The organism is Streptomyces sp. NPDC048192 (assembly GCF_043202415.1).
GTDB lineage: Bacteria > Actinomycetota > Actinomycetes > Streptomycetales > Streptomycetaceae > Streptomyces.
Genome location: NZ_JBIDAL010000024.1, coordinates 1 through 57238 on the forward strand (window position 1 = coordinate 1; position 57238 = coordinate 57238).

Sequence of the window (57238 nt, forward strand, 5' to 3'; positions counted from 1 at the left end):
GCAGCGGCATCGGATCGGAAGCGGTCACCAGCTCCCGCAGCGGATGACGGGCCAGCACGTCCGTCACCTCCGGCGCCAGCGCCGCCGCGAGCCGCCAGGCGGCCGGGCGTTCCTCGTCCCGCAGGGCGCCCACGACGTCCAGGACGACCTGCCGCTGCGCCTCCGGCACCCCGGCGGCCGCGCGCTCGTACAGCCGGGCGCCCTCCTCCAGGACCAGCTCGGTGTCGATGCCCGCCGGGATCTTGATGCCGGCGTGGTGCCGCCAGGTGGCGACCGGGTCGGACCAGGCCTCCACCGTGTAGGTCCAGCGGCCCGGTTCACCCACGGTGACGGTGGCGCCCCAGCGGTCGGTGCCCGGGGCCAGTTCGCGCATCGGCGTCCACGGCCCGGGCCGGCCGCCCGGGTCGCGCAGCACCACGTTCGCCGCGACGGCGTCGTGCCCCTCCCGGAAGACGGTGGCCGACACCTCGAACGACTCGCCGGTCACCGCCTTGGCGGGCCTGCGCCCGTGCTGGACCACGGGCCGTACGTCGAGGACGGGGATGCGGCCGAGAGTGGTGCCCCGGTGCCGGGGTACGGCGTCACCCCCACCCGGCGAGGCCTCGGCGGAGCCGGTGACACCGGAGGCGGCCTTTACGGACTTCTTGCCGAGAGTTTTCCCAGCCGTTTTCCCGACCGCCTTCTGAGCCGTCTTCGTGGCCGCCTTCTTGGCCGGCACTGCCTTCTTGGCCGTCTTCTTGGCCGGTTTCGCAGCCGTGTTCCCGGCCGTGTTCCCGGGCGTCTTCGAGGCCGTCCTGGTGGCCGCCTTCGTGACTGCCCTGGTGTCTGCCTTCCTGGCCGCCTTCCTGGCCGGGCCGCCGGCCGGTTCACCGGCCGGTTTCTTCGCCGCCGACGGGGCCGTCGGCTCTGCCGCTGCCGTGTCCTTGCTGCTTGTCGGGGGTGATGACGAGTCGTGCGTGGCGGGCATGACCGCTCCTGTCCGCGTCAACGAGGGTGTGGGCGGATGGATATGGGGAGGTGGGTCCTGCGAGGTGCTGTGGGACGGCTGTGGGGTGTGTACCGGAGGAGCCTTCCCACCCTGTTCGGGTGGGCAATCCGGATACTTTGTTAACTACTCACGCGTATGTCCACCCGCAAGACCGGTCCCTTTCACCGGGTGCCCGCCGACCGCCCCTTAACGCCCCGACACCCCCGCCGTGCGCGTCCCCACCGACCCCCGGGTAACAACTACCGTCGAAGATGACGACGAGACGTACAGCGCCGTGCGTCTCACTCCGCGACGCGTCCGAGGTGGAAGTGTGAAGGCGATCCGTCGGTTCACCGTCCGTCCCGTTCTCCCCGAACCTCTCCGGCCGCTGAGCGACCTGGCGCGCAATCTGCGCTGGTCCTGGCATGCGGAAACGCGCGACCTGTTCCAGTCCGTCGACCCCGAGGCCTGGGCCGCGGCCGGCGGCGACCCGGTGCGGACCCTGGGCCGGGTGCGCCCCGCCCGGCTGGCCGAGCTGGCCGGGGACCGGCGCTTCCTGCGCCGCCTCGGCGCGGTCGCCGACGACCTCGACGACTATCTGACCGGCGACCGCTGGTACCAGACCCAGGCGGCCGGCCTGCCCGCCGCCATCGCGTACTTCTCCCCGGAGTTCGGCATCACGGCCGCCCTGCCCCAGTACTCCGGCGGCCTCGGCATCCTCGCGGGCGACCACCTCAAGGCCGCCAGCGACCTCGGCGTACCCCTGATCGGCGTAGGCCTGCTCTACCGGCACGGATACTTCCGGCAGTCCCTGTCCCGCGACGGCTGGCAGCAGGAGCACTACCCGGTGCTCGACCCCAACGAGCTGCCCCTCACCCAGCTGAAGGAGCCCGACGGCGCCCTCGCACAGGTCTCGCTCGCGCTGCCCGGCGGCAAGGCGCTCCACGCCCGGATCTGGCTGGCCCAGGTGGGCCGGGTGCCGCTGCTGCTGCTCGACTCGGACGTGGAGGAGAACGACCTCGGCGAACGCGGCGTCACAGACCGGCTCTACGGCGGCGGCAGCGAGCACCGGCTGCTGCAGGAGATGCTGCTGGGGATAGGAGGGGTCCGGGCGGTACGGACGTACTGCCGGCTGACCGGGCACCCCGAGCCGGAGGTGTTCCACACCAACGAGGGGCACGCCGGATTCCTCGGCCTGGAGCGCATCGCCGAACTGTGCGCGCGGGGGCTGGACTTCGACTCGGCCCTGGAGGCGGTGCGCGGCGGCACCGTCTTCACCACCCACACCCCCGTCCCGGCCGGCATCGACCGCTTCGACCGGGAACTGGTCGCCCGGCACTTCGGCCCCGACGCCGAACTCCCCGGCATCGACGTGCAGCGGATCCTCACCCTCGGCATGGAGACGTACCCGGGCGGCGAACCCAACCTGTTCAACATGGCCGTCATGGGACTGCGGCTGGCCCAGCGCGCGAACGGGGTCTCCCTGCTGCACGGCCAGGTCAGCCGGGAGATGTTCGCGGGCCTGTGGCCGGGATTCGACCCCGAGGAGGTGCCGATCACCTCCGTGACCAACGGGGTGCACGCCCCGACCTGGGTGGCCCCCGAGGTGCTGCGGCTCGGCGCCCGCCAGGTCGGTTCCGAGCGGGCCGAGGACGCGCTGACCGTCGGCGGCACCGACCGCTGGGACTCGGTCGCGGACATCGACGACCAGGAGATCTGGGAACTGCGCCGCACCCTGCGCGAACAACTGGTGCAGGAGGTACGGGAACGGCTGCGGGCGTCCTGGCGGCAACGCGGCGCAGGAGACGCCGAACTGGGCTGGATCGACGGCGTGCTCGACCCGGACGTCCTGACGATCGGCTTCGCGCGCAGGGTGCCGTCGTACAAGCGCCTGACGTTGATGCTCCGCGACCGCGACCGCCTGATGGACCTGCTGCTGCACCCGGACCGCCCCATCCAGATCGTGGTCGCGGGCAAGGCGCACCCCGCGGACGACAGCGGCAAGCGCCTGGTCCAGGAGCTGGTCCGCTTCGCCGACGACCCCAGGGTCCGTCACCGCGTCGTCTTCCTCCCCGACTACGGCATGGCGATGGCGCAGAAGCTCTACCCCGGCTGCGACGTCTGGCTGAACAACCCCCTGCGCCCGCTGGAGGCCTGCGGCACGAGCGGCATGAAGGCGGCCCTGAACGGCTGCCTGAACCTGTCCGTCCTCGACGGCTGGTGGGACGAATGGTTCCAGCCGGACTTCGGCTGGGCCATCCCCACGGCGGACGGGGCGGGCACCGACCCCGACCGCCGCGACGACATCGAGGCGGCGGCCCTCTACGACCTGCTGGAGCAGCGGGTGACCCCGCGCTTCTACGAGCGGGGCCGCGGCGGCCTGCCCGACCGCTGGATCCAGATGGTCCGCCAGACCCTGGCTCTGCTGGGCCCGAAGGTGCTGGCCGGCCGCATGGTCCGCGAGTACGTCGACCGCCTCTACGTCCCCGCCGCCCAGGCCCACCGCGCCCTCACCCCCGACACCGCGAGCGACCTGGCCGCCTGGAAGGCACGGGTGCGTGCGGCCTGGTCCGCGGTGAGCGTCGACCACGTGGAGACGACGGCACCGACGGCCACGGCGGAACTGGGGTCCACGGTGGGCCTGCGGGTGCGGGTGGCGCTCGGCTCGTTGTCCCCCGACGACGTCGAGGTGCAGGCGGTGTCGGGCAGGGTGGACGCGGAGGACCGCATCACGGACGCGACGGTCGTCCCCCTGAAACCGACGGGCGCACCCGACCTGGAGGGCCGCCTGCTGTACGAGGGCCCCCTGTCCCTGGACCGCACCGGCCCCTACGGCTACACGGTCCGCATCCTCCCGGCACACCGCCTGCTGGCGTCGAGCGCCGAGCTGGGGCTGGTGGCGGTGCCGTCGCAGGAGGGGGTGGAGGGGGCGGGGGTGCTGCTGCGGTAGAGCGGGGGCCGGCGGGCCGGCGTTCGGGTGTGCGTCACGGGGCCTTCTTCAGCGCCTCGACGAAGAGGGCGTGAGGAGGACTGCTGATGCGCAGCGTGACCTATTCGATGAGCGTCTCGCTCGACGGCTACATCGTGGGGCCGGACGGCGACTTCGGCTGGACGGCCCCCGACGAGGAGGTCTTCCGCTTCGCCACCGACGAGGTGCGAGCGCTCGGCGTCCACCTCATGGGACGGCGGCTGTACGAGACGATGCTGTACTGGGAGACCGCCGGCCAGGATCCCTCGCTCGACTTCCCGACGCTCGACTTCGCCGCGATCTGGAAACGGCTCCCGAAAGTGGTGTTCTCCACCACGCTGCCGGAGGTCCAGGGCAACGCCCGCCTGGCCTCCGGCGGCCTCGCGGAGGAGATCGCGCGCTTGCGAGCCGAGCCGGGCGAGGGCCCCATCGCGATCGGCGGCGCGACGCTCGCCGCCGAGGCGGCCGCGCTGGACCTGATCGACGAGTACCGGGCCAGGGTCTACCCGGTGCTGGTCGGCGGCGGCATCCCGTTCTTCCCCCGGCGGCAGCGCCGGGTGGATCTCGAACTGGCCGAGACCCGCACCTTCGACTCGGGCGTCGTGTATGTCCGGTATCGGGTGGTGCGTTAGCCGGCTCCTCCGCCGAGCCTTGGGAGGCCCACGCTACGGCGTTTTCTTCAGGGCGTCGATGAAGAGGGCGAAGGATCCGGCTGGGACGGTGAGGGGGCCGACGGCTGGGTGCTTGGAGTCGCGAACGGATATGTGGGTTGGGGTGGGGGCGATTTCCACGCAGTTGTTGCCGTCGTCGGGGCCCGAGTAGGACGACTTCCGCCAGTCGCCGGGGATGTCCATGGGATGCCTCACAGCTCTTGCGCCAGCTTGTGGATGAAGTCGCGCGACCGGTCGGGGTCGAGCGATACGGCCTCCACCTTACGGAAACGCGTTCGAAAGGCGCTGAGCTGGGCTTCGGAGTCGATGAAGGCCGAGCCGTGGGGTACGTCGCGCACAACCGTGTCCAGCTTGGGAACAGAGCCGCCGACGTACGTCATGGAGCTGGCGGCCCTCGCGAAGCCGTCCAGGTCGAAGGGGATGACGCGTAGGGTGACGTCGTCCGCTGCGGAGCGTTCCAGCAGCTTGCTCAGCTGGGCCCGGGAGGTGGCACGGTCGCTGACTCTGATGCGTAGGGCGGCCTCATGGATGACCAGCTCGTACGGAACGGTGAGCTGCTGACGCCTCATGCGGTGCCGGACGCGCAACTCAAGCTCGTCACACGTCAGTTCGGGAACTCGGGCGGAGAAAACCGAGCGAGCGTAGTCCTCCGTCTGCAGCAGGCCCGGCACGTACAGGATGGCCACCTCACGGAGGAAAGTGGCGTGGTGTTCCAGTTCGGCCAGGTCCAGGAACGAGTTGGGCAGCGAACCCCGGAACTCCTCCCACCAGCCGTGCGTGCGGTCGGTGGCCATTGCCGCCAGGGCATCGACGAACTCGTCGTCGGTGCATGCGTAGTGAGAGGCGAGGCGGCGTAGCCGCTGCTCGCTCACGCCCGCGAGCGCCGACTCGATATGGGTGATCTGGGCTGGGGCGACGCCGAGCAATGCGGCCGCCTGGCGGGAGTTGAGGCCCGCCGCCTCGCGAAGCCTGCGCAGCTCAGTCGCCAGGCGCAGCTGGCGTGCCGTCGGCTCGCGCCTCTTCACCATCGACTGGCTCTCCTCACCGGACTGTTGGCGCAACTCGTTCGGGCTCAGATTACGCGACTGGCTTGCCGCGTCCCTAGATTTAGATCTACCGTCGGTGACGCAACGCACACGCAGCGGAAGCGCACCGCTCCCTCCTGCCATGACGGCTGCGGCAGGCCACCGTGCGGCGTATCCCCACTCACTCACCGGAGTTGATGACGCATGCCCATGCCCGAAATCGAGCCTGTCGAGTCCTGGGACTACACCCTCTGCATCCCCAACGACGTCAGAGCGGTGACGGTGTGCCGCCGCACGCTGCGGCTGATCCTGACGGTGCACGGTCTGATCGGCCTGGTGGACACCGCGGAGCTGCTGGCGGCGGAGCTGGTCTCCAACGCCGTACGGCACACCAAGGGGCCGGCCGCGCTCAGGGTCCGCCGAACGCCGGAGGGGACGGTGTGGATCGGGGCGTGGGACACCGACCCGGCGCCGCCGGATCCGCCGCGGCCGCTGGAGCAGGTGGCCGGGCTGGAGCTGGAGGACGGTCGGGGGCTGGGGCTGGTGAGGGCGTGCGCGCAGTACTGGGGGTGGCGGCCGGCGGCGCGGTTCGGGGACCGGGGCAAGTACGTGTGGTGTGAGCTGGGGGTGGCGTGATGGTCGGCTCGTCGCATGAGGCGCTGCACCGGATCTTCCAGAAGGATCCGGCGTTGCTGACGCGGGCGTTACAGCGGGTGCTGCACGTGCCCTTCCCCGAACCGCGGGAGATCGCGGCGCTGAACATCGATCTGACCGAGATCGAGCCGGTCGAGCGCCGGGTGGACACCCTGCTGCGGGCGGAGACGGACGAGGGCACGTATCTGCTGGTGGTGGAGTCGCAGGGCAAGGTGGACGAGCGCAAGCGGGGCAGTTGGCCGTACTACCTGTCCTACCTGTACGAGAAGTACCGGTGCGAGCCGGTGCTCATCGTGATCACCCAGAGCAGTGCCACGGAGCGCTGGGCGTCGCGTCCGATCCGGCTCGGTTTCCCGGGCTGGGAGTCGCTGACGGTACGGCCGCTGGTGCTGGGGCCGGACAACGTGCCGGTGATCGCCGATGAGCGGCAGGCGGAGAAGGACGTCCCCCTTGCGGTGCTGTCGGCCATGACGCACGGGCGTGGGCCACGGGCTGCGGCCATACTGGAATCCCTGGCCGCCGCCCTGCGGACCATCGATCCGGACAGTGCCGCAGTCTTCGTGCAGTTCGTCGACTCCTGCCTGGTTGATGCCCAGGCGAAGCAGATGTGGAGGGACCTGATGACGGCGATCCAGTACTTCTGGCGACACCCGCTGGCCGAACAGGTACGCGAGGAAGGGGTGGAGCAGGGTCGCGTTCAGGATCGGCAGGAGATGACCCTGCGCATCCTGGAATGGCGGGGCATCCCCGTGCCCGACTCCATCCGTGAACGAGTCATGCACTGCTCGGATCTGGACCAACTGGAGGTCTGGGCTCAGCGGGCGGTCCACGCCTCACAGGCGACGGAGCTGTTCGCCGAGGAGTGAGCAAGTGGCCGTTGGGCCGCTCGCTTCCCCGTCGGTGTCGTGTCCCCGGAGGTGCGTCAAGGGCGCTCCACGTCGCCTCCGGCGATGGCCCTCCGGGCCACCCTTGACCCACCTCGCTGCAGAACAGGGAGACGCGAGCGGCCCGCAAGAGCGGTGGTCTGCTGTCAGCGGAACGGAATGGTCAGCCAGGGGCTGTCGGGGTCGGACATCAGGATCTGGTGGGCGCTGACCATGTCCTCGTACCAGGGGCCGAACTCCTCCTCGTCGAAGTGGAGGGAGCGGCCGAGGATGTAGCCGGCGGAGAAGTCCCGCCATGACTTGTAGGACAGAGCGGCTGCGCGGCCGGCCTGGATGACGGCGGACTCGGCTTCCTTGAGCGTTCCGAACCGGGCTCCGAGCCCCCACCGGGCCATCTTCGAGGCGCGGCCGAGGTCCCAGGCGTCGACGGAGGAGACGTACCCGTTCTCGTCGAGCACGCCGTCCGCGCGCATGCGGGCCTCGTAGCGGGTGATGCGCCCGATGAGCCGGTGCACGCCCTCGATCCGGGCCTGGACCTCGGACTCCGGGCGGGGGTCCGTCTTCGTGACGCCCTCTTCGCTGACGACGACCGACCCTTCGGAGTTCGCGCGGATCACGTTGGCGGCGGCCTGCTTCCAGTAGCCCACGTCGACGTAACCGCCGAAGTCCCGGGCGATGGTCCGGCGCAGACGAAGGGCGAAGTCCCAGACGGAGCTGTGCTGCTCGCAGGCGAGCAGGTCACGGAGGTAGTACTGCCACTCCTCGCGGCTGGTGATGCCCCACCACTCGCGGAGCCGGTCGCGCTCGCCCGGGTATCCCGTGCCGTGCCAGGCCATGGCGTTCCAGAAGGAGCCGTTGTGGACGCACAGCAGGGCGCCGCAGGCGAGGCCGTGGGCGACGGGGCCCTGGAGGGGGCCGCCGAAGCGGAGCGTGCGCAGCTGCAGCGAATGCTTCCGAGGGGAGGCCTGTTGCCCGTACTGGGCCCAGGCCGACGAGTGTGGGGGCGCGGAGGGGAGGAAGGCCTCGCACGGGCTGCCCGGGTTGACGACGATCTGGGGTGGGTCGGTCGGCTGCCACACCTTGGGGAACCACTCGAGGTACTTCCAGTCGAAGACGCGGTGGGGCTCCGGGGCGGGGAGCATGCCCTCGGTGTACACGGCCCAGATCCGGCCGCCGGCGACACGGGGATCGTGCCCGAAGACGACGTGCGTGGCGCTGGGCGTGGCATCCGCCTTGTCCTTCTGTATCTCGAAGAACAGCCTGCACTGTGCGAGTTCCTGGAAGTACGCCGCCCAGTCCCCACGCCGCTTGGCCTCGAACAACGCCTGCTCGATCTGCGACGGGGGTGTCCAGACAGGGGGCGCCGCAGCCTCGAACCCAACGGGTGGCGGACCGAACGACATGAGACTCGCTGACCTCTCTCTTCTGTTCTTTGTGTTGCGCTGGACTTAGCTTTGGGAAACCGGTGCGTGTAACGCCACCCCGTATATGGCACTTGCGGTAGCCGTGGGCTTCACTGAGAGGGCGTTCGCCGACGGAGGGGCGCGGCGTCTTCAGAGCCCTGTTGCAGATCCACACGGTGGCGCGTCCGTGTTCGATTGCACAGTCCTCGAATGAGAACCTCGCCTTCGTTGTCAGTGAGGAGTGAGGTGGTCAGCAATGGCTTTTCGGACGGATTCTGGCGTTGACCGGTCGTCTGGGTCATCCATGCCGAGTAGAGGAAGATCGAAGACGAGCGTATTGATTCTCCGTGCAGACAATCTTTCGTTCCACCGATTGACGGCCTGGAAAGCTCGGGATATTCCATAATAGGCCGGGCTCTCATTGCGGAACTCTGAAATTACCTCAAGTGTGCCAGCCGGCGTCCGCTGCAAGGGAAGCGATGGTGGGACAACGATTAGCGGTGGTATGCCGTCGTTTCGAAGATTGTCCAGAATCTGCGCGACGTCGTGGCGTGGTGAACCACCGTACCGTTCAAGCGCGTAGATCGAAGACATGCAAATAGCGTCGGCTTGGATTGAGCGTGGGTAAGTGTGAACGTATTCAATCGCTTCACTGGGAGGAATAGTGGCACTCCAGGTCTCCAGTGAAGCTGCTCGTGTTGACGTGACGTAAAGGTGCATTCTCGTCGCTTACGGGATCGGCATATATGGGAGTATTCGGACTCGGCCTATTTGTGCTATCTCGTCGTTCGAGAGTGCCATGGGGGTGTCCACCTTCCCCCCTGCGTCGGCTAGATGCCTGATGTAGCTCTCCGGGTTGATCGCATCTTCCCGGATCACTCCGCGAGTGAGGGTGTAGGGACTCCCATCTCCGAACGTGTGAAATGCCTGACGGGCGTACGCGGCAGCCCCTTCAGGGGTGGCGGAGAAATATTTTACCTCTGCCCCGCCGAGGTTGCGATATCTACGGTTGGCGGGCCCGAGTATATCTTTCAGTTCGTTATCCATGACGGCACGATAAACATAAATTTCGCCAGGCTTCAGTTTTCTCTCGGCGGCTTCCTCTTCCTCGGGGCATATGTCTGGGGCCAGCCCTAGAGGATCCGTCCAGACGTGTGGATTGTGAACGTAGGTGGCGGGGTTGGGGGCGGGGGACAGCCCGAGGGGGTCGGCGGTGAGGTACCGGGCCGTCTCGGGATCGTAGTGGCGGAAGTAGTTGTAGTGGAGGCCTGTTTCGGGGTCGTAGTACTGGCCTGGAAAGCGTAGAGGGGTGTACGTGGTGCTGTTCGTCGACCATGCCGTTGTTCCCCACAGGGTGCTTCGGGTGCGCCAGGCTATGTCGCCCTGTTCGTCTATGAGTTCGTTCGGGGTGCCGACCAGGTCGGTGATGATGGCGAAGAAGCGGGAGTCGATCTCCTCTTGCGGCGCGTCGGCCGCAGTGATGCGTTCCGTCTGAGCCAGGGGGCGCAGGCCCTGGTGGTCCCAGGTGAGGGTGACTGGGTGGGGGAGGTCGGAAGAGGTTGTGGTCTGTTCGCAGAGGGTGGTGCCGTCCCAGGTGAAGTCCACCCGTTCCACGACCGTCTCGCCGTCGGCCGCCATGCGGAGTTTTGTGGTGCGGCGGCCCAGGGGGTCGTAGGTGTAGCGCCAGCGGGTGCCGTCCGGGGTCACGACCGAGGTGAGGCGGTCCTCGGCGTCCCATTCGTAGCGCCACGTGTCCGGCTTGCGGGAGAGGCGGATTTTCTGGCGGAGGGTGATGCGGCCGAGTGCGTCGTGTTCGTAGCGGACGTTGCCGGCTCGGGTGATCCGGGTGCCGACGTAAGACCGCGGACCCGTGGCCTCCGCGCCCGGGTGGTCCGTCGGCCAGGACGCCTGGGTCTGGTTGCCTGCCTCGTCGTAGGCGTAGCATTCCGTCCATCCTGCCGCGTGGACCGCCGTCACCCTGCCCGTGGCGTCCAGGTCGAAGCGGCGCTCGCCGTTCAAGTGGTCGGCGATGCCGATCACGTTGCCGTCGGCCCGGTAGGAGTACGACCGGTGCTGGATCAGACCGCCCTCCGCGCCGGTCACCGACTGGGTGGTCAGGCGGCCCAGCGTGTCGAAGGTGTGCCCGAGAGTGATCGTTTCACCGATGCGGCGTGACAGTTCGCGGCCCGCCTCGTCGTACGTGAAGTCGATCGGGCGGCCCGATGCCACCATGCCGGTACGGCGACCTGCCGCGTCGTACGACCAAGTGGAGACCGCGCCTGTCGGCGTCGTGCGGCCCGTGCGGCGGCCCAGGGTGTCGTATGTGTACGTCACCTTGCGACCGCCCACCGTCTCCGAAATGAGGCGGCCGTGGCGGTCGCGCAGCAGGGTCAGGGTTGTGCCATCCGGGCCTGTCGCCTGGGCCAGTTGGTCGGTGAAGTCGTAGGCGTACGTCGTCACCTGGCCTGCCGCGTCCTTGCGGAGTACCTGGCCCAGTTCGTTCCGTTCGAAGGACGTCACCTGGCCGAGGGCGTTGCGGCGGGAGATCAGGCGACCCGCGGCGTCGTACTCGTACCTCAGTGCGCGGTCGTCGAAGTCCGTCTCCGCCCCCAGGCGGCCTGCCGCGTCGTACGAGTACTCCCAGGTCAGGCCCTGCGGGTTGGTGACCTTCGTCAGGCGGAGTTCCGTGTCGTGGGCGAACTCGTAGCGGACGCCGTCCGGGTCCGTGCGGGCCGTCAATAGGTCGAAGTGGGTGTACTCGAAGCGGGTGACGCCGCCCAGAGCATCCGTGTGGCTGGTGCAGTTGCCCTCACCGTCGTACGTCCACGTCTCCGTCGTGCCGTCGGGGGCCGTGCGGCGGGTCAGGTGCCCTTCCAGCGACCATTCCAGGCGGGTTGTCGCGCCGGTGGGGTCGGTGATCGCGGTCGGGCGGCCGAGGGCGTCGCGTTCGTAGCGGGTGACCGCGCCGAGCGGGTCCGTCACCTGCACGGGCAAGCCCGCGCGGTCGCAGGCCACCGTGGTCGTGTGACCGAGGGGATCGGTGACGGACGTCAGGTGGCCGGCCTCGTCGTACGTGAACCGGGTCGTCTGGCCCGCCGGGTCCGTCACCGAGATGCGGTTGCCCCGGTCGTCGTACGTCTGGCGGATCACCGTGCCGTCCGGGTTCACCACCTTCACCGGCAGGCCGAGGGAGTTGTACTCCGCCCGGGCCTCGCGGCCGTCCGGGCGGACCAGGCGGGTGAGGTTGCCCGCCTCGTCGTACTCGAAGGCCGTCGTGTGGCCCAGCGGGTTCGTGGTGGACAGGAGGCGGTGGTGGCGGTCGCGGACGTAGCGGGTCGTCGCGCCCAGGGCGTCTGTCTCCGCGACCACCTGCCAGGTGTCGTTGACCAGGTAGCGGCGGGTGTGGCCCTCGCTGGTGGTGGCTGTCGTGGTGCGCAGGCCCGTCGCGGGGTCCGGACCCTCGTAGGTGAGGCGCAGGGTCATGTGGCCGGCCGAGCCGCCCTCGGCGACACAGCGGTCCTGGTCGTCGTACTCGTAGCTGTAGCTGCGGTCGTTCGTGTCCGTCCAGGATGTGACCCGGCCCCGCTCGTCGTAGGTGAAGCGGAGGGGCAGGCCGGAGGAGTTGAAGACCTCGGTGAGGTTGCCGTCCGTGTAGGCGAAGCGTTTCAGTTCCTCGCCGGTCGTGGACAGGTGGTACGCCGTGATGCGGCCCGCGTCCGTGGTGATGCGGACGCCCTGGCCGGAGCCGGTGAACACGCCGACAGGGGTGCCCTCGGTGTCGTACTCGAACGAGATCCAGTTGCCGTTGCGGTCGTCTGTCTGTTCCAGGACGGCCAGGCTCTCGCCTCGGTCGGCGAAGTGCCACACCCGGCCGGTGCGCGGGTCGGTGATCGTGTAGCCGCCGTCCACCCGGTCCAGGGGGAGGCGTGGGCCGTGGCTCGCCACCGTGGGTACGCCGGGTGCCGGGTGCGGGTACGACAGGAGGAGGCCGTCCTCTGTGACGTAGACGACGCCCTCCGCGTCGATCTCCAGGCGCTGGTCCAGGGTGGACGACCAGGACGGGCCGAACCAACGGCCCAGACGGTAGCCGGACTCCACCCGGCGGGTGAGGATCAGGGGCAGGGCGCCGGGCAGGGTGACGTCCGTCTGCGGCAGGTACATCTTGCCGGTGGCGAGGCTGATCGGGTCGGTGCCGCCGTTCTCCGTGCTGCTCTCGTCGTGAGAGTGCTGCGGCGGGTCCTCGTTCACCGTCTCCCGGGGGGTCTTCCCGGCCGCGCTCTCCGCGCCCTCCCGGCCTGCCACCCCTTCCGCCGCCTCCCGGGCCAGGCCTGCTTCCGCCGCGTCCCGGGCCAGGCCCGCTTCCACGCCGAGGCCGTCGGTGCCGAGGAACTGAGGGATGAGACGGCCGCCGAACTCGGACGGGTCCTTGCGGAACTCGGTCCACATGTTTTCCAGCGTGCGTTCGGGGTGGGCGGAGCTGGAGACCAGGCCGGAGAGCGTCATGCTGACGTTCTGCATGTAGGCCGCGGGGTGCGTGAGGTTGTACGGATCCATCGGGTTCAGGCCGCGCGCGAAGTTGACCAGGCCGGCGGCGCCCTTGAGGACGCCGCCCCCGACGTGCAGGATCTCGGTGTTGACGGCCTGGTAGCCGTCGAGGAGGTCGTTGCCCAGGCGCTTCAGCGGGGGCGGTTCGGCCGGAGCGTGCGCGACGGCGGCCTTGACCTTGGCCTGCGCCTCCGAGGCGGCGGTGTTGCGTTGCTTGCGGGCCGCGGCGAGTTTGTGGGCGGCGGCCTGGATGTCGGCCTTGCCGGGGTCGTGGAACGGCTCCGGTTTCGGGCCCGGGTCCTGGTTGGCCTTGACCTTGGCTTTGTAGGCGTCGACCTTCTTCTTGTAGGCGTCGACCGCCGCCTTCGAGGCTTTCACGCCCTTGTCGTAGAGGGCGATCGCCTCCTTGGCCTCGCTCTGTGCCCACTTGACGGTGTCCGCGTACGACTCCAGGGCCCCGGCCGCAGTGTTGCAGGACTCGGCCGCCTGCGCCCACTTGGCGGGGTGGACGCCGAACTTCTTGCGGAAGGCGTCGCCGGCCTGCCCCTTCCAGCCCGAGGAGTCGACCTTCCGCATCCCCTGGCCGACCTTGTCGAAAGCGGCGTGGAAGTCCCTGAGGTGCTTGACGCTCTCATGGATCTTCGCCGGGTCGCCGTGGACCAGGTCCCTGGGGTCGTCGCTCTGGCCGAGTTGCTGCTCGCCCGGTGTGGCGCCCAGGTCGGAGGCGATTCCGTCGCCCCAGTGCTCCACGTCGTGGGCCCAGTCGTGCGCACCGACGTAGTCCAGCGCCTCGCCGAGCTTGTCGGTGCCGTAGTCGACGCCCTCGCCGACCTTCTTCTTGCCTTCGTTCCAGAGGTGCTCGCCCTCGCCCAGGAGCGAGTTGGTCAGGTCTCCCAGTCCCATCAGCCCTCACCGTCCTGCTGTCCGGCCGCCTTGGCGCGGGCCTCGGGAGAGGGGCCGAAGGTGTCGTCCAGGTAGTGGTTGTACTCCTGGTCGGAGACGCCGAACGCGCTGTGCAGGTTCTCGGGGTTCATGCCGGGCACGAATCCGATGGTGTGCGAGGTCATCACATCGCGGCCGGCGTCCTTCCAGCCCTGCGCGCTGTTGGCCAGGGCCTTGTCGAAGGAGGCCTGGCTGAAGTCGACGTTGCCGCCGTACACGCCGGAGGTGGCGATGTCGCCCCAGCCCTTCTTCTCCACGTCCGCCTCGGAGGCGTACGGATTGCCGACGGCGGCGTTCTCGACGACCTTGAAACTTCCCTTCACGTACTGCTCGGTCTCGTAGTAGGTGCCCGCCGACAGGCCGGTCTTCAGCGCGAATCCGTTGCCCTCGTCGATCAGCGCGCGCACTCCCCACTCCCAGCGTTCGCAGAAGGACGTGAACTCGCCCGTCAGCCCCTCGTGGCCGAGCTCCAGCCCGGACAGGGCGATCTCACCGAAGCCGCGCCCGACCCCGGCCTCGCCGACCATGCCGAGTCCCTTCAGCTCTGCCAGCGCTTCGGTCAGGCCCTTGGCGATCAGGTTCAGACCGTCTGTGGACAGGTCCTTGCCGCTCCCGGTCACTGCACATCCCCCGTTCCGCTGTCGAAGTCCACGGCCGCCGCGTCCGGCGCGATCCCCGCCACCGGCGGGAACAGCACTCCGTCGCCCTCGCTGCCCGCGTCCAGGGCGACCCCGCACGGCACCCCGACCGCCGGGACGGCGGTGTCCAGCAGCCGGGCGCCCAGCCACCGTTGGTACGGCCACTCCCGGTCGCCCTCGCCCCGCGCGACCGCGTAACGGGCCAGGGACGCCTCGTTCGAGAAGGCGAGGATCCAGCGGATGCCGCCGAGGTCGGCCACCAGGGGCGCGTCCTGTCCGTCCACCGGCACCAGCACGGCCGTACGCCGGAAGCGGCCGAGCAGGATGGCGAATTCGCGGCGTCTGCGGCGCACTTCGTCCGCCTCCGTGCGGGTGTCCCGGACGCCGCCCGGAGTAAAGGAAAGTGAATACTCTGGCAAAGACGGGGTGTTCGGGCCGCTCGCCGCGGGAGCCGGTCCGTCCTCGCGTCCCGCCATCTCCGCGTACTCCGCCAGCCTTGACCTGCGTATACCTGCGGTCGGGCCGGCGTCACCCCCGTGTTCAGCCATACGCCGGATCATCACATTCAGGTGTTGCCGAGAGCAACGCGGCAGGGCGATACGCGCAGGGGTTGGCGGGGATCCGACCCCTGTCGCCAGCAGCCCCCGCAGGGGCGAGTCAGGCTTCGGACAGCCCCTCGCACAGCTTGCGCAGGACCGTTCCGCAGCGGCGTGCGTACGCGTGCTGGAAGCCTCGGGTCGCCGGGCCGCCCGCCTTCGCGTACCACGCGGCCGGCTTGCTGAAGGCCGCGACCGTGAGCCAGACCGTGCCGTCGCCGGTGCGGTCGACCATGAAGGCCTCCTCGCCGCACTCGGGGTGGCCCTCCAGGGTGCCGTAGGCCCAGCCGGCGCGGCGGGGTTCCTCCGCCGTCCATATGATGCGGCAGGGGGCCTTGACGAACCCGGCCAGCGTGACCGTGACGTCGACGCCGGGGGTCGCGCGGTCGGCGCCGGCGTCGATGCGCACGCCCACGGCGCGGTGCATCTCCCAGGTGAGGACCGCGTCGGCGGCCCGCTGGAAGAGCTTCTGGCCCTCGCCGAGCCGGGTGCGGACCAGCAGCGGGCGGAAGCCGGGCGGGCAGGACGACAGGTCGTCGCGTGTCGCGCCGACCGGCTCGTAGGTGAAGGGCGCCGAGGACATGGGTCACAAGGGTAGGGCGGCACCCGGAAGGGGTTCCTTCCGGGTGCCGCCCCGCCTCGACTACGCCGCCAGTACGTCTCGACTACGCCCGCACTGGCCCTCGGCTGCGCCCGCGCTAGTTGACGTTGACCGCCGACCAGGCCGCCGCCACCGTCTTGTACTCGGTGCTGGTGGAGCCGTACAGAGCCGACGCCGCGTTCAGGGTCGCCGTGCGGGCGGCCTTGTAGTTCGTCGTCGACGTCATGTACGTCGTCAGCGCCTTGTACCAGATCTGCAGCGCCTTGGCGCGGCCGATGCCGGTGACCGTGGAGCCGTTGTACGTGGGCGAGTTGTACGACACGCCGTTGATCGTCTTCGAACCGCTGCCCTCCGACAGGAGGTAGAAGAAGTGGTTCGCGACGCCCGAGGAGTAGTGGACGTCCAGGTTGCCGACGGACGACGACCAGTAGTCGGCGCTGCCGCCGTCCTTGCTGGGCTTGTCCATGTAGCGCAGCGGGGTGCCGTCGCCGTTGATGTTGATCTTCTCGCCGATGAGGTAGTCACCGGGGTCGGAGGCGTTGTTGGCGTAGAACTCCACGCCGGTGCCCATGATGTCGCTGGTGGCCTCGTTCAGGCCGCCGGACTCACCGCTGTAGTTGAGGCCCGCGGTGTTGGAGGTGACGCCGTGGCTCATCTCGTGGCCGGCCACGTCGAGCGAGGTCAGCGGGTGGGTGTTGCCGGAGCCGTCGCCGTAGGTCATGCAGAAGCAGCTGTCGTCCCAGAAGGCGTTGACGTAGTTGCTGCTGTAATGGACGCGGGAGTAGGCGCCGACGCCGTCGTTGCGGATGCCGCTGCGGCCGAAGGTGTTCTTGTAGAAGTCCCAGGTCTCCTGCGCGCCGTAGGCGGCGTCGGCGGCCGCGGTCTGGTCGGAGGAGGAGCTGGAGGCGGTGCCGGTGCCGAAGGTGCTGGTCGAGTTGGTGACCAGGGTGCCGGTGCCGGAGGTCTTGCGGGCCAGGTTGTACGTCTTGTGGCCGCCGCGCGTGGTGTCGTACAGCTGGTACGTCGACCCGGACAGGTTGACGTTGAGGCTGACGGTGCCGGAGTACAGGGTCTTGCCGGTGCCGGTCGCGTTCTCGACGCCCTGGTACTCAAAGAGCTTCTTGCCGGTGGCGGCGTCGGTGATGACGTGCAGCTGGTTCGGGGTGCCGTCGTCCTGGAGGCCGCCGACGACGGTCTCGTAGGCGAGGACGGGCTTGCCGGAGCCGGCCCAGATCACCTTGCGGGCGCCGTCGGCCGCGGACTTGGCCGAGCCCAGGGTCTTCGCGGCGGACACCGCCTGCTTCTCGGCCTTGGCGGCGGAGATCTGCGGCTTGAGGGAGGCCACCTTGATGGCCGCCTTGGTCGCCTTGGTGACGCCCTCGGTCTTGCCCGACTTGGCGGTGTGGACGATCAGGTCGCCGCCGAGCACCGGCAGGCCCGCGTAGGTGCGCTCGTAACGGGTGTGCACGGTGCCGTCGTTGTCCCGGACGACGTCCTTGACGACCAGCTGCTCCTTGGCGCCGAGGCCCAGCTGCCGCGCGGTGTCGGCGGCGCCGGCCTGCGCCTTCTGTATCAGGGAGGTGCGGGCGGCCGCGGACAGGGAGGTGGGCGCGGCGGCGAGGGCGTGGGTGCTGCCGGCGGCGGTGGCCGTCGTGGTCAGACCGGTGGAGAGCAGGGCTCCGGCGGCGACGGCGGTGGCGATGGCCAGAGTGGTGCGCTTGTGGCGCGCGTAGCGGGGAGTCACGCAAGCTCCTTCAGGTGGGGGAGTCCGGGCCAGCGTGGGGTTACTGGCCGGAGTTGTGGGGTGAAGCTGAAGCTGTGCGGCGGGTGAGGGAAGAGTGACATTGAGGGCGCGTACATGTCAGGACCCTCAAGTGATGTTGGCTGAAAGTCAGCTGTCCGAGAAACGTTGCAGGCGTGTTAACCGGTGCGGCCCGGGGTTGCCGGACGCTCGAACCGCCCTGTGTTTCCAGGCCTTTCGCGGTCGATTTACGGGAACGTCAGCTTCCAGCCGTTGATCGTTCCGGTGTCGTAGGTGGCCTGATCCTGCACCCTCAGCGTCCACGTTCCGTCGGCCGGTTCGGCGGAGGCGTCGACCGTGTAGGTCTGCTTGACGTCGTCGGCCGAGTCGGAGGAGCTGAAGCTCTTCAGACGGTGGACGGTGCCCGACGGGCCGACGAGGTCGATCACCAGGTCGCCCCGCCAGGTGTGGCTGATGTCCACGCCCACCCGGAGGCCGGCCGGCGCGTTCCCGCTCCTGCCGGAGACCGTGATGGTGGAGGTGACCGCCGGTCCGTTGTCCGGGATGGCGACCGGGGTGCTGCTCTCGTACGTCGTACCGCCTCCTCCGCCGCCCCCTCCGCCGTCGGAGCGCGAACCGACCGCCACGGCCGCCCACGCGTCCTGCACCGCCTTGTACTCGGCGCTGGAGGCGCCGTACAGCTCGCCGGCCGCCGCGAGGGTGCCGGTGCGGGCGTCGGCGTAGTCGGTGGTGGAGGTGAACTTGGTGGTCAGCGCCCGGTACCAGATCTGCAGCGCCTTGTCCCGGCCGATGCCGGTGACCGGAAGGCCGTCCGCCGTGGGCGAGTCGTAGTCGACGCCGTTGATCACCTTGGCGCCGCTGCCCTCGCTCAGCAGATAGAAGAAGTGGTTGGCGACGCCGGAGGAGTAGTGCACGTCGAGGTCGCCGACGCCGTCGTACCAGCTGTCCGCCGACAAGCCGTCCTTGCTGGGCTTGTCCATGTAGCGCAGCGGGGTGCCGTCGCCGTTGATGTTGATCTTCTCGCCGATGAGGTAGTCACCGGGGTCGGAGGCGTTGTTGGCGTAGAACTCCACGCCGGTGCCCATGATGTCGCTGGTGGCCTCGTTCAGGCCGCCGGACTCGCCGCTGTACTCCAGGCCCGCGGTGTTGGAGGTGACCCCGTGGCTCATCTCGTGGCCCGCGACGTCGAGCGCGGTCAGCGGGTCGTTGTTGTTCGAGCCGTCGCCGTAGGTCATGCAGAAGCAGCTGTCGTCCCAGAACGCGTTCACGTACGAGTTGCCGTAGTGGACGCGGGAGTAGGCGCCGACGCCGTCGTTGCGGATGCCCGAGCGGCCGAAGGTGTTCTTGTAGAAGTCCCAGGTCTCCTGCGCGCCGTAGTGCGCGTCCGCGCCCGCGGTGGCGGCGTTGGAGTTGGTGCCGTCGCCCCAGGTGTCGCTGCTCTGCGAGAACAGTGTCCCGGTGCCCGAGGTGCCGTGGCTGAGGTTGTACGTCTTGTGGCCGCCGCGGGTGCCGTCGGTCAGCGTGTACGCCGAGCCCGACCGGGTCGTCGTCAGCGACACCTGCCCGCTGTAGCGGGTGTTGCCGACGCCGGTCTCGATCGCCTGGTACTCGTACAGCTTCTTGCCGGTGGTGGCGTCGGTGATGACGTGCAGCCGGTTCGGGGTGCCGTCGTCCTGCAGGCCGCCGACGACCGTCTCGTAGGCCAGCACGGGCCTGCCGCTCGCCGCCCAGATCACCGTGCGCACGCTGTCCGCCGCGGACCGGGTGCCGCCCCGGGCCTTCGCCCGCCGCACGGCCTGCTTCTCGGCGGCGGCCCTCGGTACGGCCGGGGTGAGGCGGGCCACCTTCAGGGCGGCCCGGGTCGCCCTGGCGACCTCCATGGTCTTGCCGGCCTTGTTGCTGTCGACGATGAGGTCGCCGCCGAGCACCGGCAGGCCCGCGTAGGTGCGTTCGTAACGGGTGTGCAGGGTGCCGTCGTTGTCCTTGACGACGTCCTTGACGACCAGCTTCTCCTTCGCGCCGAGCCCGAGGGAGCGGGCGGTGGCGGCCTTGGCGGCGTCGGCGTGGCGGATCAGCGCGACGCGCTGCGAGGGCGTGAGCAGGGCCGCCGTGTGGGCCCTGTCGATCCCGCCGGGACGGGGCTTCACCGGTGCCGCCTGCGCCGCGCCGGACTGGACGGCGGCCGCGACCAGGGCGGCGACGCCGGCGAGGGCGACGGCGGCGGTGCGGCGGGGGGTGTGGGGGGTGCGTCTGCGAGAGGATCTGGTTCTCAACACTGACTCCTTCTGCGGGCCGCTGGTCGGGCGGCCGGGGAGACCGGACGGTGGGTTGGGGGCGTCCGGAAAGAGCAGGGCGGTACGCGGAACCATGTGCAGGCCGGCTCGCATGGAGCGGGTGGGGCTGTGGGGTCGCTGTGAGCCGGCTTTGGCAGCGTGACAGGGGATCGGCGGACCTGTCAGGAGCGCGTCACGAATATGGCCGGAAATGGTTCGTTGACCGGATGTTCATGTTCGCTATGCGAACTGTTGGCAGGGGTGCGGGAACGGCGGGTGCGGGAATGGGGCCGCGCTCACTTCTCCGCCGTGTCCCCGTGCCAGGTCCGCCACAGCGCCGCGTACGCGCCGCCGGCCGTCACCAGGTCCTCGTGCGTGCCCAGTTCGGTCAGGCGGCCGTCCTCCATGACCGCCACCCGGTCGGCGTCGTGGGCCGTGTGCAGGCGGTGCGCGATGGCGATGACCGTACGGCCCTGGAGGACGGCGGCGAGGGCGCGTTCGGCGTGCCGGGCCGTCGTGGGATCGAGCAGCGCGGTCGCCTCGTCCAGGATCAGGGTGTGCGGGTCGGCGAGCACCACGCGGGCCAGGGCGAGTTGCTGGGCCTGGGAGCCGTCGGTGGGCCGGCCGCCCGCGCCCAGCCGGGTGTCGAGGCCGTCCGGCAGCTCACGCACCCAGTCGTCGGCGCCGACGGCAGACAGCGCCGCCCACAACTCGGCGTCCGCGGCGTCCGGTTCGGCGATGAGCAGGTTGTCGCGGACCGTGCCGAGGAACACGTGGTGCTCCTGCGTCACCAGGACCACCTGGCGGCGCAGCACCTCCGGCTCCAGATCGGCGACCGGTACCCCGCCCACCGTGACCGTGCCGGCCCCGGGGCGGTCGATGCCCGCCAGGAGCCTGCTCAGCGTGGTCTTGCCGGCCCCGGACGGGCCCACCACCGCGAGCCGTTCCCCCGGCCGCACCGTCAGGTCCACCCCGCGCAGCACCTCACCGCCGCGCTCATAGGCGTACCGGACCCCGCACACGTCGATACGGTCGTCCACCGGCACGGGGGAGTGGGCGGCGGTGGTGTCGCGGGGCGCCTGCGCCAGCCCCTCCACGCGGGCGAAGGAGGCGCTGCTGCTCTGCAGTTGCTCCACCCGCATCAGGATCTGGTCCAGCGGCTCGGTGAACTGCCGCAGGTACAGCGCCGCGGCCACCACCGCCCCGACCCCGACCGCGCCCCGCTGGTGCAGCCAGCCGCCGAGCAGCAGCACGCCCGCCACCGGCACGGTGTACGTCACCTCGACCGCCGGGAAGAACACCGTCCGCAGGAACAGCGTGTGGAAACGGGTGCGGCGGGCGGCCTCCAGCGCGTCCCGGCTCGCCGCGGTCCGCCGCTGCCGCAGCCCGAACGCCTCGACGGTCCGGGCCCCGGCCGCCGTGGCGGCGACGATCTCCGCGACCTGGGAGGTGGCCGCGCCCTCGGCGAGATAGCCGTCCCGGGCCCGCCGCAGATACCAGCGCAGCGCCCACCAGATCGGGGTCAGCCCGAGCACCCCGAACACCCCGAGCAGCGGGTCGAGCGCGAACACCGCCACCAGCACGAACAGCGCCTGCACGGTGTTGACCAGCAGGTCCGGGCCGACGTCCCGCAGGGTGGTGCCGACGATCGCCACGTCCGCGGTGCCCCGCGCGGTCAGGTCGCCGGTGCCGGCCCGCTCCACCACGGACGCGGGCAGCGCCAGCACCCGCTCGACGTACTCCTCGCGCACCCGGGCCAGAGTCCGCTCCCCGAACCGGTAGCCCACGGACCGCGCCCAGCGGGCCAGCAGCAGCTGCGCCAGCGCGCACAGCAGGATCCACGGTGCGAGCCGGTCCACCGCGCCGACGCCCTGCCCGGCCCGCACGTCGTCCACGATCCGCCCGACCAGCCACGGCCCGACCAGCCCCGCGCCCGCCGCCAGCGCGTTCAGCAGCAGCGCGGCGCCGAACGCCCGCCCGTCGGCCCGCACCAGCCGCAGCGCCGCCCGCCGCACCCGCATCCGGTCCGCGACCGGCAGCAGCCCGTCCCCCGCCGTCACCGCGTGCCCCCCTCCGTGCCGACGGCCTCCTCCGCGACCCCTTCCTCCTCCGCGACCCCTTCCGCGTCCGCGGCCCCTTCCGTGTCCCGTGCCACCAGTGCCCGGTAACCCGGCTCCGCGGCGAGCAGCCGGCGGTGCGGGCCGCTCGCCGCCACCTTGCCGTCGACCAGGAAGATCACCGTGTCCGCGCGGTCCAGCAGCAGCGGCGACGTGGAGGTCACCAGCGTCGTACGGCCCTCCCGCGCCTCGCGCAGGCGGCGGGCGACCGTCGCCTCGGTGTGCGCGTCCAGCGCCGAGGTCGGCTCCACCGCAAGCAGCACCTCCGGGTCGGCGAGCAACGCCCGCACCAGGCGCACGCGTTGACGCTGGCCGCCCGAGAGGCTGCGGCCCTGCCCGGACACCGGCGAGTCGGGGCCGTCCGGCAGGCCGCGTACGACGTCCTCGGCGGCGGCCGCGTACAGGGCCCGGCCGAGCGCGGCCTCGTCGACGCCCCGCCCGGTCGCCACGACCTCCCGCAGCGGTCCCGCGAACAGGTCGGCCTCGTTGTCCGCGACCAGGATCCGCCCGCGTGCCTCCGCCAGCGGCACCGCGTCCAGCCGAACCCCGCCCCAGGTGGCGTCGGTCGGCCCGAAACGGCCCAGCCGGTCCACCACGGCGGCGGCGTCGGCGGGCCGGGCGGCGGCCAGCGCGGTCAGCCGGCCCGGTGCCACCCGCACCCCGGACGCCGGGTCGTGCAGCTCGGCCGGTCCCTCGGGCGCCGGCAGGGTGCCCTCGTCCGGTTCCGGCTCCAGGGCCAGCAGCCGTACCACCCGGCGCGCGGCCACCACGCCCCGGTTCAGGTCGTAGGTCATCTGCACGAAGAACGCCACCGGCCCGATCAGCACGGCCACATAGCCGTAGACCGAGACCAGCTCGCCCACGGTGAGGGACCCCTGCGCCGCGAGCCGGGCGGCGAGCCAGGTCACCACGGCCAGGAACAGGGTGGGCAGGCCCACGCCGAGCGCCTGCACCCAGCCGGCCACCGCGCCCACCCGGTAGCCCTGGGCGCGCAGCCGCCGCGAGTCCTGCCGGAAGGCGTCCGCGAACAGCCGCTTGCCGCCGAGGCCGTTGAGGACGCGCAGCCCGCCCGCGAGGTCGCCGATGCGCGCGGTGAGCACGCCCTGCCGTTCCCGGTAGACGCTCTCCTCACTCTGCAGCCGTACCGTGAGCGGGCCGGTGACCAGGGCGAGCACCGGCAGCCCGAGCAGGACGACGGCGGCGAGCGGCGCCGAGACCGTCAGCAGCAGCCCGGCCACCACCACGTACACCACGGCGGAGCCCACACCCGGCCCGACCACGGTCAGCGCCTGCGAGACGGTCTGCACGTCGCCGACCCCGATGGTCACCACCTCACCGGCCCCGGCCCGGCGCGGCAGCGCGGCCCCGAGCCGCACCACCTGCCCCATGACCACCTTCACCGTGCGGAAGTAGGCGTCCATCCGCACCCGGGTCATCGTGCGGTGCCGCATGATGCTCAGCCAGGCGTTCACCGACCCGACCGCGAACATGACCGCGGACCAGGCGGCCAGCACCCCCGGCCGCCCCGGCACCAGCCCCTCGTCCACGGCGCGCGCCATCAGATACGGCTGCGCGGCCAGCAGCACCATCCACACACTGCCCAGCAGCGCCCCGGCCAGCGACCGGCCCGGCTGGCGCAGCACCAGCCACCACAGATAGCGCCAGCCGCCGCGCGTGTCGGGCGTGCCCGGATCCTCGTACGCGTCGATCATCCATCCCCCGATCGGCTCGCCCCGCAGGGAGACGTCGAACCTATCGGGACCGGGCAAGCGCTTCCATGGAATATCGGCCGCCCGGAGCCCGTCCGGTCGTGCGCGCCTAGCCGAGGATGCCCCGGTCGTACGCCGCCGCCACCGCCGCCGCGCGGTCGTTGACGCCGAGCTTGGCGTACAGATGGGTGAGGTGGGTCTTCACCGTCGCCTCGCTGATGAACAGTTCGCGGGCGATCTCGCGGTTCGACGTGCCTCTGGCCACCAGGGCCAGCACCTCGCGCTCGCGCGCGGACAGCGGCTCGGCGCCGGGCCCGCGGGGGGCGCGGACCGCGTGGACCAGGCGGGAGGCGACGGCCGGGGAGAGCACCGTACGGCCCTCGGCGGCGGCGCGCACGGCGGTGAACAGCTCGTCGCGCGGCGCGTCCTTGAGGAGATAGCCGGTCGCGCCCGCCTCGATCGCGGGCAGGGTGTCGGAGTCGGTGTCGTACGTGGTGAGGACCAGCACCTTGGCGCGGGCGCCGCGCCGGGCCAGCTCGCGGATCGCCTCCACGCCGGAGCCGCCGGGCATGCGCAGGTCCATAAGGATCACGTCCGGGTCCAGGTCCGCCGCCCGGGCCACCGCCTCGACGCCGTCCGCGGCCTCCCCGAGCACGTGGAAGCCGGGCGCGGAGTCGAACATGCCGCGCAGGCCGTCGCGGACCACCGGGTGGTCGTCGACGATCAGCAGGGAGATCACGGGCTCAGCGGTCATCGCGGACCAACGGTACGCGAGCCGACACCGCCGTGCCGTGCCCCGGCTCCGACTCGACGGTGAGCAGGCCCGCGATCCGCTCGGCGCGGGCCCGCATGCCGTCCAGGCCGAAGCCGCCGACGGCGGTGCGCTCCGGTACGGCGGCCGGGTCGAAGCCGGCGCCGTCGTCGCGGACGTCCAGCGAGACCTCGTCGCCCATGAAGGACAGGGTCACCCCCACCCGGGTCGCGCGGGCGTGCCGGGCCGCGTTGGACAGGGCCTCCTGGGCGATGCGCAGCAGCGTCGCCGACACCTCGTCGTGGAGCTGCTCGGTGGTGCCGGTGACGGTGAACTCGGCGCGCACACCGGTGCGTTCGCCCCACTCGGTGACCGTCTTCTTCAGCGCCTCGGGCAGCCCGTCGGCGGCGAGCGCGACCGGCGCCAGGTTGTGCACCGAGCGGCGGGCCTCGCCCAGGCTGTGCCGGGCCAGCGTGGAGGCGCGCTCCAGGTGGGTGCGGGCGGTGTCCAGGTCGGGGGCGCCCGCCACGACCTGCAGCTGGGCGATGATCCCGGTCAGGCCCTGCGCGATGGTGTCGTGGATCTCGGCGGCGAGCCGGCGCCGCTCGTCGGCCACCCCCGCCTCCCGCGCCTGGAGGAGGAGCTGCGCGTGCAGCGCCGCGTTCTCGTCCAGCGCCTGCTGCAGCGCGGTGTTGGTGCGCTCCAGCTCGGCGATGGTGTCGGCCTGGACGCGGGAGCGTTCCTGCTCCTGCTGGGCGTACCGGGTGAACACGCTGACCATGCTCACGTTGACCGCCAGGACCAGGAAGAAGCCGACCCACAGGATCACCCCGTGCGGCGGCCAGCCGCCGATCTCGCTGCCCGCCATGGTGACGGCGGTCAGGAACAGCCCGGGCATGACCAGCCGGCGCGGCAGCTCGCGGGCCGCGGTGTAGTAGCCGGTCACCGCGTAGAAGGCGAAGAACGGGTTGGCCCAGGTCAGCACGAAGGCGATGGCCCAGCGCAGCGCGTAGAGGCAGACACCGGTCCGGCTCGGGCCCGGCCGCCCGCGCCGCAGCCTTCCCCACACCAGCTGGAGCACGACGGCCGCGGGCACCAGCACGGCGCAGAGGATCATCCCGGCCCGGCTCATCCCGGTCAGGGGAGCGGACAGGGCCGCCGCGACGGCGCCGGCGGCCAGCAGCGCCCAGGGCCCCCACGTGTCGAAGGAGGCCCGAGGCTGCTGCTGCCCGGCGTTCGTCATTCCCCCAGTGTCCGGCACGGCCCGCTCACTCCCAGCGGAACCAGCGGGCGGCGCCCGCCGTCAGCAGCACGGTCCACAGCGCGAGCACCCCCAGGTGGTCCCAGCCGGGCCAGTGCCCGGCGGCCGCCTCGCCGAGGGCGCGGGCCGCCGCGCCGAACGGGGTGAGCTGCACCACGCGCGCCAGCGCGTGCGGCATCGCCTGGACCGGCAGCCACACGCCCGCGCAGAACATCATCGGGAAGAACACCGCCGAACCGATCGCGCCCGCGATCTTCGTGGTCCGGGACACCGCCGAGACGACGGAGCCGAGCGCGAGCGCCGACGCGGCCGTGAGTAGCAGGGCCAGCAGATACCCGGCCGGCTGCCTCGGCAGCGTCACGCCGAACGCGAGCCGGCCGACGGCGAGCGCGAGCAGCGACGAGGCCAGCGCCACCCCGCCCTGCACGGCCATCTGCGCGGACAGCAGGGCGGAGGGCCGTACCGGGGTGAGCCGCATCCGGCGCAGGACGCCCCGCTCCCGGTGGCCGGTGAGGACCTGGGGCAGGGACTGCACCCCGGACATGATCAGGGCGATCAGGACGGCGATGGGCGTGTAGGCGTCGACCGGGCGCAGCCCGCCCAGCGCGTGGTCGGCCTGCCGGAACGACGGGATCGAACCGAGGATCACCAGGAGCAGGGTCGGGAAGAGGAGGATCCAGAAGACGGCGCCGGGCTCCCGGCGGAACAGGCGGAGCTCGGTGCGCAGGACGGCGGTGTTCATGCCGCGGCCTCCTTCGTCCGGTCGTCGGTCAGGTCGAGGAAGGCGTCGTCGAGGGTGGCGTCGAGGACGCGCAGCTGATGGGCGGTGACGCGGTGCCGGGCGAGCAGGGTGATGACCGCGTTCACGGTCTCGTCGGTGCCGGACAGCGTGATCCGGCCCTCCTTGCGTTCGATCGAGGCGACGGACGGGAGGGCGGCGAGGTCGTCGTCGTCCAGCGGGGCCGACGGGGTGAAGCTGATGACGGTGGCGCCCGCCGAGCGGCGGATCAGCCCGGCCGGGGTGTCCAGAGCGGCCACCCGCCCCCTGTCGATGACCGCGATCCGGTCGCAGAGCCGCTGCGCCTCCTCCATGAAGTGGGTGACGAGCAGCACGGTGACCCCGCTCGCGCGGACGTCCTCGATCAGCTGCCAGGTGTCGCGGCGGGCACGCGGGTCCAGGCCGGTGGTCAGCTCGTCCAGCACGACGACACGCGGCCTGCCGACGAGCGCGAGCGCGATGAACAGCCGCTGCCGCTGCCCGCCGGACAGCCTGGCGAACCGGGTGCCGAGCTTCTCGGCGAGCCCGAGGCGTTCGGCGAGCGGCCGCCAGTCGGCCGCGTCCGGGTAGAAGGAGGCGTACAGCTCCAGTGCCTCGCGCACGGTCAGCTTGGGCTGCAGCTCGCTCTGCTGGAGCTGCGCGCCGAGGATCCCGGCGACCTCGTCGTGGTCGGCGACCGGGTCCAGGCCGGCGACCCGGACCCGGCCGGCGTCGGGGACCCGCAGCCCCTCGACGCACTCCACGGTGGTGGTCTTGCCGGCGCCGTTCGGGCCGAGGATCCCGAAGATCTCGCCCTCCTCGACGGCGAAGGACACACCGTCGACCACGGCCCGGCCGCCGTACGACTTGCGCAGATCGGTGACTTCGATGACGGATGGCATGCTCCGAGACTCCCGCGGGACCGGGGCCCGGCACATCGGCCGGTCCGCTCGAAGCGGCATCGTCCGATCGGCTGATGCCGGGCTACGACCCCGCGCGCGACGGCGTCGTACGACGGGCCGGACGCGCAGGTCGTAGGACCAGCGACCGAGCCCGGCCCGGCCGAAACTCGGTGGGCGATGTCAGTGCCGGTCCGTACGCTCGCCAGTGATGCCCACGACACGTGCAACCACCGAGGAACGCTCCGCCGTCCGCACCCTGCTGCGGCTGTGGCCGTACGTCCGCCCCGTGCGGGCACGGCTGTTCACGGCCGCGTTCGTCGCGATCGTCGCCTCCTGCACCGGGCTGGTGATCCCGCTCGTGCTGAAGTGGATCGTGGACGGACCGGTCGCCGGCCGGGACCCGGCCGGAGTCTGGCTCGGCGCGCTGTACCTGCTCCTGCTCGGGATCGCCGAGGCGGTGCTGTTCGGCATACGGCGCTGGCTGGTCGCCCGCCCGCTGTCGCACGTCGAGGCGGAGATGCGGGCGTCCCTGTACGGCCGGCTGCAGCGGCTGCCCGTCGCCTTCCACGACCGCTGGGCCTCCGGCCAGCTGCTGTCGCGCGGCACCACCGATCTGATGCTGGTGCGCATGTTCCTGGCCTTCCCGCTGACGTTCCTGCTGGTCAACGGGGTCACCATCCTGGTCGGCGTGGTGATCATGCTGATGCAGGACTGGGTGCTGGGACTGGTCATCCTCGGCCCCGCGATCCCCGTGATGTGGACCTGCGCGGTCTTCGAGCGGCGGTACGCGCTGGTGGCGCGGCGCGCCCAGGACCAGGTGGGCGACCTGACGACGGTCGTCGAGGAGAGCGTGCTCGGCATCCGCATCGTCAAGGGCTTCGGCCGGCACCGCAGCCAGGCCCGGGCGTTCCGCGAACTGGCACTCACCCTGCGCGGCACGGAGCTGCACAAGGCGCGGCTGCTGGCGGTGATCTGGGGCGTCATCGTGACCCTGCCGGAGCTGGCCATCGGGGCGGCGCTGGTGCTCGGCGCGGTCCGGGTGGCCGACGGCGGGCTGTCGGCGGGCACGTTGGTCGCCTTCCTGAGCACCGCCCTCGCGCTGCGCTGGCCGGTGGACTCCATCGGCTTCCTGCTGGCGATGAGTCAGGAGGCGGCGACGGCCACGGAGCGCTACTTCGAGGTGATGGACGAGGAGCCGGAGGACGACTCGACTCCGTCCGGTCGGCGTGCGGGGGAGGCGTCGGGGGAGAGCTCGGCTTCGTCTGGTCGGCGTGTGGGGGAGGCGGCGGAGGGTGACTCGCTGCCGTTCGGTCGGCGTGGGCAGGGGGCGGCGGGGGACGACTCCGCGCCACCCGGTCGGCGTGGGGCCGTGCGTGCCGTCGGTGGTGGGCTGCGGTTCGAGAGCGTCTCGTTCCGTTACCCCGACGCGCCACCCGGCTCCCCGCCCCTGCTCACCGGTATCGACCTGCACATCCGCCCCGGCGAGTCCATGGCCCTCGTCGGGGCCACCGGCAGCGGGAAGACGACGCTCACCGCACTCGTCCCCCGTCTGCACGAGGTCACCTCCGGCCGGATCACCCTCGACGGCGTCGACATCACGGCGATGCCCCGCGAGGAACTGCGCGCCAAGGTCGCCGTCGCCTTCGAGGAACCCACCCTGTTCTCCACGAGCGTCGGCGAGAACGTCCTCATGGGGGCCCCGGACGGCGCCGGGAAGCCGGACCTGGACCGGGCGTTGGCCGTCGCGCAGGCCGAGTTCGCGCACGCCCTCCCGCAGGGCACAGACACCCGCGTCGGCGAACAGGGCCTGAGCCTCTCCGGCGGCCAGCGTCAGCGTCTCGCACTGGCCCGCGCGGTGGTCGGCAGACCCGGGTTCCTGGTGCTCGACGACCCGCTGTCCGCCCTGGACGTGCACACGGAGGCCGCCGTGGAGGCCGCGCTGCGCCGGGTCCTCGCCGACACCACCGCGCTGATCGTGGCCCACCGCCCGTCGACGGTGCTGCTCGCCGACCGGGTCGCCCTGCTCTCCGGCGGCCGGATCGCCGCGGTCGGCACCCACCAGGAACTGCTGCGCACCAACGCCGAGTACGCACACCTGATGTCCGGCGAGCCCGCGTACGCCGGGGACACGGAGGACTCCCGTTGACGACCACGACCGCCTCCACCGCCACCGCAGAGGACGATGAACTCCCCGGCCCGCACCGGGACGGCGACGGCGCCGGCGACGTCTTCGACCGGGACGTCCTGCCCGCCCCGCCCGGCGCCACGGCCGCCCTGCTGCGCTCCCTGCTCGTACCGCTGAAGGCGCAGGTGGCGGTGACCACGCTGCTGCTGCTGTTGCAGCAGGCGGCGGTGCAGGCGGGCCCGCTGCTGGTGGCGTACGCCATCGACAACGCCGTACCCGCGCTGCGGGACCACCGGCACGGCCCGCTGATCGCGGTGGCGGCCGGCTATCTGCTGTGCGCGCTGCTCTCCGGCACGCTGCAGTTCGCGTTCATCCGGGTGTCCGCGCGGGTCAGCCAGGACGTGCTGCTGGATCTGCGGGGCCGGATCTTCCGGCACGCGCAGGCGCTGAGCATCGACTTCCACGAGCGGTACACCTCCGGCCGGCTGATCTCCCGCTCCACCACGGACGTGGAGTCGCTGCGCGAACTGCTCGACGACGGCCTGCAGGAGCTGGTGACCGTCGTGCTGTCCTTCGTCTACATCTCGGCGATGCTGCTCTGGCTGGACCTCGGCCTGGGCGCGGTGGCGGTGGCCTCCTTCGTGCCGCTGTACCTGCTGGTCAGGCTCTACCAGCGCAGGGCGGCCCGGGTGTACGGGGCGCGGTCCACGGCGATCGCGAAGGTGATCGTGAAGTTCGTGGAGACGATGAACGGCATCCGCCCGGTGCGCGCCTTCCGCCGGGAGGCCGCGAACGACGCCGAGTTCGCCGTGCTCAACCGGCGGCACGAGCGCACGAACGGCGACGCCCTGCTGGAGATGGCCCGCTATGTGGTCGGCTCCCGGCTGGTGGCGAACACGGCGGTCGCGGGGATCGTGCTGTGGGGCGCCTACCGGGTGGCGTCCGGCTCGCTGGAGCTGGGCGTGCTGGCGGCGTCGGTGCTGTATCTGCGGCGGCTGTACGACCCGATCGACCGGCTGGGGATGTTCCTGAACTCCTACCAGTCGGCGGCCGCCTCCCTGGAGAAGATCGCCGGGCTGCTGGCGCAGACCCCGTCCGTGCCGGAGCCGGTGTCACCGCGCGAACTCCCGCCGCTGAAAGGCGACTTCCCGGGCCGCGAGGTCGTCTTCGAGGGCGTCCGGTTCTCCTACCGCACCGGCGGCGAGGTGCTGCCCCGCTTCGACCTGACCCTGCCCGCAGGGCAGACGGTCGCCGTCGTCGGCTCCACCGGCGCCGGCAAGTCCACGCTCGCCAAGCTGCTCGCCCGCTTCTACGACCCCACCGAGGGCCGGGTCCTGCTCGACGGGGTCGATCTGCGCGAACTGCCCGTGCCGGAACTGCGGCGCGGGGTGGTCATGGTGACCCAGGAGGCGTTCCTGTTCTCCGGCACGGTCGCCGACAACATCGCGATCGGCCGGCCCGACGCGAGCCGGGAGGAGATCGAGCGGGCGGCGAAGGCGATCGGCGCGCACGAGTTCATCAGCGCGCTGCCCGACGGCTACGACACCGACGTGCGCAAGCGCGGCGGCCGCATCTCGGCGGGGCAGCGCCAACTGGTCGCCTTCGCCCGCGCCCTGCTCGCCGACCCGGCGGTGCTGATCCTGGACGAGGCGACCAGCTCGCTGGACATCCCCGGCGAACGGGCCGTGCAGCGGGCGATGGCGACCGTGCTGCGGGGGCGTACGGCGGTGGTGATCGCCCACCGGCTGTCGACCGTGGAGATCGCCGACCGCGTACTGGTGATGGAGCACGGCCGGATCGTGGAGGACGGCCGCCCCGAGGAACTGATCGCCGGCACGGGCCGGTTCGCCGATCTGCACCGGGCGTGGCGGGACAGCCTGGCCTGACGGCCGGGGGCCGCCGCAGGCCGCGAGGCGCCGCAGGCCCCGGGGGTGTCACACCACGCGCAGCAGCAGCACCGACCGCTCCGGCACCCGGATCCGCGTCCCCGCCGGATGGACCGTGCCCGGCGCCTCCGCCTGGTCCTCGCGTGCGGTGTCCACGACCACCTCGTACCCGTCCGCCCAGGGCCGCCCCGGCAGGACGAAACCCGTCGGCTCCTCGCCCGCGTGCAGGATCGCCAGGAAACTGTCGTCGGTGACCGGGGTGCCCCGCTCGTCGCGGCCCGGGATGTCCCGGCCGGAGAGGTACATGCCGAGCGTGGCCGCGGGGGCGTACCAGTCGCCCTCGGTCATCTCCGCGCCCCGCGCGGTGAACCAGGCCAGGTCGCGCAGCCCGTCCGCCGAGTGGGCGCGGCCGGAGAAGAAGGCGCGGCGGCGCAGCACCGGATGCCGGTGGCGCAGGGCGATCAGCCGGGAGGTCAGGTCGAACAGGGGCCGCCACGCCGGGTCCTCCAGCAGCGACCAGTCCAGCCAGCTGATCTCGTTGTCCTGGCAGTAGGCGTTGTTGTTGCCGCGCTGGGTGCGGCCGAGTTCGTCACCGGCCACCAGCATGGGCACACCCGTGGACAGCAGGAGCGTCGTCAGCAGGTTCCGCAGCTGGCGGCGGCGCAGCGCCAGCACCCCCTCGTCGTCCGTCTCGCCCTCGGCCCCGCAGTTCCAGGACCGGTTGTCGTCGGTGCCGTCGCGGTTGTCCTCGCCGTTGGCCTCGTTGTGCTTGCGCTCGTACGACACCAGGTCGCGCAGCGTGAACCCGTCGTGCGCGGTGACGAAGTTGACCGAGGCGTACGGGCGGCGGCCGCCCCAGGCGTACAGGTCGCTGGAGCCGGACAGGCGGTAGCCCATCTCGCGGACGTCCGGCAGCGCGTGCCGCCAGAAGTCCCGGACGGCGTTGCGGTAGCGGTCGTTCCACTCCGTCCACAGCGGAGGGAACGCGCCGACCTGGTAGCCGCCCGAGCCGATGTCCCACGGCTCGGCGATCAGCTTCACCCGGCGCAGCACGGGGTCCTGGGCGATGACCGCCAGAAAGGGCGACAGCATGTCGACGTCGTGCATCGAGCGGGCCAGCGCCGCCGCGAGGTCGAAACGGAAGCCGTCCACGCCCATCTCGGTCACCCAGTACCGCAGCGAGTCGGTGATCAGACGCAGCACCTGCGGCTGCACGACATGCAGGGTGTTGCCGCAGCCGGTGTAGTCGGCGTAGTGGCGGGCGTCGTCCTGCAGGCGGTAGTAGCCGCGGTTGTCGATGCCCTTCAACGACAGCGTGGGGCCCAGCTCGTTCGCCTCCGCCGTGTGGTTGTAGACCACGTCGAGGATCACCTCGATGCCGGCCGCGTGCAGCGCGCGCACCATCCGCTTGAACTCGCCGACCTGCTGGCCCGTCGTACCCGAGGCGGCGTAGGCGGCGTGCGGGGCGAAGTAGCCGATGGAGTTGTAGCCCCAGTAGTTGGTCAGGCCCCGGCGCAGCAGGTGGTCCTCGTGCGCGAACTGGTGGACCGGCAGCAGCTCCACGGCCGTGACGCCCAGCCTCACCAGGTGCTCGATCGCCGCCGGGTGCGCCAGGCCCGCGTACGTGCCGCGCAGCTCCGGCGGAATCCCCGGGTGCAGCCTGGTGAAGCCGCGCACGTGCAGTTCGTAGATCACCGAGTCCGCCCAGGGCGTCTTGGGCCGCCGGTCGTCGGACCAGTCGTCGTCATCGTGCACGACGACGCCCTTCGGGACGTACGGCGCCGAGTCCCGGTCGTCGCGCACGGTGTCCGCGACGTACTGCTCGGGCCAGTCCCTGACGTGCCCGTACACCTCCGGCGGCAGGCGGAACTCGCCGTCCACGGCGCGCGCGTACGGGTCCAGCAGCAGCTTGGCCGGATTCCAGCGGGCGCCGGTCCACGGGTCCCAGCGGCCGTCCACCCGGTAGCCGTACCGCTGCCCCGGCATCACGCCGGGCACGAAGCCGTGCCAGATCTCGTGCGTCAGTTCGGTCAGCGGGATCTGCGTCTCCCGCCCCCGTTCGTCGAACAGGCAGACCCGGACGGCCTCCGCCCCGCCCGCCCACAGCGCGAAGTTGGTGCCCGCGACCCCGTCCGGGCCGACCCGGAACCGGGCCCCCAGCGGCGTCGGGGCGCCCGGCCACACCACGGGGGCCGGCACCGCGGCGCGCCGGGCGCCGTTCGCCACGGCCGGCCGCTGCCCGGTCCCGGCGGCCGGCTCCCCGGCCGGTGCCCGCTGCTCGGCTGCGCTCGTCACCTGTCGGCCCCTCTTTCAGTGGCTCGGCCCCGGGGCGGCGCGGGCGGGCCGGGCGCGTCCCACGGCGCCCGGCCGCCCGGTACGGCTGCGCCCCGACGGCCGGGGCGCCCTCCGGATCGCGCTGCGTTCCTTCCAGCCGATCTGATCCGGAGGGCGCCCCTTCCGCACGGGCGCGGCGGCTCCCCAGCGTGTCGTCCTTCCCTGTGTTCTGCCCAGTGCGTGGGTCGCACTCACGTTTCCCCGGAGCGTGCGTGGTCGTTGAGTCCGCGTGAGGCATCGAGAAGGACGCGCGCGGCGCGCGGGAGCCGCGCTGGCCGCCGTACTGACATGGGTGGCACTGCTGGCAGGATGCTCGTCGGGCGGCCCGGGCCCGCTCGGGCTCGACGCGGCGCCCGGCAAGCACCCGGCACCCGAGGACGTCATCCACATCACCCCCGACGACGGCAGCAGGGCCGTACGCCCCGGCCGGCCGCTGCGGATCCGGGTCCCCGGCGGCCGCCTGCAGAAGGTGACCGTCGTCCGGTCGCAGGACGCGCGGGACGCGCAGGCCGTGCCGGTCCCCGGGCGGATCAGCGCGGACGGCACGGCATGGCGGCCGGACGCCGACCGGCTGGTGCTCGCCGCCGAGTACACCGTCGACGTGGTGGCGCTGGACTCCATGGGCCGCCGCTCGGCCCGGCACACCACCTTCACCACGTTCGTCCCCGACGCGCGGTTCATCGGCTACGTCACCCCCGAGGACCACGCCGTGGTCGGCACCGGCATGATCGTCTCCCTGGACTTCAGCCGGCCGATCGCCGACCGCGCCGCCGTCGAACGCGCCGTACGCGTCACCGCGCGGCCCGCTGTGGAGATCCGCCCGCACTGGTTCGGGCGCAGCCGGCTCGACTTCCGCCCCGAGCGGTACTGGAAGCCCGGCACCCAGGTCACCGTCGACCTGAACCTGCGCGACGTCCAGGGGGCGCCCGGCGTCTACGGGCTGCAGGACAAGACGTTCTCCTTCACGATCGGCCGCAGCCAGGTCTCGCGGGTCGACGCGGCCCGGCACACCATGCAGGTGCGCCGGGACGGACGGCTGCTCGCCACCGTGCCGATCACCGCGGGCGCACCCGAGAACCCCACGTACAACGGCAAGATGGTGGTGATGGACATGCTGGAGGTCACCCGCATGGACAGCCGCACGGTCGGGTTCGGCGGCGAGTACGACATCCCCGACGTCCCGCACGCCCTCAGGCTCACCGACTCCGGGACCTTCGTGCACGGCAACTACTGGTCCCCGAACGCCCCGGGGCACGTCAACGTCAGCCACGGCTGCGTGGGGCTCAGGGACGTCAAGGGCGGCGGAGCGGACACCCCGGCCGGCTGGTTCTTCGACCGCAGTCTCGTCGGCGACGTCGTCGAGGTCGTGCACAGCGACGAGCGGACCGTCGCCCCCGACAACGGCCTGGGCGGGTGGAACATGGGCTGGCAGGAGTGGAAGGCCGGCAGCGCGGAGAAGTAACCAGGTGAGGGGCCCCTGTTGGGGCGGCGGCGCGGCGGCGGAAGTTGCGACGGAACAGTGACATTCGCCTGACACCCCGCCCATAACCAGGCGGTTAATATGCGCGCACCAGTGTGGTGGGGAGCGGGCCTGACCAGGTCCGGCGAGGGGAGAACAACTTGAACATGCGGCCTGTACCGGGGGCGTCGAAGGCGGGGCGGCGGGGCCGTGGGGGACTGGCGCTGATATCCGGCGCCCTCGTGCTCGCCCTCGCCGCGTGTGGCGGTGGCGGCGGCAAGGGGGCCGACGGCAAGGGCGAGGACTCCAGCACCCAGCAGGGCAAGCAGCAGTCCGCCGCCGCCGTCACCATCTCGCCCAAGTCCGGCGCCACCGGCGTCGACACCAGCGGCGCGCTCAAGGTGAGCGTCGCCAAGGGCAGGCTGACCGAGGTCACCGTCAAGGACGCCAAGGGCCACGCGGTCGCCGGCGCGCTCACCGGCGGGGGCACCTCCTGGACGCCGTCCACCCATCTCGCCGCGTCCACCACGTACACCGTGCACGCGGTCGCCAAGGACTCCGCGGGCCGCGAGGCCGCCGAGGACTCCCGGTTCACCACCCTGACCCCGAAGAACACCTTCCTCGGCTACTTCACCCCCGAGGACGGCTCCACCGTCGGCGTCGGCATGCCGTTCTCCGTCAACTTCACCCGGGGCATCACGCACCCGGACGCCGTCGAGAAGGCCATAAAGATCAAGACCGAGCCGGCCGTGGACGTCGAGGGCCACTGGTTCGGCAACGACCGCCTGGACTTCCGCCCGGAGAAGTACTGGAAGGAAGGCACCAAGGTCACCGTCGACCTCGACCTCGACGGGGTCGAGGGCCGCGACGGCGTCTACGGCAAGCAGCACAAGACGCTCACCTTCACGATAGGCCGCAACCAGGTCTCGATCGTGGACGCCAAGAAGCACACGATGAAGGTCACCCAGGACGGCAAGGTCGTCAGGACCCTCCCGGTCACCACCGGCAAGCCCGGCTACGACACCTGGAACGGCCAGATGGTCATCAGCGAGAAGCTCACCGTCACGCGCATGAACGGCGAGACGGTCGGCTACGGCGGCGAGTACGACATCAAGGACGTCCCGCACGCCATGCGCCTGACCACCTCCGGCACCTTCCTGCACGGCAACTACTGGGGCGGCGGCGCGTTCGGCAACTACAACGCCAGCCACGGCTGCGTCGGCCTGCGCGACGTGCGCGGCGGCTACGACAGCTCCACCCCGGCGGCCTGGATGTTCAACCACTCGATCATCGGCGACGTGGTGATCGTGAAGAACTCCCACGACCGCACGGTGGACCCGGCGAACGGGCTGAACGGGTGGAACATGTCGTGGGCGGACTGGACGAAGTGACCCTTCACTGAGATACGGGCCCGGCGCCGCGAACCACGGCACCGGGCCCGCCGCCGTTGCTCCCGGTGCCGTGCCTGCCTGGGGGAGCCCTCCGGGCCTCCCGACCCCAGCCCCCCTGACCCCCGGCCGCGTGTGATCGACCGCACCTGAGCCGTCGCCGTTAATCCCCGTGCTGTGCCTGCCTGGGGGGCGACCCCCAGACCCCCGGCCGCGTGTGATCGACCGCACCTGAGCCGTCGCCGTTAATCCCCGTGCTGTGCCTGCCTGGGGGCGACCCCCAGACCCCCGGCCGCGTGTGATCGACCGCACCTGAGCCGTCGCCGTTAATCCCCGTGCTGTGCCTGCCTGGGGGCGACCCCCAGACCCCCGGCCGCGTGTGATCGACCGCACCTGAGCCGTCGCCGTTAATCCCCGTGCTGTGCCTGCCTGGGGAGCGACCCCCAGACCCCCGGCCGCGTGTGATCGACCGCACCTGAGCCGTCGCCGTTAATCCCCGTTAACCTGCCTGCATGACCGTCACTCTCGAAGTCGCCGAAGGCGTCGGAACCCTGCGCCTGGACCGTCCGCCGATGAACGCGCTGGACATCGCCACCCAGGACCGGCTGAAGGAACTCGCCGAGGAGGCCACGCGCCGCGACGACGTGCGCGCCGTGGTGATCTACGGCGGCGAGCGGGTGTTCGCGGCGGGCGCGGACATCAAGGAGATGCAGAACATGGACCACACCGGGATGGTCCTGCGCGCCCGCGCCCTGCAGGACTCCTTCACGGCCGTGGCCCGCATCCCCAAGCCCGTCGTCGCCGCCATCACCGGCTACGCCCTCGGCGGCGGCTGCGAACTGGCCCTGTGCGCCGACTACCGCATCGCCGCCGAGAACGCCAAGCTCGGCCAGCCCGAGATCCTGCTCGGCCTGATCCCGGGCGCCGGCGGCACCCAGCGGCTGCCCCGGCTGGTCGGCCCCTCCAAGGCCAAGGACCTCATCTTCACCGGCCGCCAGGTCAAGGCCGACGAGGCCCTCGCGATCGGCCTGGTCGACCGCGTCGTCCCGGCCGCCGAGGTGTACGAGCAGGCGCACGCCTGGGCCGCGAAGCTCGCTCAGGGCCCGGCGATCGCCCTGCGCGCGGCGAAGGAGTCGGTGGACACCGGGCTGGAGACCGACATCGACACCGGGCTCGCCGTCGAACGCAACTGGTTCGCGGGCCTGTTCGCCACCGAGGACCGCGAGACCGGCATGCGCAGCTTCGTGGAGGAGGGCCCGGGCAAGGCCAAGTTCCGCTAGCCGGAGCTGTGTGATCTTTCGCCAACTCCGCCGGGTGGTCCTGCAGTTGACGCGTCGTCTCGTCCGTGTCCCTCGATGGGGCGGTTTATGGGAGCCTTAACGCAGCCTTAAGCCCGCGTTGTCGAGGGAGGCCGACGATTGCCCGGAAGTGAGCCGTCTTCGCAGGTCAATCGGGGCCTACCGGCTGGTGACATGTCGTCGGCATATGCCGGTCGCCCGGCGGAGAGCGGGGGCGCGCAGGGGGCGTATTCCCCGGGAACGGCCCCCAAGACGGCTCCGGGCCGCCATCATGTTGGCATGGCGGGGCTGGAGGGCATCGAACAGCCGCGGGGACACAGCCGTGCGGCCGCGGCGCGCTGGTCGCCCACGGTCGAGGACGAACGGGCGCTCAAGGCGCTCGAACTGTTCGGCAACCCGACGGAGGCGGAGGTGCCGCTGCCGTCCCGCCCGGAGTCCGCGGCCACCGCCCGCCGGCTCGCCCAGGTCGTCGTGCTGCGCACCTGGCGGCTCACCCCCAAGCTCACCGAGGACTGCGTGCTGCTCGTGTCCGAGCTGGTCGGCAACGCCGTACGGCACACCGGCGCCCGGGTTTTCGGCCTGCGGATGCGCCGCCGCCCCGGCTGGATCCGGGTGGAGGTCCGCGACCCCTCGCGCGGCCTGCCCTGTCTGATGCCGGTGCAGGAGATGGACACCAGCGGCCGGGGGCTGTTCCTCGTCGACCGGCTCTCCGACCGCTGGGGCGTGGACCTCTTACCGCGGGGCAAGACGACGTGGTTCGAGATGCGGGTGGCCGACCGGTAGCCCTGGAGTGACCTCCGCGCCGACACGACCCGAAATCATTCTTCTTTCGGGGCAATCGGCGGTTTTCTTACCTGACGCCCCTTAAATGGTGCGGGTGACCACGACCAACCGACGCGACGTGCTGCGCGCGGGCGCCGGGCTCGTCGCCGGCGGTGCGCTCGCCGCCGGTTGCGGCGCGGACCGGACCGCCCGGCCCGGCACCCCGGATCCCACGTCCCCGCCCCCGTCCGGTACCCCCTCCGCCCCCCGTCCGGCCGGCGCCCATGCCGCGCCCGCCCCCCGCGCCTACCCCGGGCAGCCCGCCCAGATCACCCACGGCCCGCGCACCCGCCCCCAGGTCGCCCTCACCTTCCACGGCCAGGGCGACCCGGACCTCGCCCACGCGCTGCTCACCGAGGCCGAGAAGGCCGGCGCCCGCCTCACCGTGCTCGCCGTCGGCACCTGGCTGGACGAACACCCCGACGTGGCCCGCCGGATCCTCGACGGCGGCCACGACCTCGGCAACCACACCCAGCGCCACATCGCGGTCAACACCCTGGCCGAGGCGGACGCCCGCAGGGAGATCACCGACTGCGCGGACCGGCTGAAGCGGCTCACCGGGTCCATCGGCACCTGGTTCCGCCCCTCCCGCGCACCGGCCGCCTCCCCGCTGGTCGCCCGGCTCGCCCGCGCCGCCGGCTACCCGCACGTGCTGTCGTACGACGTCGACTCACTCGACTACACCCGGCCCGGCGCCGCCGCCGTCACCCGCAAGGTTCTCGCCGACGTGCGCGCCGGGTCGGTGGTGAGCATGCACTTCGGGTACCCGGACACGGTCGCCGCCCTGCCCGTCCTCCTCCACGAACTCGGCCGCCGTAAACTGCGCGCGGTCACCACCACGGAGCTGCTGAGCTGATGCGAACCACGAAAGCCGCCCGACTGCTGGCGGCCGGCGCCGCCCTCACCGCCCTGACGCTGCTGTCCGCGTGCAGCACGGGGGCTCAGCACCACGGCAACGACGCCCTCGCCAGCAAGGCGCCGGCCCGCCCGGGCACCGGCAAACGGCAGGTCGACGTGCTGCCCGGGATGCCGCCCGTCGACAACCCCAGGGACCTCTACGCGGCCGACCGCCCCAACCAGCTCTCCCCGGTCGTCAAGGACTTCCCGTCCCGGGTGTACGTCCCCAACACCAACTCCAACACCGTCACCGTCATCGACCCCAAGACCTACGAGGTCATCGACACGCTGCGGGTCGGCCGCCAGCCCCAGCACGTCGTGCCGTCCTGGGACCTGAAGACCCTGTGGGTCAACAACGACCTCGGCAACAGCCTCACCCCGATCGACCCGCGGACCGGCAAGGCGGGCAAGCCGGTCGCCGTGCACGACCCGTACAACCTGTACTTCACGCCCGACGGCAGGTACGCCGTCGTGATGGCCTCCCGGGACCGCGAGCTGGTCTTCCGGGACGCGCACACCATGAAGGTCGTCAAGGCCGTGCCGGTCAGCTGCTACGGCGTCAACCACGCCGACTTCTCGCCCGACGGGCGCTACTTCATCGTCTCCTGCGAGTTCAGCGGCGAGATCCTCAAGGTCGACACCGCGAAGATGAAGGTCGTGCGCCAGGAGAGGCTGCCGTACGCCGGAGCGATGCCGCAGGACGTCAAGATCTCCCCGGACGGGAAGCTGTTCTACATCGCCGACATGGTGGCGAACGGCCTGTGGATCCTGGACGGCGACAAGTTCACCCGGCCGAGGTTCCTCTACACCGGCAAGGGCGCCCACGGCCTCTACATCAGCCGCGACTCCCGCGAGATGTACATCTCCAACCGGGGCGAGGGCACCATCTCCGTCTTCGACTTCGCCAAGAAGCGGCTCACCGAGAAGTGGCACCTGCCCGGCGGCGGCAGCCCGGACATGGGCGGCGTCTCCGCCGACGGCACGGTCCTGTGGCTGTCCGGCCGCTACAACGCCGAGGTGTACGCCATCGACACCCGCACCGGGAAGGAACTGGCCCGCATCAAGGTCGGCAGCGGCCCGCACGGCCTGGCCGTCTACCCGCAGCCGGGCCGCTACTCGCTCGGGCACACCGGCATCTTCCGCTGACCGCCGACCAGGCGCCGGACCGGGCGGACACGCCGCCGGTCGGGTGATGATCCACGCAGAACGGCCGGCCGACCGCCATCGTGCTGCGCATGATCATCACCCGTCTGCGGCGCCGTGCCGCCGCCGCCATCGTGTCACTCGGCGCCGTCCTCGCCACCACGGCCGCCACCGCCCCGGCCGCACCGCACACGGCCCCCACCAGGGCGGCCGCCCCGGCCTGCCCCCAGTTCGAGGACAAGCTCAAGGCCGCCGCCGAACGCGACGTGGACCTCGACCGGATCACCCCGGCACCCGCGTGGCGCACCGGTTGCGGCACGCTCTACCGCAGCGACAGCCGGGGCCCGTCGGTCGTCTTCGAGCAGGGCTTCCACCCCAGGGACGTCGTGAAGGGCCAGTACGACATCGAGCAGTACGTCCTGGTCAACCAGCCGTCCCCGTACGTCTCCACGACGTACGACCACGACCTGTACAGGACCTGGTACAAATCGGGTTACAACTACTACATCGACGCCCCGGGCGGCATCGACGTCAACAGGACCATCGGCGACACCCACAAATGGGCCGACCAGGTCGAGGTCGCCTTCCCCGGCGGCATCGCCCGGCAGTACATCATCGGGGTCTGCCCGGTCGACAAGAAGACCAAGACCGAGATCATGAGCGACTGCGAGAGCAACCCGCACTACCAGCCCTGGCACTGACGGCCGGGCGGCCTTGAGTCTCCAGCCGCTGGAGGGACCAGACTCGCCGCATGACCGAAGACGGCACCGGACTTCTCACCATCGGCGAGCTGGCCCGGGCCACCGGGCTGACCGTGCGCACCATCCGCTACTGGTCGGACGAGGGCGTCCTCACCCCGGTGACCCGGTCCTCCGGCGGCTACCGGCTCTACGACGCCGCCGCCGTCGCCCGCCTGGAACTGATCCGCACCCTGCGCGAGCTGGGCCTCGGCCTGGACGACGTACGCGGGGTGCTGGCCGGGGAGCGGTCGGTCGCCGAGGTGGCGGCCACGCACGTCGCGGCCCTGGACGCGCAGATCCGGTCACTGAAGGTGACCCGCGCGGTGCTGTCGACGGTCGCCCGACGAGGCTCGAGCGCAGAGGAGACGGCACTGATGAACAAGTTGGCGCGGCTGTCCGCCGCCGAACGGCAGCGGATCATGGAGGAGTTCGTGGCGGAGACGCTGCACGGGCTGGACACCGTGGACCCCGACATCCAGGAGCGGATGCGGCAGACCGCGGTCCGCCTGGCGGAGAACCCCACGCCCGAAGAGGTCGACGCCTGGGTGGAGCTGGCGGAGATGCTCCAGGACCCGGAGTTCCGCGCGCAGATGCGGCAGGCCGTCGAGTTCAACGCGGCCGACCGGCAGCCCGGTGAACCGCGCGGGCGGTCGCTGTGGTTCGCCAAGCGGCTGGTCGAGCTCGTGGCGCCGGTCCGCGAGCGCGGTGTGCGGCCCGCCGCACCGGAGGCCGACCGGGTGCTGGACGAGCTCTTCGGCGACGCCGACCGGGCCGCCGTGCTGGAACGCATGACGGCCGGGTTCAACGAGCGCGTCGCCCGCTACCGGGAACTGCTCGCCGTCGTCAACCGCACTCCGGCGCCTCCGCACGCCGAGGACTTCGCCTGGGTGGTCGCCGCACTCCGTGTTCGTGCGGGCCGTTAATCTGACCAGCGTCAGTACGCCAGCACGGCATGAGAAACACGACCAAAAGGGGCGGATCGGTGGCGGACATCGAGGAAGCACGCAAGCAGTTCCAGCGGATCGACGCGGACGGTGACGGATTCATCACGGCCGCGGAGTTCAAGAGCGCCCTCGCGCAGGGCGGTGACTGGAACGTCACCGAGACCGTCGCGGAGGCCATCATCAAGCAGCGCGACCTCAACGGCGACAAGGTCCTGTCGTTCGACGAGTTCTGGGCGTACCTGAACAAGTGAGGCCGGAACACGTGAGGCACGGCACCGCGTGAGGCACGGCACCGCGTGACGCACGGCGCAGGGGGCTCTCCCGACGGGAGGGTCCCCTCCGTCATGCCGTATGCGGTCATGCGGTCATGCCGTCACGGCGAACGCCGGATCCGCACGCTCCACCGGCCGTCGCGCCGCTCCAGCGTCAGCGGCAGGTCGAAGCACTTGCCGACCTGGTCGCCGGTGAGCACCTCCGCCGCGGGCCCCTGCGCGATCACCCGGCCGTCCCGCAGCAGCACGGCGTGCGTGGTGCCGGCGGGCAGCTCCTCCAGGTGATGGGTGACGAGCACGGTCGCCAGCGCCGGATGCGCGGCCCGCAGCTCCTCCAGCGCCTCGATCAGCCGCTCCCGGCCCGGCAGGTCAAGACCGGTCGCCGGCTCGTCGAGCAGCAGCAGCCGGGGCTCCGGCATCAGGGCCCGCGCGATCAGCGTCCGGCCGCGCTGCCCCTGGGAGAGCGTCGGCCAGCGGGCGTCCCGCAGCGCGGCCAGCCCCAGCGTGGCCAGCAGCGCCTCGGCCCGCTCCGCCTGCTGAGGCGTCGGCCGCCACCGGGGCACCGGCTCCACCGAGTTGGTCACCCCGGTGAGCACCACGTCCCGCACTGTCAGCGGCGAGGCCAGCGGATGGCGGGGGTTGACGTGACCGACGAGCGCCCGCAGCTCGCGCAGATCGACCCGGCCGAGCCGCCGCCCGAGCACGTCCACCGTGCCCCGGGTCGGATGCACCACCGCCCCCAGCAGGCCCAGCAGCGTGGACTTGCCCGCGCCGTTCGCGCCGAGCAGCGCCCAGTGCTCACCGGCCCGGACCGTCAGGGAGATCTCCTGGAGGATGGGGCGCCCGTCCCGGACCAGATCCACACCCTCGGCGCGCAGCACCTCGCTCACCGGGCCACCGCCCGGTTCACCGCGGACGGCACCGCCCGCACGCCGGCCGACGGTCCGGTGCCGACGCCGTGGCGGGTGCGCGGCAGACACGCCACGCCGCCCTCGGCCGACTGGGAACGGACGCGGATCACCGCTCTCGTACCGCCTTCCTGGTGGGTGCCGGGGAACGCCGTGTGCACCAGCTCCGTGCCGGTGCCGAGAAGCAGCGGACCGCCGAGCGTCATGCCGGGTACGCTAGCGACACCTCAGCTCCTCAGACAAGTGAGAACCGACCGGCAAGCCCGTAGCCCCGCACGCAAGTTGGTGACCCCATGCCGCTCGGCCCCCTCCGCCCCAGCCCCCTGGTCGAGCAGGCCGCGGACCGGCTGCGCGCACGGATCGCCGCCGGTGACTGGCCGGTCGGCGGCAAGCTGCCCGGCGAGACCACCATCGCCAGGGAACTCGGCGTCGGCCGCTCCACCGTCCGCGAGGCGCTGCGCGCTCGCCGGCGCCGGGCTGGTCCGGCCCCGGCACGGCGCCGGCGTCTTCGTCATCGCCACCGAACCCGCCGAGGACTGGCCCACCCGGCTGGGCCGGGCTGCGGTCACGGACGTCTACGAGGTCCGCATGGGCGTCGAGGTGCAGGCCGCCCGCCTCGCCGCGCACCGCCGCACCCCCGAGGACGTCACCGCGCTGCGGGCGGCGCTCGAGGGCCGCCGGGCGGCGGCCGCCGGGGACGACGCCGGTTTCATCGACGCCGACATCGCCCTGCACACGGCCGTGGTCGCCGCCGCCCGCAACCCCGTGCTCGCCGACCTGTTCACCGAGTTCGCGCCCGTCCTGCGGGAGGGCCTGCTGACCCTGCTCGACCTCACCCGCCTGCGCGAGCACGACCCCAACACCCACGACACCTCCCACGAGGCCCTCGTCCGGGCCATCGCCGACGGGAACGCCGAGGAGGCCGCGGCGGTACTGCTGGCGGAACTGGAGGAGACGCTGCACCTGCTGCGGGCAGGCGGCTGACCCCGAGCGCCACGGCCGTACGGACCTACGCCGCACCCCGCCGGTACTGGCCGGGCGGCACCCCGTACTCCCGCTTGAAGGCCTTGGCGAAGGCGAACTCCGAGGTGTACCCGGTGCGTTCGGCGATCTGACGCAGCGACAGGTCGTCCGAGCGCAGCAGCCGGCCCGCCGTCGTCATCCGCCACCAGGTCAGATACGTCAGCGGCGGCTCACCCACCAGCGCCGTGAACCGGCGGGCGAACGCCGCCCTGGACAGCCCGCCCGCGGCGCCGAGTTCCGCCACCGTCCAGGCGCGCCCCGGCTCGGCGTGGATCGCGCGCAGCGCCTCGGTGACCACCGGATCGGCCAGCGCCGCCGCCCAGCCCCGCGCGCGCCCCGCCGCACGCTCGCTCTCCCACCAGGCCCGCAGGATGAACAGCAGCAGCGTGTCCAGCAGCGAGGTGACGATCGCGTCCGTGCCCGGCCGCTGCTCCTGAAGCTCCATCCCGAGCAGCTCCACCGCAGCCCGCAGCGAGCGATGCCCGCCGACGGTGGCGGGCAGGTGCACCACCTCCGGCAGCTCGGCCAGCAACCGGTGCGAGCGGTCCCGGTCCAGCCGGTAGACCCCGCACAGCGTGACCGTGTCCGGGCAGCCCTCCCGCGGCTCCTCGGGCGGCGCCTTGCTCCAGGTGCCGTCCGGCCGCAGCCGTACCTCCCGCGTGGGCACGCCCGGCGCGCTCACCAGGGAGTGCCCGAACCCGTGCGCGAGGAAGACCACGTCCCCCGGCGCCAGCGCCACCGGCTCACCGTCCTGCGGGACCAGCCAGGCCGACCCGCGCAGCACCACATGGAACCCGGCCTCGTCGGTGTCGGCGAACCGCAGCCCCCAGGGCGCGTACTGGTACCGATGCGCGGAGTGCGGCCGGCCGATGCGCATGGCCGCGACGACATCGCTGAGCACGTCCATGCACCCACCCTAGCCACGCGGGTTTCCGGGCGGGAGACGATCGGACAGGAACCGGAGACCGGAGGACATGGAACGTCTCGCGGCCCGCTTCTAGCGTCGGCGGCATGACAACTTCCGCACGCGCAGTGCTCTTTCACGAAACCGGCGGCCCCGAGGTGCTCACCGTCGAGCAGACCGAACTGCCGGACCCCGGGCCGGACGAGGTGCTGGTGAGGGTCGAGGCGATCGGTCTGAACCGGGCCGAGGCGATGCTCCGCGCCGGCACCTACTGGTACCAGCCGGCCCTGCCGGGCTCGCGCAACGGGTACGAGGCCGCCGGCGAGGTGGTGGCGGTCGGCGCGGACGTGACGGCGTTCGCACCCGGTGACCCCGTGCTCAGCGCGGCGAACTTCAACCTCAGCTCCCACGGGGTCTACGGCGACCTGGCGCTGCTGCCCGAGACCTCCGTCGTGCCGCGCCCGTCCGGTGCCGACGCGGTCACCGCCGCCGCCGTCTGGCTCACCTACACCACGGCCTACGGCGCCCTGGTCGAACGGGCGCGGTTGGCGGCCGGGCAGCACGTCCTGATCACGGCGGCGGCCGGCGGGGCCGGCACCGCCGCCATCCAGATCGCCCGGCGCTCCGGCGCGATCCCCGTCGCCGCCACCCGCAGCGAGGCGAAGCGGCAGGCGCTGCTCGACGCGGGCGCGGAACTGGTCGTCGTGGGCGACCACGAGGACGTGATCAAGGAGACGATGCGGCTGACCGGCGGCCGGGGCGCCGACATCGTGCTGGACGCCATCGGCGGCCCCGTCTTCCGCGAGCTGGGCCGGGCAGCCGCCGACGACGCCTGCATGGTCAGCTACGGCTGGCTGTCCGAGCGGCCCATCGAACTTCCCAGGAACTGGCCCGTCACCGTGCACGGTTACAGCAACCTCCAGATGACCGGCACCCCCGAGGGCCGCCACCGCGCCGCCCACTACCTGGCCGCAGGCCTCGCCGACGGCACCCTGCGGCCGGTGATCGCCGAGGTGTACGACGGCCTCGACCGCATCCGGGACGCGCACCGCCTGATGGAGTCGAACCGCCACACCGGCAAGATCGTCGTACGGCCGTGAGGGCGTTCACCTGATCGCCGCGGCCGCGGAATAGCTGCCGCACCGGCGAGGTTGTCGCCCGACAGACGCATGCACACGCATGCAACGATCCCGGAAGGCGTGTCATGAAGATCGGCATCATCGGCGCGGGGAACATCGGCGGCAACCTCACCCGGCGGCTCACCGCCCTCGGCCACGACGTCGCCGTGGCCAACTCCCGCGGCCCCGAGACACTCAGGGAACTGGCCGAGGAGACCGGAGCGACCGCGGTACGGGCGCAGGACGCGGCCAAGGGGGCCGAGGTCGTGGTCGTCACCGTCCCCCTCAAGGCCGTACCCGGCCTTCCCTCCGGCCTGCTGGACGGCGCCGCCGAGGGGGCCGCGGTGATCGACACCGGCAACTACTACCCGCAGCAGCGCGACGGCCGGATCGCGGCCATCGAGGACGAGGGCCTCACCGAGAGCCGCTGGACCGAACGGCACCTCGGCCACCCCGTGATCAAGGCCTTCAACGGCACCTACGCCCAGGACATCCTGGACCGCCCCCGCCCCGCGGGCGACCCCGAGCGCATCGCCCTGCCGGTCGCCGGCGACGACGAGGCGGCCAAGGCCAAGGTCCGCGCCCTGATCGACGAACTCGGCTTCGACACGGTCGACGCGGGCGGCATCGACGACTCCTGGCGCCAGCAGCCCGGCACCCCGGTCTACGGCCTCCGCGGCAACACGGAAGCCGTACAGAAGGCCCTCACCGCAGCCACCCCCGAGCGCCCGGCGGACTTCCGGGGCTGAGACGGCACTACGGCGTGGCCCACTCCTTCAGCGCGGCCTTGCTGGAGAAGTCGGCCACGTCCTTGTCGTGCGGGGTGCTGGTGTACTGGTGGAAGCGCCACTTGGCCTTGATGCGGGGGTGGCCGGCGGTGACGTAGTCGGCGATCCAGAGGCCGTCACCGGCGTACGAGGTGTTGTCGATGTTCAGCCAAAAGTCGCGATTGCAGTAGAGCACGACCCTGTTGTGCGGTCGGAGGCTCTTCAGGGTGCGGATGAAGTGGTCCTTCTCCGCGTTGCTCGCGTGGGTGCCGTCGCCGGTGGTCTCCCAGTCGACCGCGAGGATGTCGCCGGCCCGCTCGGGGGCGTGCTGGACGAAGTACTCGGCCTGGGCGGTGATGTTGCCGGGCCACAGGAAGTGGTAGAAGCCGACGACCAGTCCGGCGTCGCGGCCTCTCTTGGTCTGGGCGCTGAGCCGCGGATTGACGTACGAACGGCCCTCCGTCGCCTTGATGAAGACGAAGGAGAGGCCGTCCGTGTCGTACGCGGAGGACTGGAAGGCGCTTACGTCGATGCCGTGCAACATGTAGGGGTTCTGCCCCTTGCGCCCCGATCCGGAACCTCAGCTTCGGGTGGTCACCTCGCTGAGCACCGACGGTGACTTCGCCGACCAGTCGGAGGTGATGATGCTCGCGTGGTCCTTGGCCAACAGGTCGAGCCGCGCGGCGACTTCGGCGTCCGTGGGGTTGGTGGAGGAGATGGCGGGGGAGACGCCGGCGGCGTCGGTCATGATCGAGATGTAGTGGTTCGCGGAGTAGAACGACGTGTCGTACCCGTTGCCGACGTACGTCGCCGCGTCGCCGTCGAAGAAGACGAACCAGGGGCGGATCGAGGTGTCGGAGGTCCAGCGGGTCGCCCGCGGGTCGCCGTTCGCCGCGCCCAGCACCGCCGGGAAGGCCTGGGCCTGCGCGATGTTCCCGGCCGCGTACAGGTCGCGCAGATGGTCGCCGTACTCCTGGTCGGTCCAGTAGTGGTCGAAGGGGTTGTCCATCTCCACGGTGCCGGGGATGACCTCGAAGAGGAACTTGCCCTTGAGGGCGTCACGGGACGGCCAGGCGTCGGCCTTGGCGGCCGCGTCCAGGGTGCTGTAGGTGCCGCCGAGCAGGTCGGCCGGCTTGTAGACGCTGCTGCCGAGCTTCTGGCTGATCAGCGTGTCGAACTCGTCCGGTCCGAGCCCCACGTTGTTGTTGAAGCCGACCTTCATCTCGATCTTGAAGACGATCGGCGGGTGGTCGGGGTGGAGCTGGTTCCAGGCCGCGATGTTGTCCAGGCAGCTGCCGAAGTCCTGGTCGCGGCTGGTGCTGTACAGCTGGCCCGGGGTCTTCGCGGTCTCGCAGTTGTTGTCGTCGCCCCACGGGTTGCTGTGGCTCACCCGCCAGCGCTTGCTGATGCTGTCCGCGTAGACGTCGATCTCGAGCAGCGAGGCGCCCGAGTCCAACGCCTGGGCGAAGTAGGTGTACTTGGACTTGTCGTACGCGTTGTGCGTGCCGATCGCCGTCGTCTGGGAGAACTTCGGCGCCGCCGCGTGGGCGTTGCCCGCTCCCACCGCCACCAGAGCGGCGGCCCCCACGAGTGCCGCCAGCCGTCTCACCGCACCCATAGCCCAACTCCCTTTCGCTGTAGCCGAGTTGACGGCAGCGTAGGGGTGAGCGGTTACTGCACGGTAGCCCCTGGAGGAACATCAGCCGCTCTTGAGTTGCGGGGGTTCCTTTCCGTGGGCGGCTAGATTGCTGACAGCCGGCGCTGGTCGCGGACGCGCTGCGGGCCCACCTCGCCGACGCCCATGGACCGCGACAGCAGCCGACCGGGATGGAGGCCTGACACGGTGACCGAGGACATCGGGTCCGCGACGGTGAAGGGCCGTACGTGTTCATCGCGGACGACGACGGTCCGCGACCCCGACGGACGCCTGTGGGGCCTGCAGGCCCCGGCGGCGAAGCGGCCCCGGCGGGAGGTGACGCGATGACGCGGGAGACGCCGGACAACACCGCCGTGCGCTGCGCCCTGTGGCGGGCGATGCACGTCCTGGTGGACCCGCCGCCGCATGTGCTGGAGGACGAGATCGGCCTGCGGCTCGTGGATCCGGGCGACGGCTGGCGCGACCGCCCGGACATGGACCCGGAGGCCACCCGCGGATTCCGGGCCGCGATGGTGGCCCGCGCCCGGTTCCTCGAGGACCTGGTCGCCGAGCAGGCGGACCGGGGCGTGGACCAGTACGTCCTCCTCGGCGCCGGTCTGGACACCTTCGCCCAGCGCAGGCGGGGGCCGGCGTCCCGGATGCACGTCTTCGAGGTCGACCAGCCGGGCACGCAGGACTGGAAACGCCGGCGTCTCGTCGAACTCGGCTACGGCATCCCCGATCGGCTGCACCTGGTGCCGGTCGACTTCGAGGCGGACGCCGGCAGCTGGCCCGACCGGCTCGCCGCGGCCGGGTTCGACCCCGGCCGGCCCGCGGTCGTCGCCTCCGCGGGCGTCAGCATGTACCTCACCGAGGAGGCCACGGCGGCCACCCTGCGCCGGATCGCGGGCTTCGCACCGGGCTCGACCCTCGCCATGACCTTCCTGCTCCCGGAAGAGCTGGTGGCCGAGCCCGACCGCCGCGGCCTGCGGGCGAGCCAGGACGGCGCCCGGGCCTCCGGCACGCCGTTCCTCAGCTTCTACGCCCCGGACGAGATGCTCGCCCTGGCCCGCGCGGCCGGCTTGAAGGAGGCCCGGCACGTCCCGGGCACCGCGCTCGCCGACCGCTACTTCACCGGCCGCCCTGACGGCCTGCGCCCGTCGACGGGAGAGGACCTGCTGCTGGCCGGCACCTGAGCGCGGTCCGGCTCAGCACTCGATGATGTTGACCGCCAGCCCGCCCCGTGCCGTCTCCTTGTACTTCACGGACATGTCCGCGCCGGTGTCCTTCATCGTCTTGATGACCTTGTCCAGGGACACCTTGTGCGAGCCGTCGCCGCGCATGGCCATCTTCGCGGCGGTGACCGCCTTCACCGCGGCCATGCCGTTGCGCTCGATGCACGGGATCTGCACCAGGCCGCCGACCGGGTCGCAGGTCAGGCCGAGGTTGTGCTCCATGCCGATCTCCGCGGCGTTCTCCACCTGCTCGGGGGAGCCGCCGAGGACCTCGGCCAGCGCGCCCGCGGCCATGGAGCAGGCGGAGCCGACCTCGCCCTGGCAGCCGACCTCGGCGCCGGAGATGGAGGCGTTCTCCTTGAAGAGCATGCCGATCGCGCCGGCGGCCAGCAGGAAGCGGACCACGCCGTCCTCGTCGGCGCCGGGCACGAAGTTGATGTAGTAGTGCAGGACGGCCGGGATGATGCCGGCCGCGCCGTTCGTCGGGGCGGTCACCACGCGGCCCCCGGCCGCGTTCTCCTCGTTCACCGCCATCGCGTAGAGCGTGATCCACTCCATGGCGTGGGCCAGCGGGTCGCCCTCGGCGCGCAGCTGACGGGCGGAGACCGCCGCGCGGCGGCGGACCTTCAGGCCGCCGGGCAGGATGCCCTCGCGGGACAGGCCGCGCTGCACGCACTCGCGCATCACCCGCCAGATCTCCAGCAGGCCCGCGCGGATCTCGTCCTCGGTGCGCCAGGCCCGCTCGTTCTCCAGCATCAGGGAGGAGATCGACAGGCCCGTCTCCTTGGTCAGGCGCAGCAGCTCGTCGCCCGTGCGGAAGGGGTACTTCAGGACCGTGTCGTCCAGCTTGATCCGGTCCGCGCCGACCGCGTCCTCGTCCACGACGAAGCCGCCGCCGACCGAGTAGTACGTCTTCGTCAGCAGCTCGGCGCCGGAGGCGTCGTACGCCCACAGGGTCATGCCGTTGGCGTGGTACGGCAGGGCCTTGCGGCGGTGCAGCACGAGGTCCTTGTCGAAGTCGAAGGCGATCTCGTGCTCGGCCAGCAGCGAGATCCGGCCCGCCTGCTTGATCCTCTCCACCCGCTCGTCCGCCGTCTCCACGTCCACGGTGCGCGGGGACGCGCCCTCCAGGCCGAGCAGGACCGCCTTCGGGGTGCCGTGGCCGTGGCCGGTGGCGCCGAGGGAGCCGTACAGCTCGCAGCGCAGGGAGGCCACGGAGGGCAGCAGGTCTTCGTTGCGCAGCCGGCGGGCGAACATGCGCGCGGCGCGCATCGGGCCGACCGTGTGGGAGCTGGACGGGCCGATGCCGATCGAGAACAGGTCGAAGACCGAGATGGCCACGGTCACTCCTCAGGAACAGGGGGATGGCGGGGCGCCCTCGCCGGTCCGGCCTCGGGCGCCCCACCGGGGACTTGCTTCGCCGGGACTACTTGTTCAGGCCCGGGTACAGCGGGTGCTTGTCGGCGAGCGCCTTCACGCGCGCCTTGAGGGCCTCCGCGTCGTACGACGGCTTCAGCGCCTCGGCGATCACGTCCGCGACCTCGGCGAAGTCCTCGGCGGTGAAGCCGCGGGTCGCGAGGGCGGGCGTGCCGATCCGCAGCCCGGACGTCACCATCGGGGGCCGCGGGTCGTTCGGGACCGCGTTGCGGTTGACCGTGATCCCGACCTCGTGGAGCCGGTCCTCGGCCTGCTGCCCGTCCAGCTCCGAGTCGCGCAGGTCGACGAGGATCAGGTGCACGTCCGTGCCGCCGGACAGGACGTTCACCCCGGCCTCACGGGCGTCCGCCGCCGTCAGGCGCTCGGCGAGGATGCGGGCACCCTCCACGGTACGACGCTGGCGCTCCTTGAACTCCTCCGAGGCGGCGACCTTGAAGGAGACCGCCTTGGCGGCGATCACGTGCTCCAGCGGACCGCCCTGGAAGCCGGGGAAGACGGAGGAGTTCAGCTTCTTCGCGAAGTCCTTGCCACGGGCCAGGATGATGCCGCCGCGCGGACCGCCGAGCGTCTTGTGCGTGGTGGAGGTCACCACGTCGGCGTACGGCACCGGGTTGGCGTGCAGGCTCGCCGCGACCAGGCCGGCGAAGTGCGCCATGTCGACCCACAGGTACGCCTCGACCTCGTCGGCGATCCGGCGGAAGGCGGCGAAGTCCAGCTCGCGCGGGTACGCCGACCAGCCGGCGATGATCACCTTCGGGCGGTGCTCCTTGGCGAGCCGCTCGACCTCGGCCATGTCGACCAGGCCGGTGGCGGCGTCCACGTGGTAGGCGACCACGTCGAACTGCTTGCCGGAGAAGTTCAGGCGCATGCCGTGGGTGAGGTGCCCGCCGTGCGCCAGGTCCAGGCCGAGGATGGTGTCCCCGGGCTGGGCGAGGGCGAACAGGGCCGCCTGGTTGGCGGAGGCGCCGGAGTGGGGCTGGACGTTGGCGTACTCGGCGCCGAACAGCTCCTTGACCCGGTCGATGGCGATCTGCTCGGCGACGTCGACGTGCTCGCAGCCGCCGTAGTAGCGGCGGCCGGGGTAGCCCTCGGCGTACTTGTTGGTGAGGACGGAGCCCTGCGCCTCCATCACCGCGAGCGGCGCGAAGTTCTCGGAGGCGATCATCTCCAGCGTGGACTGCTGGCGGCCGAGCTCGGCGTCGACCGCGGCGGCGATCTCCGGGTCCAGCTCGTGCAGGGGCGTGTTCAGGACGGTCATACGGCTACGACTCCTCAGCCGGCGTTCTGGGCGGTGTACTCGTCGGCGGAGAGCAGGTCGGCCGGCTCCTCCGTTACGCGCACCTTGAACAGCCAGCCGCCCTCGAAGGGGGCCGAGTTCACCAGCGACGGGTCGTTGACGACGTCCTCGTTGATCTCGGTGATCTCACCGGTGACCGGCGAGTACAGGTCGGAGACCGACTTGGTGGACTCCAGCTCGCCGCAGGTCTCGCCCGCGGACACCGTGGAGCCGACCTCGGGGAGCTGGGCGTAGACGACGTCGCCGAGCGCGTTCGCCGCGAACTCGGTGATGCCGACCGTCGACACGCCGTCCTCGGCGGGCGACAGCCACTCGTGCTCCTTGCTGTAGCGCAGCTGCTGGGGGTTGCTCATGGCCTGAATTCTCCTGTACGCGCGGGAGTGATGATGACGGGGGGACTGCTGGAGCCGCTGTGGGCAGCGGTGACGTGCGCGGGGTCACACAGTGGCCGCGCTCAGTGTCTACTTCTGGCGCTTGTAGAACGGCAGCGCCACGACCTCGTACGGCTCGTGGCTGCCCCGGATGTCCACGCCGACGCCCTCGGTGCCCGGCGCCGCGTGCGCCGCGTCGACGTACGCCATGGCGATCGGCTTGCCCAGGGTGGGGGAGGGGGCGCCGGAGGTGACCTCGCCGATCACCTCGCCGCCCGCGACGACGGCGTACCCGGCGCGCGGGACGCGGCGGCCCTGGGCGACGAGGCCGACGAGGACCCGCGGAGGGTTCTCCTGAGCCTTGGCCGCGGCCTGCTCGAGCGCCTCGCGCCCGACGAAGTCGCCCTCCTTGTCGAACTTCACCACGCGGCCGAGCCCGGCGTCGAAGGGGGTCAGCCCGGTGGTCAGCTCGTGCCCGTACAGCGGCATGCCCGCCTCCAGGCGCAGGGTGTCCCGGCAGGACAGGCCGCAGGGGACGAGACCGGCGCCCTCGCCGGCCTTGGTCAGCGCCTGCCACAGCTCGACGGCGTGCTCGGGCTTCACGAACAGCTCGAAGCCGTCCTCGCCGGTGTAGCCGGTGCGGGCGATCAGGGCCGGGACGCCGGCGACGGTGCCGGGCAGGCCGGCGTAGTACTTCAGGCCGTCGAGGTCGGCGTCGGTGAGGGACTTCAGGATGCCGGGGGACTCGGGGCCCTGGACGGCGATCAGCGCGTAGGCGTCCCGGTCGTCGCGGACCTCGGCGTCGAAGCCGGCGGCGCGCTCGGTGAGGGCGTCCAGCACCACCTGGGCGTTGGAGGCGTTGGCGACGACCATGTACTCGGTCTCGGCGAGCCGGTAGACGATCAGGTCGTCCAGGATGCCGCCGTCGGCCCGGCAGATCATGGTGTAGCGGGCACGGCCCACGCCGACGGAGGCGATGTTGCCGACCAGGGCGTGGTTCAGGAAGGCGGCGGCGCCGTCGCCGGTGACGGTGATCTCGCCCATGTGGGAGAGGTCGAACAGACCCGCCTTCGTGCGCACGGCGATGTGCTCGTCGCGCTCGGAGCCGTAGCGCAGCGGCATGTCCCAGCCGGCGAAGTCGGTCATCGTCGCACCGAGCGCCCGATGCACGGCATCGAGCGCGGTGTGACGGAGTTCAGAGCTGCTCATCGGTCGGTCGTCTCCCAGGGCAAAGCAGAACGGGCGAGGAACGTTCCTCCCCATCTGTCATCGGAACCTGAGAGGTTCGCCGGGACCGCCACGGGGGCGATCACGGCTTGCACCTTGGGTGGAGCCACTGGCGTAGAGCGGCCCGCTTTTCAGATGTGCCTCGCCCGCGCGGTAACGGGGCCTGAGAGATTCAAGGGAGGGACTTGCTCCTTCGGCGCCCCGGCATCAGTGCTGCCAGGGACTCTCCCGCGCGGATTCAAGCGGCCGGTATGCAGTTGGCGGCCACATCATCGCACGCCGAGCGCGCATTTGTAACCGACCTGTGGCAGGGCGCGGACCGCACCGACGACATCGCCCATTACCTTCCCTTTACGCGTTGCGGGCAGGAAGATTACCGAAGCGACAGGGGAGGACGATCACGGTGAACAGGACCCCGGCGTACGCCGCCACCGCCGCCACCACCGGCATCACGGTGCCGAAGCAGCGCTCCGCCCCGGCCCCCGTCGTCCGCGACCTGCGCGACCGCGCCGGCCGCGGCCCGCGCGCCCTGCTCTTCGGCCCCCGCGACCTGGTCGTGATCACCGGCCTGCCCGGCAGCGGCAAGTCCACTCTGATGCGGCGGGCGGTCACCGGCCCCCGCGTCGACTCCCAGGACACCCGCGACCGCTGGGACGCCCGCACCCCCCGTCTCCTCCCGTACGCCCTGTACCGCCCCCTGGTCCGCCTCGCCCACTACGCGGCTCTGCGCCGAGCCCTGCGCACCGGCGAGGGTGTCGTCGTGCACGACTGCGGCACCCAGCCCTGGGTGCGCCGCTGGCTCGCCCGCGAGGCCCGCCGCCGTGGCGCCGCCCTCCACCTGCTGCTGCTCGACGTGACCCCCGCTACCGCCCGCGAGGGCCAGCGCGAGCGCGGCCGGGGCGTCTCCGCCCACGCCTTCCGCCGCCACCGCCGTACGACCGCCCGGCTGATCGCCGCGGTCGAGGCGGGCGAGCCGCCCGCCGGCTGCGGCTCGGCGACCCTGCTGGACCGGCCCGCGGCGAACGCCCTGCACCGGATCGCCTTCACCGCGTGAGGCCGGCGAACGGACGTCCGAAGGTGAGGCACTGTCACAGCCACCCGCTAGCCTTCATGGCACAGCAGTGGTTCCCAGCAGGCGGTAGGCAGATGGACTTCCCGGCGGACATTCCCGCGGACTTCCCGGCACAAGCGCACCCCCAGCCGCACGGCGGCTGGCCCGGCAACGAACTGGAGGAGGTGCTCTCGGCCTCCCTCGGCATGCCCGCCGCGGCCGGCCGGATCATCGAGGTGCTGGGCCGCAGCCTGCTGTGGATCCCGCTGCCCAACGGCGGCGGCCCGGACAGCGGCCCGCTGGACCTGCCCTCGCTGGACATCGACGGCCAGGCGTACGTCCCGGTGTTCAGCTCCGAGGAGCAGCTGCGCCAGGCGGCCGGCTCCCACATGGCGTACACCATCGCGCCCGCCGTGGAGTTCGCCCGCGGTCTGCCCCCGCAGATCGGCATCGCCGTCAACCCCGACGCGCTGGTCGGCATCCCGCTGCCGCCGGCGGCGGTGGCCGAGCTGTGCCGGGCCGGCCGCACCCCGCTGGACGGCCCGAACACCGGCGGCCGGGTCCGGCTCTTCGAGCCCGACTGGCAGGACGACCCGGTCGACTTCCTCTCCGCCGCGTCCGCCGAGTTCGCCGGGACCGGCGTGGTCCGCACCGCCCGCCGCTGCCTGGCCGCGATCGAGACCGACGAGCCGGTCATGTTCGTGGGCGTCGAACTCTCCCAGTGGGAGGGCGACCTGCGCGCCCTGCCCCTCCAGGCCCTCGGCAGAGCCCTCGGCAAAATCCCGGTCAAGTGGCCGGTCAACCTGGTCCTGCTGGACGTCACGGACGACCCGGTGGCCGAATGGATGAAGGCGAGGGTCCGCCCCTTCTATCAGTACGGCCACTGAGGCGCCCGAAGGGGAGCGAGCGGCCACGGGGGACCGGCACCCGTGCACGCACCCGGGGCGGCACCCCGGTGGGCGCTTAAGCTGTCCCCGAACGCGGGGCACAGAAAAGAGAAGGGCACGACAGGTGAGCGCGAGCCACAGCGGCAGCGTCAGCGTGGAACACGCGCTGCGCCAGGTCACCCCCGGCCGCTACGACGCCTACGAGGCCCTGCTCCGCGCCCTCGCCACGCCCTCCGCCGGCCAGATCTGGATGCTGCTGTGGCACGGCCACGCCGGCTCCCCGGACGCCCAGTACGGAAACATGGAGGTCGACGGCTTCCAGTACGCCCCCTGCGTCACCTCCGCCCAGGAGCTGTCGGCCAGCGGCTGGAACCGGTCGTACGAGGTCGTCGACGGGCTCGACGTGGCCCGCACCCTCTACCCCGACCACTACGGCCTGTGGCTGAACCCGCACGCCCCGGGCGGCGGCGTCGGCATCCCGTGGCTGGACCTGCGCCGGATCGCCACCGGGCTGGACCGCCAGCCCGCGGGACCGCTCCGGCTGAGCGAACCCGGCATCGAGGTCCCGCAGTTCTACGCCCTCCTCGCGCAGAACGCCCACCGCACCCCGGCCCTGCGCTCCCTGCGCCGCGCCTGGGTGCAG

The 57238-nt window shown here is 71.7% G+C and carries 48 protein-coding genes, 1 pseudogene and 1 riboswitch (1 of these 50 cut by a window edge); of the genes and pseudogenes, 22 read left to right on the forward strand and 27 right to left on the reverse strand.

Annotated features, from left to right (window positions below):
* Nucleotides 1–967 (reverse strand): maltotransferase domain-containing protein (locus tag ACGFZN_RS36285; RefSeq protein ID WP_393862732.1); only part of this gene is annotated, 967 nt, incomplete at its 3' end.
* 331 nt (nucleotides 968–1298) lie between these two features.
* On the opposite strand from ACGFZN_RS36285, the gene ACGFZN_RS36290 reads away from it, so the two are divergent.
* Entirely contained in the window at nucleotides 1299–3917 is a 2619-nt protein-coding gene (locus ACGFZN_RS36290; protein WP_393862733.1) for a glycosyltransferase family 1 protein, read from the forward strand.
* A gap of 86 nt (nucleotides 3918–4003) precedes the next feature.
* Nucleotides 4004–4567: a dihydrofolate reductase family protein gene (locus ACGFZN_RS36295; RefSeq protein ID WP_393862734.1), complete on the forward strand. Its 564-nt coding sequence runs from the start codon at nucleotides 4004–4006 to the stop codon at nucleotides 4565–4567.
* A 33-nt stretch (nucleotides 4568–4600) separates the two neighbouring features.
* On the opposite strand, the gene ACGFZN_RS36300 is transcribed toward ACGFZN_RS36295, so the two are convergent.
* Both ACGFZN_RS36300 and ACGFZN_RS36305 read right to left on the reverse strand, forming a co-directional pair.
* Nucleotides 4601–4789: a DUF397 domain-containing protein gene (locus tag ACGFZN_RS36300; RefSeq protein WP_393862832.1), complete on the reverse strand. Its 189-nt coding sequence runs from the start codon at nucleotides 4787–4789 to the stop codon at nucleotides 4601–4603.
* An 8-nt stretch (nucleotides 4790–4797) separates the two neighbouring features.
* Nucleotides 4798–5634, reverse strand: a complete 837-nt coding sequence (locus tag ACGFZN_RS36305; protein WP_393862735.1) for a helix-turn-helix transcriptional regulator — start codon at nucleotides 5632–5634, stop codon at nucleotides 4798–4800.
* 207 nt (nucleotides 5635–5841) lie between these two features.
* Between ACGFZN_RS36305 and ACGFZN_RS36310 the strand changes: the two genes are divergently transcribed.
* Nucleotides 5842–6267 carry an ATP-binding protein gene (locus ACGFZN_RS36310; RefSeq protein ID WP_393862833.1) on the forward strand — a complete coding sequence of 142 codons (426 nt, stop codon included), beginning with the start codon at nucleotides 5842–5844 and terminating at the stop codon, nucleotides 6265–6267.
* Nucleotides 6267–7151: a hypothetical protein gene (locus ACGFZN_RS36315; RefSeq protein WP_393862736.1), complete on the forward strand. Its 885-nt coding sequence runs from the start codon at nucleotides 6267–6269 to the stop codon at nucleotides 7149–7151. Before ACGFZN_RS36310 ends, ACGFZN_RS36315 begins: the two co-directional genes overlap by 1 nt.
* Nucleotides 7152–7315: 164 nt before the next feature.
* On the opposite strand, the gene ACGFZN_RS36320 is transcribed toward ACGFZN_RS36315, so the two are convergent.
* The 14 genes from ACGFZN_RS36320 to ACGFZN_RS36385 form a co-directional block, all read right to left on the reverse strand.
* The gene (locus ACGFZN_RS36320; protein WP_393862737.1) at nucleotides 7316–8491 is read right to left on the reverse strand and encodes a DUF1266 domain-containing protein; all 1176 of its coding nucleotides are present in this window, start codon (nucleotides 8489–8491) and stop codon (nucleotides 7316–7318) included.
* A 312-nt stretch (nucleotides 8492–8803) separates the two neighbouring features.
* Nucleotides 8804–9166, reverse strand: a complete 363-nt coding sequence (locus ACGFZN_RS36325; protein WP_393862738.1) for a hypothetical protein — start codon at nucleotides 9164–9166, stop codon at nucleotides 8804–8806.
* Between the two features lie 135 nt (nucleotides 9167–9301).
* Complete coding sequence (locus ACGFZN_RS36330) at nucleotides 9302–14020, reverse strand: putative T7SS-secreted protein (protein WP_393862739.1); 4719 nt, start codon at nucleotides 14018–14020, stop codon at nucleotides 9302–9304.
* Nucleotides 14020–14679, reverse strand: coding sequence for a hypothetical protein (locus tag ACGFZN_RS36335; RefSeq protein ID WP_393862740.1), 660 nt, complete (start codon nucleotides 14677–14679; stop codon nucleotides 14020–14022). The genes ACGFZN_RS36330 and ACGFZN_RS36335 overlap by 1 nt, the downstream gene beginning before the upstream one ends.
* Nucleotides 14676–15257: a hypothetical protein gene (locus ACGFZN_RS36340; protein ID WP_393862741.1), complete on the reverse strand. Its 582-nt coding sequence runs from the start codon at nucleotides 15255–15257 to the stop codon at nucleotides 14676–14678. The genes ACGFZN_RS36335 and ACGFZN_RS36340 overlap by 4 nt, the downstream gene beginning before the upstream one ends.
* A gap of 97 nt (nucleotides 15258–15354) precedes the next feature.
* Nucleotides 15355–15876 carry a DUF1990 domain-containing protein gene (locus ACGFZN_RS36345; RefSeq protein ID WP_393862742.1) on the reverse strand — a complete coding sequence of 174 codons (522 nt, stop codon included), beginning with the start codon at nucleotides 15874–15876 and terminating at the stop codon, nucleotides 15355–15357.
* Between the two features lie 115 nt (nucleotides 15877–15991).
* Nucleotides 15992–17638: a M4 family metallopeptidase gene (locus ACGFZN_RS36350; protein ID WP_393862743.1), complete on the reverse strand. Its 1647-nt coding sequence runs from the start codon at nucleotides 17636–17638 to the stop codon at nucleotides 15992–15994.
* Nucleotides 17639–17883: 245 nt separating this feature from the next.
* Nucleotides 17884–19929: a M4 family metallopeptidase gene (locus ACGFZN_RS36355; protein ID WP_393862744.1), complete on the reverse strand. Its 2046-nt coding sequence runs from the start codon at nucleotides 19927–19929 to the stop codon at nucleotides 17884–17886.
* A gap of 296 nt (nucleotides 19930–20225) precedes the next feature.
* Complete coding sequence (locus tag ACGFZN_RS36360) at nucleotides 20226–21950, reverse strand: ABC transporter ATP-binding protein (RefSeq protein ID WP_393862834.1); 1725 nt, start codon at nucleotides 21948–21950, stop codon at nucleotides 20226–20228.
* A 35-nt stretch (nucleotides 21951–21985) separates the two neighbouring features.
* On the reverse strand, nucleotides 21986–23758 hold the full coding sequence (locus ACGFZN_RS36365) for an ABC transporter transmembrane domain-containing protein (protein WP_393862835.1): 1773 nt from the start codon (nucleotides 23756–23758) through the stop codon (nucleotides 21986–21988).
* A gap of 106 nt (nucleotides 23759–23864) precedes the next feature.
* A complete protein-coding gene (locus tag ACGFZN_RS36370) occupies nucleotides 23865–24509 on the reverse strand; it encodes a response regulator (protein ID WP_393862745.1) in 645 nt (214 codons plus the stop codon).
* A complete protein-coding gene (locus ACGFZN_RS36375; protein ID WP_393862746.1) occupies nucleotides 24499–25749 on the reverse strand; it encodes a sensor histidine kinase in 1251 nt (416 codons plus the stop codon). The genes ACGFZN_RS36370 and ACGFZN_RS36375 overlap by 11 nt, the downstream gene beginning before the upstream one ends.
* 25 nt (nucleotides 25750–25774) lie before the next feature.
* The gene (locus tag ACGFZN_RS36380; RefSeq protein ID WP_393862747.1) at nucleotides 25775–26509 is read right to left on the reverse strand and encodes an ABC transporter permease; all 735 of its coding nucleotides are present in this window, start codon (nucleotides 26507–26509) and stop codon (nucleotides 25775–25777) included.
* Nucleotides 26506–27426: an ATP-binding cassette domain-containing protein gene (locus ACGFZN_RS36385; RefSeq protein ID WP_393862748.1), complete on the reverse strand. Its 921-nt coding sequence runs from the start codon at nucleotides 27424–27426 to the stop codon at nucleotides 26506–26508. The genes ACGFZN_RS36380 and ACGFZN_RS36385 overlap by 4 nt, the downstream gene beginning before the upstream one ends.
* A gap of 208 nt (nucleotides 27427–27634) precedes the next feature.
* On the opposite strand from ACGFZN_RS36385, the gene ACGFZN_RS36390 reads away from it, so the two are divergent.
* A complete protein-coding gene (locus tag ACGFZN_RS36390; RefSeq protein ID WP_393862749.1) occupies nucleotides 27635–29572 on the forward strand; it encodes an ABC transporter ATP-binding protein in 1938 nt (645 codons plus the stop codon).
* Complete coding sequence (locus ACGFZN_RS36395) at nucleotides 29569–31437, forward strand: ABC transporter ATP-binding protein (RefSeq protein WP_393862750.1); 1869 nt, start codon at nucleotides 29569–29571, stop codon at nucleotides 31435–31437. The genes ACGFZN_RS36390 and ACGFZN_RS36395 overlap by 4 nt, the downstream gene beginning before the upstream one ends.
* Before the next feature lie 48 nt (nucleotides 31438–31485).
* Here ACGFZN_RS36395 and glgX read toward each other — a convergent pair whose 3' ends face one another.
* Entirely contained in the window at nucleotides 31486–33732 is a 2247-nt protein-coding gene (gene glgX / locus ACGFZN_RS36400) for a glycogen debranching protein GlgX (protein WP_393862751.1), read from the reverse strand.
* A 268-nt stretch (nucleotides 33733–34000) separates the two neighbouring features.
* Between glgX and ACGFZN_RS36405 the strand changes: the two genes are divergently transcribed.
* The 9 genes from ACGFZN_RS36405 (at nucleotide 34001) to ACGFZN_RS36445 (ending at nucleotide 42713) form a co-directional block, all read left to right on the forward strand.
* Entirely contained in the window at nucleotides 34001–35233 is a 1233-nt protein-coding gene (locus ACGFZN_RS36405) for an Ig-like domain-containing protein (protein ID WP_393862752.1), read from the forward strand.
* 158 nt (nucleotides 35234–35391) lie between these two features.
* On the forward strand, nucleotides 35392–36621 hold the full coding sequence (locus tag ACGFZN_RS36410) for an Ig-like domain-containing protein (protein ID WP_393862753.1): 1230 nt from the start codon (nucleotides 35392–35394) through the stop codon (nucleotides 36619–36621).
* A gap of 509 nt (nucleotides 36622–37130) precedes the next feature.
* On the forward strand, nucleotides 37131–37898 hold the full coding sequence (locus ACGFZN_RS36415; RefSeq protein WP_393862754.1) for an enoyl-CoA hydratase/isomerase family protein: 768 nt from the start codon (nucleotides 37131–37133) through the stop codon (nucleotides 37896–37898).
* Nucleotides 37899–38195: 297 nt separating this feature from the next.
* Complete coding sequence (locus ACGFZN_RS36420; protein ID WP_393862755.1) at nucleotides 38196–38699, forward strand: ATP-binding protein; 504 nt, start codon at nucleotides 38196–38198, stop codon at nucleotides 38697–38699.
* Between the two features lie 85 nt (nucleotides 38700–38784).
* Nucleotides 38785–39594: a polysaccharide deacetylase family protein gene (locus ACGFZN_RS36425; protein WP_393862756.1), complete on the forward strand. Its 810-nt coding sequence runs from the start codon at nucleotides 38785–38787 to the stop codon at nucleotides 39592–39594.
* A complete protein-coding gene (locus ACGFZN_RS36430) occupies nucleotides 39594–40781 on the forward strand; it encodes a beta-propeller fold lactonase family protein (protein WP_393862757.1) in 1188 nt (395 codons plus the stop codon). The genes ACGFZN_RS36425 and ACGFZN_RS36430 overlap by 1 nt, the downstream gene beginning before the upstream one ends.
* Nucleotides 40782–40870: 89 nt before the next feature.
* The gene (locus ACGFZN_RS36435) at nucleotides 40871–41479 is read left to right on the forward strand and encodes an ADP-ribosyltransferase (protein WP_393862758.1); all 609 of its coding nucleotides are present in this window, start codon (nucleotides 40871–40873) and stop codon (nucleotides 41477–41479) included.
* Nucleotides 41480–41529: 50 nt separating this feature from the next.
* The gene (locus ACGFZN_RS36440; RefSeq protein ID WP_393862759.1) at nucleotides 41530–42441 is read left to right on the forward strand and encodes a MerR family transcriptional regulator; all 912 of its coding nucleotides are present in this window, start codon (nucleotides 41530–41532) and stop codon (nucleotides 42439–42441) included.
* A 59-nt stretch (nucleotides 42442–42500) separates the two neighbouring features.
* Nucleotides 42501–42713, forward strand: coding sequence for an EF-hand domain-containing protein (locus tag ACGFZN_RS36445; protein ID WP_330337704.1), 213 nt, complete (start codon nucleotides 42501–42503; stop codon nucleotides 42711–42713).
* A 122-nt stretch (nucleotides 42714–42835) separates the two neighbouring features.
* Here ACGFZN_RS36445 and ACGFZN_RS36450 read toward each other — a convergent pair whose 3' ends face one another.
* Both ACGFZN_RS36450 and ACGFZN_RS36455 read right to left on the reverse strand, forming a co-directional pair.
* Complete coding sequence (locus tag ACGFZN_RS36450) at nucleotides 42836–43624, reverse strand: ABC transporter ATP-binding protein (RefSeq protein WP_393862760.1); 789 nt, start codon at nucleotides 43622–43624, stop codon at nucleotides 42836–42838.
* On the reverse strand, nucleotides 43621–43848 hold the full coding sequence (locus ACGFZN_RS36455; protein WP_393862761.1) for a hypothetical protein: 228 nt from the start codon (nucleotides 43846–43848) through the stop codon (nucleotides 43621–43623). Before ACGFZN_RS36455 ends, ACGFZN_RS36450 begins: the two co-directional genes overlap by 4 nt.
* Before the next feature lie 87 nt (nucleotides 43849–43935).
* Between ACGFZN_RS36455 and ACGFZN_RS36460 the strand changes: the two are divergent.
* Nucleotides 43936–44626 (forward strand): annotated as a pseudogene (locus ACGFZN_RS36460) (FadR/GntR family transcriptional regulator).
* A 25-nt stretch (nucleotides 44627–44651) separates the two neighbouring features.
* Here ACGFZN_RS36460 and ACGFZN_RS36465 read toward each other — a convergent pair.
* Nucleotides 44652–45572, reverse strand: coding sequence for an AraC family transcriptional regulator (locus ACGFZN_RS36465; RefSeq protein WP_393862762.1), 921 nt, complete (start codon nucleotides 45570–45572; stop codon nucleotides 44652–44654).
* A 104-nt stretch (nucleotides 45573–45676) separates the two neighbouring features.
* Between ACGFZN_RS36465 and ACGFZN_RS36470 the strand changes: the two genes are divergently transcribed.
* Nucleotides 45677–46669 (forward strand): zinc-dependent alcohol dehydrogenase family protein, encoded by a 993-nt coding sequence (locus ACGFZN_RS36470; protein WP_393862763.1) that lies wholly within the window; start codon nucleotides 45677–45679, stop codon nucleotides 46667–46669.
* Nucleotides 46670–46773: 104 nt separating this feature from the next.
* Nucleotides 46774–47436 carry an NADPH-dependent F420 reductase gene (locus tag ACGFZN_RS36475; protein WP_393862764.1) on the forward strand — a complete coding sequence of 221 codons (663 nt, stop codon included), beginning with the start codon at nucleotides 46774–46776 and terminating at the stop codon, nucleotides 47434–47436.
* A gap of 7 nt (nucleotides 47437–47443) precedes the next feature.
* On the opposite strand, the gene ACGFZN_RS36480 is transcribed toward ACGFZN_RS36475, so the two are convergent.
* Nucleotides 47444–47998 (reverse strand): glycoside hydrolase family 25 protein, encoded by a 555-nt coding sequence (locus tag ACGFZN_RS36480; protein WP_393862765.1) that lies wholly within the window; start codon nucleotides 47996–47998, stop codon nucleotides 47444–47446.
* A gap of 36 nt (nucleotides 47999–48034) precedes the next feature.
* Entirely contained in the window at nucleotides 48035–49072 is a 1038-nt protein-coding gene (locus tag ACGFZN_RS36485) for a phosphatidylinositol-specific phospholipase C domain-containing protein (protein ID WP_393862766.1), read from the reverse strand.
* A gap of 362 nt (nucleotides 49073–49434) precedes the next feature.
* On the opposite strand from ACGFZN_RS36485, the gene ACGFZN_RS36490 reads away from it, so the two are divergent.
* Complete coding sequence (locus tag ACGFZN_RS36490; RefSeq protein ID WP_393862767.1) at nucleotides 49435–50286, forward strand: class I SAM-dependent methyltransferase; 852 nt, start codon at nucleotides 49435–49437, stop codon at nucleotides 50284–50286.
* Nucleotides 50287–50298: 12 nt separating this feature from the next.
* On the opposite strand, the gene ACGFZN_RS36495 is transcribed toward ACGFZN_RS36490, so the two are convergent.
* The 4 genes from ACGFZN_RS36495 to gcvT all read right to left on the reverse strand — a co-directional run bounded on the left by ACGFZN_RS36495 (nucleotide 50299) and on the right by gcvT (nucleotide 54639).
* Nucleotides 50299–51666 (reverse strand): L-serine ammonia-lyase, encoded by a 1368-nt coding sequence (locus ACGFZN_RS36495; protein WP_393862768.1) that lies wholly within the window; start codon nucleotides 51664–51666, stop codon nucleotides 50299–50301.
* Nucleotides 51667–51751: 85 nt separating this feature from the next.
* Complete coding sequence (gene glyA, locus ACGFZN_RS36500) at nucleotides 51752–53020, reverse strand: serine hydroxymethyltransferase (RefSeq protein WP_393862769.1); 1269 nt, start codon at nucleotides 53018–53020, stop codon at nucleotides 51752–51754.
* A gap of 14 nt (nucleotides 53021–53034) precedes the next feature.
* On the reverse strand, nucleotides 53035–53412 hold the full coding sequence (gene gcvH, locus ACGFZN_RS36505) for a glycine cleavage system protein GcvH (RefSeq protein ID WP_393862770.1): 378 nt from the start codon (nucleotides 53410–53412) through the stop codon (nucleotides 53035–53037).
* Between the two features lie 108 nt (nucleotides 53413–53520).
* Entirely contained in the window at nucleotides 53521–54639 is a 1119-nt protein-coding gene (gcvT, locus tag ACGFZN_RS36510; protein WP_393862771.1) for a glycine cleavage system aminomethyltransferase GcvT, read from the reverse strand.
* Nucleotides 54640–54798: 159 nt separating this feature from the next.
* Nucleotides 54799–54898: riboswitch (glycine riboswitch) on the reverse strand.
* Between the two features lie 162 nt (nucleotides 54899–55060).
* Here gcvT and ACGFZN_RS36515 point away from each other — a divergent pair.
* From ACGFZN_RS36515 to ACGFZN_RS36525, 3 genes are all read left to right on the forward strand, one after another.
* Nucleotides 55061–55711, forward strand: a complete 651-nt coding sequence (locus ACGFZN_RS36515) for an AAA family ATPase (RefSeq protein WP_393862772.1) — start codon at nucleotides 55061–55063, stop codon at nucleotides 55709–55711.
* Between the two features lie 92 nt (nucleotides 55712–55803).
* The gene (locus ACGFZN_RS36520; protein ID WP_393862773.1) at nucleotides 55804–56595 is read left to right on the forward strand and encodes an enhanced serine sensitivity protein SseB; all 792 of its coding nucleotides are present in this window, start codon (nucleotides 55804–55806) and stop codon (nucleotides 56593–56595) included.
* A gap of 124 nt (nucleotides 56596–56719) precedes the next feature.
* Nucleotides 56720–57238, forward strand: the 5' portion of a protein-coding gene (locus tag ACGFZN_RS36525) for an enhanced serine sensitivity protein SseB C-terminal domain-containing protein (protein WP_393862774.1). It continues 273 nt past the right edge of the window; the window shows 519 of its 792 coding nt (coding positions 1–519); it begins with the start codon at nucleotides 56720–56722; its stop codon lies off the right edge, out of view.

Bases quoted from the DNA above. Each gene is read 5' to 3' on its own strand.
- ACGFZN_RS36295 (WP_393862734.1), top strand. From the start codon at position 4,004: ATGCGCAGCGTGACCTATTCGATGAGCGTCTCGCTCGACGGCTACATC.
- ACGFZN_RS36300 (WP_393862832.1), bottom strand. From the start codon at position 4,789: ATGGACATCCCCGGCGACTGGCGGAAGTCGTCCTACTCGGGCCCCGAC.
- ACGFZN_RS36305 (WP_393862735.1), bottom strand. From the start codon at position 5,634: ATGGTGAAGAGGCGCGAGCCGACGGCACGCCAGCTGCGCCTGGCGACT.
- ACGFZN_RS36310 (WP_393862833.1), top strand. From the start codon at position 5,842: ATGCCCGAAATCGAGCCTGTCGAGTCCTGGGACTACACCCTCTGCATC.
- ACGFZN_RS36315 (WP_393862736.1), top strand. From the start codon at position 6,267: ATGGTCGGCTCGTCGCATGAGGCGCTGCACCGGATCTTCCAGAAGGAT.
- ACGFZN_RS36325 (WP_393862738.1), bottom strand. From the start codon at position 9,166: ATGTCTTCGATCTACGCGCTTGAACGGTACGGTGGTTCACCACGCCAC.
- ACGFZN_RS36330 (WP_393862739.1), bottom strand. From the start codon at position 14,020: ATGGGACTGGGAGACCTGACCAACTCGCTCCTGGGCGAGGGCGAGCAC.
- ACGFZN_RS36340 (WP_393862741.1), bottom strand. From the start codon at position 15,257: ATGATCCGGCGTATGGCTGAACACGGGGGTGACGCCGGCCCGACCGCA.
- ACGFZN_RS36345 (WP_393862742.1), bottom strand. From the start codon at position 15,876: ATGTCCTCGGCGCCCTTCACCTACGAGCCGGTCGGCGCGACACGCGAC.
- ACGFZN_RS36360 (WP_393862834.1), bottom strand. From the start codon at position 21,950: ATGCGGGTGCGGCGGGCGGCGCTGCGGCTGGTGCGGGCCGACGGGCGG.
- ACGFZN_RS36365 (WP_393862835.1), bottom strand. From the start codon at position 23,758: ATGATCGACGCGTACGAGGATCCGGGCACGCCCGACACGCGCGGCGGC.
- ACGFZN_RS36370 (WP_393862745.1), bottom strand. From the start codon at position 24,509: ATGACCGCTGAGCCCGTGATCTCCCTGCTGATCGTCGACGACCACCCG.
- ACGFZN_RS36375 (WP_393862746.1), bottom strand. From the start codon at position 25,749: ATGACGAACGCCGGGCAGCAGCAGCCTCGGGCCTCCTTCGACACGTGG.
- ACGFZN_RS36380 (WP_393862747.1), bottom strand. From the start codon at position 26,509: ATGAACACCGCCGTCCTGCGCACCGAGCTCCGCCTGTTCCGCCGGGAG.
- ACGFZN_RS36385 (WP_393862748.1), bottom strand. From the start codon at position 27,426: ATGCCATCCGTCATCGAAGTCACCGATCTGCGCAAGTCGTACGGCGGC.
- ACGFZN_RS36390 (WP_393862749.1), top strand. From the start codon at position 27,635: ATGCCCACGACACGTGCAACCACCGAGGAACGCTCCGCCGTCCGCACC.
- ACGFZN_RS36415 (WP_393862754.1), top strand. From the start codon at position 37,131: ATGACCGTCACTCTCGAAGTCGCCGAAGGCGTCGGAACCCTGCGCCTG.
- ACGFZN_RS36420 (WP_393862755.1), top strand. From the start codon at position 38,196: ATGGCGGGGCTGGAGGGCATCGAACAGCCGCGGGGACACAGCCGTGCG.
- ACGFZN_RS36425 (WP_393862756.1), top strand. From the start codon at position 38,785: ATGGTGCGGGTGACCACGACCAACCGACGCGACGTGCTGCGCGCGGGC.
- ACGFZN_RS36430 (WP_393862757.1), top strand. From the start codon at position 39,594: ATGCGAACCACGAAAGCCGCCCGACTGCTGGCGGCCGGCGCCGCCCTC.
- ACGFZN_RS36435 (WP_393862758.1), top strand. From the start codon at position 40,871: ATGATCATCACCCGTCTGCGGCGCCGTGCCGCCGCCGCCATCGTGTCA.
- ACGFZN_RS36440 (WP_393862759.1), top strand. From the start codon at position 41,530: ATGACCGAAGACGGCACCGGACTTCTCACCATCGGCGAGCTGGCCCGG.
- ACGFZN_RS36455 (WP_393862761.1), bottom strand. From the start codon at position 43,848: ATGACGCTCGGCGGTCCGCTGCTTCTCGGCACCGGCACGGAGCTGGTG.
- ACGFZN_RS36465 (WP_393862762.1), bottom strand. From the start codon at position 45,572: ATGGACGTGCTCAGCGATGTCGTCGCGGCCATGCGCATCGGCCGGCCG.
- ACGFZN_RS36470 (WP_393862763.1), top strand. From the start codon at position 45,677: ATGACAACTTCCGCACGCGCAGTGCTCTTTCACGAAACCGGCGGCCCC.
- ACGFZN_RS36475 (WP_393862764.1), top strand. From the start codon at position 46,774: ATGAAGATCGGCATCATCGGCGCGGGGAACATCGGCGGCAACCTCACC.
- ACGFZN_RS36480 (WP_393862765.1), bottom strand. From the start codon at position 47,998: ATGTTGCACGGCATCGACGTAAGCGCCTTCCAGTCCTCCGCGTACGAC.
- ACGFZN_RS36485 (WP_393862766.1), bottom strand. From the start codon at position 49,072: ATGGGTGCGGTGAGACGGCTGGCGGCACTCGTGGGGGCCGCCGCTCTG.
- ACGFZN_RS36490 (WP_393862767.1), top strand. From the start codon at position 49,435: ATGACGCGGGAGACGCCGGACAACACCGCCGTGCGCTGCGCCCTGTGG.
- glyA (WP_393862769.1), bottom strand. From the start codon at position 53,020: ATGACCGTCCTGAACACGCCCCTGCACGAGCTGGACCCGGAGATCGCC.
- gcvH (WP_393862770.1), bottom strand. From the start codon at position 53,412: ATGAGCAACCCCCAGCAGCTGCGCTACAGCAAGGAGCACGAGTGGCTG.
- gcvT (WP_393862771.1), bottom strand. From the start codon at position 54,639: ATGAGCAGCTCTGAACTCCGTCACACCGCGCTCGATGCCGTGCATCGG.
- ACGFZN_RS36520 (WP_393862773.1), top strand. From the start codon at position 55,804: ATGGACTTCCCGGCGGACATTCCCGCGGACTTCCCGGCACAAGCGCAC.